Source organism: Salipiger sp. PrR007, assembly GCF_010499845.1.
Lineage (GTDB): Bacteria > Pseudomonadota > Alphaproteobacteria > Rhodobacterales > Rhodobacteraceae > Salipiger > Salipiger pacificus_A.
In genome coordinates, this window is the sequence record NZ_JAAGOZ010000083.1 from 1 (window position 1) to 55,850 (window position 55,850).

Annotated in this window: 49 protein-coding genes, 1 pseudogene and 1 riboswitch (1 of these 51 running past the window's edge); of the genes and pseudogenes, 27 read left to right on the forward strand and 23 right to left on the reverse strand. The window is 66.6% G+C overall.

Annotation, left to right across the window (positions count from 1 at the left end; all coding sequences use genetic code 11):
- Window positions 1-273: 273 nt before the first annotated feature.
- From G0Q01_RS23520 to G0Q01_RS23535, 4 genes are all read right to left on the reverse strand, one after another.
- Window positions 274-555 (reverse strand): hypothetical protein, encoded by a 282-nt coding sequence (locus G0Q01_RS23520; RefSeq protein ID WP_164189099.1) that lies wholly within the window; start codon window positions 553-555, stop codon window positions 274-276.
- 243 nt (window positions 556-798) lie between these two features.
- On the reverse strand, window positions 799-1,380 hold the full coding sequence (locus G0Q01_RS23525; protein ID WP_108969172.1) for a DUF1190 domain-containing protein: 582 nt from the start codon (window positions 1,378-1,380) through the stop codon (window positions 799-801).
- Between the two features lie 23 nt (window positions 1,381-1,403).
- Window positions 1,404-2,618, reverse strand: coding sequence for a glutathionylspermidine synthase family protein (locus G0Q01_RS23530; protein ID WP_164189101.1), 1,215 nt, complete (start codon window positions 2,616-2,618; stop codon window positions 1,404-1,406).
- A 205-nt stretch (window positions 2,619-2,823) separates the two neighbouring features.
- Window positions 2,824-3,603 (reverse strand): META domain-containing protein, encoded by a 780-nt coding sequence (locus G0Q01_RS23535; RefSeq protein ID WP_203595150.1) that lies wholly within the window; start codon window positions 3,601-3,603, stop codon window positions 2,824-2,826.
- Between the two features lie 325 nt (window positions 3,604-3,928).
- On the opposite strand from G0Q01_RS23535, the gene G0Q01_RS23540 reads away from it, so the two are divergent.
- Window positions 3,929-4,399, forward strand: a complete 471-nt coding sequence (locus tag G0Q01_RS23540; RefSeq protein WP_164189103.1) for a hypothetical protein — start codon at window positions 3,929-3,931, stop codon at window positions 4,397-4,399.
- Window positions 4,400-4,468: 69 nt separating this feature from the next.
- On the opposite strand, the gene G0Q01_RS23545 is transcribed toward G0Q01_RS23540, so the two are convergent.
- Complete coding sequence (locus G0Q01_RS23545; RefSeq protein WP_203595151.1) at window positions 4,469-5,845, reverse strand: ATP-binding protein; 1,377 nt, start codon at window positions 5,843-5,845, stop codon at window positions 4,469-4,471.
- Window positions 5,846-6,127: 282 nt separating this feature from the next.
- On the opposite strand from G0Q01_RS23545, the gene G0Q01_RS23550 reads away from it, so the two are divergent.
- From G0Q01_RS23550 to G0Q01_RS23560, 3 genes are all read left to right on the forward strand, one after another.
- Window positions 6,128-7,147, forward strand: a complete 1,020-nt coding sequence (locus G0Q01_RS23550) for a TRAP transporter substrate-binding protein (protein WP_164189105.1) — start codon at window positions 6,128-6,130, stop codon at window positions 7,145-7,147.
- Between the two features lie 78 nt (window positions 7,148-7,225).
- A complete protein-coding gene (gene denD / locus G0Q01_RS23555) occupies window positions 7,226-8,203 on the forward strand; it encodes a D-erythronate dehydrogenase (protein ID WP_164189107.1) in 978 nt (325 codons plus the stop codon).
- 20 nt (window positions 8,204-8,223) lie between these two features.
- Complete coding sequence (locus G0Q01_RS23560) at window positions 8,224-8,991, forward strand: FadR/GntR family transcriptional regulator (RefSeq protein ID WP_108969162.1); 768 nt, start codon at window positions 8,224-8,226, stop codon at window positions 8,989-8,991.
- Window positions 8,992-9,168: 177 nt separating this feature from the next.
- On the opposite strand, the gene katG is transcribed toward G0Q01_RS23560, so the two are convergent.
- A complete protein-coding gene (gene katG / locus G0Q01_RS23565) occupies window positions 9,169-11,343 on the reverse strand; it encodes a catalase/peroxidase HPI (RefSeq protein ID WP_164189109.1) in 2,175 nt (724 codons plus the stop codon).
- A gap of 329 nt (window positions 11,344-11,672) precedes the next feature.
- Window positions 11,673-12,665: an asparaginase gene (locus tag G0Q01_RS23570; RefSeq protein ID WP_164189112.1), complete on the reverse strand. Its 993-nt coding sequence runs from the start codon at window positions 12,663-12,665 to the stop codon at window positions 11,673-11,675.
- A gap of 432 nt (window positions 12,666-13,097) precedes the next feature.
- A riboswitch (cobalamin riboswitch) is annotated at window positions 13,098-13,299 on the forward strand.
- Window positions 13,300-13,394: 95 nt separating this feature from the next.
- Between G0Q01_RS23570 and nrdH the strand changes: the two genes are divergently transcribed.
- From nrdH to nrdF, 4 genes are all read left to right on the forward strand, one after another.
- Window positions 13,395-13,616, forward strand: a complete 222-nt coding sequence (gene nrdH, locus G0Q01_RS23575) for a glutaredoxin-like protein NrdH (protein WP_095881531.1) — start codon at window positions 13,395-13,397, stop codon at window positions 13,614-13,616.
- A 31-nt stretch (window positions 13,617-13,647) separates the two neighbouring features.
- The gene (gene nrdI / locus G0Q01_RS23580) at window positions 13,648-14,061 is read left to right on the forward strand and encodes a class Ib ribonucleoside-diphosphate reductase assembly flavoprotein NrdI (protein WP_108969157.1); all 414 of its coding nucleotides are present in this window, start codon (window positions 13,648-13,650) and stop codon (window positions 14,059-14,061) included.
- Window positions 14,046-16,169 (forward strand): class 1b ribonucleoside-diphosphate reductase subunit alpha, encoded by a 2,124-nt coding sequence (nrdE, locus tag G0Q01_RS23585; RefSeq protein WP_164189114.1) that lies wholly within the window; start codon window positions 14,046-14,048, stop codon window positions 16,167-16,169. The genes nrdI and nrdE overlap by 16 nt, the downstream gene beginning before the upstream one ends.
- A gap of 119 nt (window positions 16,170-16,288) precedes the next feature.
- Window positions 16,289-17,263 (forward strand): class 1b ribonucleoside-diphosphate reductase subunit beta, encoded by a 975-nt coding sequence (gene nrdF, locus G0Q01_RS23590; protein WP_108969153.1) that lies wholly within the window; start codon window positions 16,289-16,291, stop codon window positions 17,261-17,263.
- A 145-nt stretch (window positions 17,264-17,408) separates the two neighbouring features.
- Here the strand turns inward: nrdF and G0Q01_RS23595 are convergent, their stop codons facing one another.
- Entirely contained in the window at window positions 17,409-19,709 is a 2,301-nt protein-coding gene (locus G0Q01_RS23595) for a FepA family TonB-dependent siderophore receptor (protein WP_164189116.1), read from the reverse strand.
- Window positions 19,710-20,149: 440 nt separating this feature from the next.
- Between G0Q01_RS23595 and G0Q01_RS23600 the strand changes: the two genes are divergently transcribed.
- The 4 genes and pseudogenes from G0Q01_RS23600 to G0Q01_RS23610 all read left to right on the forward strand — a co-directional run bounded on the left by G0Q01_RS23600 (window position 20,150) and on the right by G0Q01_RS23610 (window position 23,924).
- Window positions 20,150-21,118, forward strand: a complete 969-nt coding sequence (locus G0Q01_RS23600; RefSeq protein ID WP_164189119.1) for a TRAP transporter substrate-binding protein — start codon at window positions 20,150-20,152, stop codon at window positions 21,116-21,118.
- A gap of 146 nt (window positions 21,119-21,264) precedes the next feature.
- Window positions 21,265-21,726, forward strand: a pseudogene (locus G0Q01_RS26970) (TRAP transporter small permease); the annotation flags it as partial.
- A gap of 138 nt (window positions 21,727-21,864) precedes the next feature.
- Window positions 21,865-23,190 (forward strand): TRAP transporter large permease, encoded by a 1,326-nt coding sequence (locus G0Q01_RS23605; protein ID WP_235940376.1) that lies wholly within the window; start codon window positions 21,865-21,867, stop codon window positions 23,188-23,190.
- Between the two features lie 50 nt (window positions 23,191-23,240).
- A complete protein-coding gene (locus G0Q01_RS23610) occupies window positions 23,241-23,924 on the forward strand; it encodes an aspartate/glutamate racemase family protein (protein WP_164189123.1) in 684 nt (227 codons plus the stop codon).
- On the opposite strand, the gene G0Q01_RS23615 is transcribed toward G0Q01_RS23610, so the two are convergent.
- Window positions 23,921-24,610, reverse strand: a complete 690-nt coding sequence (locus G0Q01_RS23615) for a TetR/AcrR family transcriptional regulator (protein WP_108969145.1) — start codon at window positions 24,608-24,610, stop codon at window positions 23,921-23,923. The genes G0Q01_RS23610 and G0Q01_RS23615 overlap by 4 nt on opposite strands.
- Before the next feature lie 175 nt (window positions 24,611-24,785).
- On the opposite strand from G0Q01_RS23615, the gene G0Q01_RS23620 reads away from it, so the two are divergent.
- The 5 genes from G0Q01_RS23620 (at window position 24,786) to G0Q01_RS23640 (ending at window position 30,485) form a co-directional block, all read left to right on the forward strand.
- Complete coding sequence (locus tag G0Q01_RS23620) at window positions 24,786-25,688, forward strand: shikimate dehydrogenase (RefSeq protein ID WP_164189124.1); 903 nt, start codon at window positions 24,786-24,788, stop codon at window positions 25,686-25,688.
- An 11-nt stretch (window positions 25,689-25,699) separates the two neighbouring features.
- Window positions 25,700-26,710: a DctP family TRAP transporter solute-binding subunit gene (locus G0Q01_RS23625; RefSeq protein ID WP_108969142.1), complete on the forward strand. Its 1,011-nt coding sequence runs from the start codon at window positions 25,700-25,702 to the stop codon at window positions 26,708-26,710.
- A 63-nt stretch (window positions 26,711-26,773) separates the two neighbouring features.
- Window positions 26,774-27,304 carry a TRAP transporter small permease gene (locus G0Q01_RS23630; RefSeq protein ID WP_164189126.1) on the forward strand — a complete coding sequence of 177 codons (531 nt, stop codon included), beginning with the start codon at window positions 26,774-26,776 and terminating at the stop codon, window positions 27,302-27,304.
- Window positions 27,305-27,307: 3 nt separating this feature from the next.
- A complete protein-coding gene (locus G0Q01_RS23635; RefSeq protein WP_108969139.1) occupies window positions 27,308-28,582 on the forward strand; it encodes a TRAP transporter large permease in 1,275 nt (424 codons plus the stop codon).
- Window positions 28,583-28,595: 13 nt separating this feature from the next.
- The gene (locus G0Q01_RS23640; RefSeq protein ID WP_164189128.1) at window positions 28,596-30,485 is read left to right on the forward strand and encodes a bifunctional sugar phosphate isomerase/epimerase/4-hydroxyphenylpyruvate dioxygenase family protein; all 1,890 of its coding nucleotides are present in this window, start codon (window positions 28,596-28,598) and stop codon (window positions 30,483-30,485) included.
- Between the two features lie 70 nt (window positions 30,486-30,555).
- Here G0Q01_RS23640 and G0Q01_RS23645 read toward each other — a convergent pair whose 3' ends face one another.
- Window positions 30,556-31,458 carry a nucleoside hydrolase gene (locus G0Q01_RS23645; RefSeq protein ID WP_164189130.1) on the reverse strand — a complete coding sequence of 301 codons (903 nt, stop codon included), beginning with the start codon at window positions 31,456-31,458 and terminating at the stop codon, window positions 30,556-30,558.
- 886 nt (window positions 31,459-32,344) lie between these two features.
- Between G0Q01_RS23645 and G0Q01_RS23650 the strand changes: the two genes are divergently transcribed.
- The 4 genes from G0Q01_RS23650 (at window position 32,345) to G0Q01_RS23665 (ending at window position 35,420) form a co-directional block, all read left to right on the forward strand.
- Window positions 32,345-33,070: a molybdopterin-binding protein gene (locus G0Q01_RS23650; protein WP_164189132.1), complete on the forward strand. Its 726-nt coding sequence runs from the start codon at window positions 32,345-32,347 to the stop codon at window positions 33,068-33,070.
- 122 nt (window positions 33,071-33,192) lie between these two features.
- Entirely contained in the window at window positions 33,193-33,918 is a 726-nt protein-coding gene (locus tag G0Q01_RS23655) for a GNAT family N-acetyltransferase (RefSeq protein ID WP_164189134.1), read from the forward strand.
- Between the two features lie 4 nt (window positions 33,919-33,922).
- The gene (locus G0Q01_RS23660; protein ID WP_164189136.1) at window positions 33,923-34,492 is read left to right on the forward strand and encodes a peroxidase-related enzyme; all 570 of its coding nucleotides are present in this window, start codon (window positions 33,923-33,925) and stop codon (window positions 34,490-34,492) included.
- The gene (locus G0Q01_RS23665; RefSeq protein WP_164189138.1) at window positions 34,464-35,420 is read left to right on the forward strand and encodes an OmpA family protein; all 957 of its coding nucleotides are present in this window, start codon (window positions 34,464-34,466) and stop codon (window positions 35,418-35,420) included. Before G0Q01_RS23660 ends, G0Q01_RS23665 begins: the two co-directional genes overlap by 29 nt.
- A 30-nt stretch (window positions 35,421-35,450) precedes the next feature.
- On the opposite strand, the gene G0Q01_RS23670 is transcribed toward G0Q01_RS23665, so the two are convergent.
- Window positions 35,451-36,356: a LysR family transcriptional regulator gene (locus G0Q01_RS23670; protein ID WP_164213920.1), complete on the reverse strand. Its 906-nt coding sequence runs from the start codon at window positions 36,354-36,356 to the stop codon at window positions 35,451-35,453.
- Between the two features lie 128 nt (window positions 36,357-36,484).
- Between G0Q01_RS23670 and G0Q01_RS23675 the strand changes: the two genes are divergently transcribed.
- Window positions 36,485-37,117, forward strand: a complete 633-nt coding sequence (locus tag G0Q01_RS23675; RefSeq protein ID WP_164189142.1) for a TetR/AcrR family transcriptional regulator — start codon at window positions 36,485-36,487, stop codon at window positions 37,115-37,117.
- An 89-nt stretch (window positions 37,118-37,206) separates the two neighbouring features.
- Here G0Q01_RS23675 and G0Q01_RS23680 read toward each other — a convergent pair whose 3' ends face one another.
- The 7 genes from G0Q01_RS23680 to G0Q01_RS23710 all read right to left on the reverse strand — a co-directional run bounded on the left by G0Q01_RS23680 (window position 37,207) and on the right by G0Q01_RS23710 (window position 44,455).
- Complete coding sequence (locus G0Q01_RS23680) at window positions 37,207-38,112, reverse strand: LysR family transcriptional regulator (RefSeq protein ID WP_092420218.1); 906 nt, start codon at window positions 38,110-38,112, stop codon at window positions 37,207-37,209.
- Between the two features lie 378 nt (window positions 38,113-38,490).
- Window positions 38,491-39,051, reverse strand: coding sequence for a type 1 glutamine amidotransferase domain-containing protein (locus G0Q01_RS23685; RefSeq protein ID WP_164189144.1), 561 nt, complete (start codon window positions 39,049-39,051; stop codon window positions 38,491-38,493).
- A gap of 153 nt (window positions 39,052-39,204) precedes the next feature.
- Window positions 39,205-40,134 (reverse strand): SMP-30/gluconolactonase/LRE family protein, encoded by a 930-nt coding sequence (locus G0Q01_RS23690; protein ID WP_164189146.1) that lies wholly within the window; start codon window positions 40,132-40,134, stop codon window positions 39,205-39,207.
- The gene (locus G0Q01_RS23695; protein ID WP_164189148.1) at window positions 40,131-41,066 is read right to left on the reverse strand and encodes an ABC transporter permease; all 936 of its coding nucleotides are present in this window, start codon (window positions 41,064-41,066) and stop codon (window positions 40,131-40,133) included. Before G0Q01_RS23695 ends, G0Q01_RS23690 begins: the two co-directional genes overlap by 4 nt.
- Window positions 41,067-41,076: 10 nt before the next feature.
- Window positions 41,077-42,006 carry an ABC transporter permease gene (locus tag G0Q01_RS23700; protein WP_370457136.1) on the reverse strand — a complete coding sequence of 310 codons (930 nt, stop codon included), beginning with the start codon at window positions 42,004-42,006 and terminating at the stop codon, window positions 41,077-41,079.
- Between the two features lies 1 nt (window position 42,007).
- A complete protein-coding gene (locus G0Q01_RS23705; RefSeq protein ID WP_164189150.1) occupies window positions 42,008-43,438 on the reverse strand; it encodes a sugar ABC transporter ATP-binding protein in 1,431 nt (476 codons plus the stop codon).
- Window positions 43,439-43,444: 6 nt separating this feature from the next.
- Entirely contained in the window at window positions 43,445-44,455 is a 1,011-nt protein-coding gene (locus G0Q01_RS23710) for an ABC transporter substrate-binding protein (protein ID WP_108969112.1), read from the reverse strand.
- Window positions 44,456-44,667: 212 nt separating this feature from the next.
- On the opposite strand from G0Q01_RS23710, the gene G0Q01_RS23715 reads away from it, so the two are divergent.
- The 5 genes from G0Q01_RS23715 (at window position 44,668) to G0Q01_RS23735 (ending at window position 50,860) form a co-directional block, all read left to right on the forward strand.
- Window positions 44,668-45,900, forward strand: a complete 1,233-nt coding sequence (locus G0Q01_RS23715; protein WP_164189152.1) for an ATP-binding protein — start codon at window positions 44,668-44,670, stop codon at window positions 45,898-45,900.
- A 30-nt stretch (window positions 45,901-45,930) separates the two neighbouring features.
- Entirely contained in the window at window positions 45,931-46,656 is a 726-nt protein-coding gene (locus G0Q01_RS23720; RefSeq protein ID WP_108969109.1) for a response regulator, read from the forward strand.
- Window positions 46,657-46,831: 175 nt separating this feature from the next.
- Complete coding sequence (locus G0Q01_RS23725) at window positions 46,832-49,186, forward strand: Tex family protein (RefSeq protein ID WP_164189154.1); 2,355 nt, start codon at window positions 46,832-46,834, stop codon at window positions 49,184-49,186.
- A gap of 122 nt (window positions 49,187-49,308) precedes the next feature.
- Window positions 49,309-49,611 (forward strand): DUF1992 domain-containing protein, encoded by a 303-nt coding sequence (locus tag G0Q01_RS23730; protein ID WP_164189156.1) that lies wholly within the window; start codon window positions 49,309-49,311, stop codon window positions 49,609-49,611.
- A 55-nt stretch (window positions 49,612-49,666) separates the two neighbouring features.
- Entirely contained in the window at window positions 49,667-50,860 is a 1,194-nt protein-coding gene (locus G0Q01_RS23735; RefSeq protein ID WP_164189158.1) for a bifunctional 2-polyprenyl-6-hydroxyphenol methylase/3-demethylubiquinol 3-O-methyltransferase UbiG, read from the forward strand.
- Window positions 50,861-50,891: 31 nt separating this feature from the next.
- Here the strand turns inward: G0Q01_RS23735 and G0Q01_RS23740 are convergent, their stop codons facing one another.
- The 5 genes from G0Q01_RS23740 to G0Q01_RS23760 form a co-directional block, all read right to left on the reverse strand.
- The gene (locus G0Q01_RS23740; protein WP_164189160.1) at window positions 50,892-52,124 is read right to left on the reverse strand and encodes a phenylacetate--CoA ligase family protein; all 1,233 of its coding nucleotides are present in this window, start codon (window positions 52,122-52,124) and stop codon (window positions 50,892-50,894) included.
- A gap of 24 nt (window positions 52,125-52,148) precedes the next feature.
- On the reverse strand, window positions 52,149-52,724 hold the full coding sequence (thpR, locus tag G0Q01_RS23745) for an RNA 2',3'-cyclic phosphodiesterase (RefSeq protein WP_164189162.1): 576 nt from the start codon (window positions 52,722-52,724) through the stop codon (window positions 52,149-52,151).
- Window positions 52,725-53,579, reverse strand: a complete 855-nt coding sequence (locus G0Q01_RS23750; protein ID WP_108969896.1) for an ABC transporter ATP-binding protein — start codon at window positions 53,577-53,579, stop codon at window positions 52,725-52,727.
- A 65-nt stretch (window positions 53,580-53,644) separates the two neighbouring features.
- On the reverse strand, window positions 53,645-54,937 hold the full coding sequence (locus G0Q01_RS23755; RefSeq protein WP_164189164.1) for an ABC transporter substrate-binding protein: 1,293 nt from the start codon (window positions 54,935-54,937) through the stop codon (window positions 53,645-53,647).
- Window positions 54,938-54,990: 53 nt separating this feature from the next.
- Window positions 54,991-55,850, reverse strand: the 3' portion of a protein-coding gene (locus G0Q01_RS23760) for a branched-chain amino acid ABC transporter permease (protein WP_108969096.1). Its footprint extends 217 nt past the window's final position; the window shows 860 of its 1,077 coding nt (coding positions 218-1,077); the start codon falls outside the window, past its right edge; the stop codon is at window positions 54,991-54,993.

Consider the following 55,850-nt stretch of genomic DNA (forward strand, 5'->3'; position numbering starts at 1 on the left):
CACTCCAATCCTGCCCATTCAGGGGAGTGTGACACTTCAGCTTTGCTCATGTGAGACATTCTAACTTGGCGCTTACATAAACAGATCGCATAATGAGCATTATGGTAATAATTGTTTAATAATGGTTCAAAGCGTTCTGGACCGAGGGACACGCTGGGAGTTGGCGCCTGCGCGTTCATCCGAAGAACAATGCGTCACGCGACCGCAAGTGCGGCCGGATCCGTTTTCCTGGCACACGGCAAGGCATTTGCACGTCACTTCGGACGCGCGTGGTCAGGTTTGGCGGCGTTCCTGTCCAGGGGTCACCGGCATCGGCTCGGTTTCCGAGCGCGGGTGCCTTGCGCTGGATCGGTGCAGAGACAGCAGGAAAAGTGCGAGGATCATCGCGGCGGGTGCCATCAGATAGGCCCCGAGCACGATCAACGGGTGCGCTCCTGCGCCCCAGAGCACGAGACCGGCGAGCACGCCGATGCTTCCCGAAAGCGCTGCAATCACGAAACCGCCCCCCGAGGCGACGGCCCGTTCCGTGTCAGTCTCGTTCTTCTTCTGGTTCATGCTCCTCCCTCTCCAGGCACGTTCCAGAAACGGTGCCCAGCAGCATGAATGACACAAAGAAACCCTACAGCCATCTCCCTGCCCGAGCGGAAATGTCACGGAAACCAACGTGGGGGCAGAAAGTTACCCTTAGCATAACCTTGGGGAAGTTACCTAATCCTAAATGCGGACGGCGCTGTGCGCCCGGCGTAGGTCTCTCAGCGTGGGGTTGTGCGTGGGGTGGATTTCTGCCTCGGTCGGTCCTCAGCCGCCGAAGGTGCCGCGGGCTGCCCCGGTCCGGCCGAAACCGCCACGCGAGGCCACGGTGGCGCGGGACATCGGCGGCTTGCCGACCGTCGCCGGCGGTTTCGAGAACATGCTGGTGCCGAGCTTGGCGCGACCGGAGTTGCTCGAGTAGGTGCTGGCGCCGGTGGCATTGGTGAAGCGTCCGTCGGGCGTGCGGTAGAGCGGTTGCGCCGCGGCCATCCCCGAGCGCCCGCCCAGCATGTTGCCGATCAGATAACCCGCCAGCAGCGGCATGAAGATGCCACCCGAGCCGCCCTGCACCTGCTGCGCCTCGCTGCCGCAGGCGCCTTCGCCGTGCTGTTCCTCGCAGACCTGCAGGCTGTCGTAGCGCGGTGCGGATTCCACGTGCAGCGTCTCGGCCTCGGAAAAGGCGGCGTCGCAGTCCTGCGCCGAAAACAAGCCGCCGGTGAGCGCGGCGCTGCGGCAACTCTCGAGGTCGGGAAAGGCCTGCGCGTCGACCTGCTCTTCGCGGCAGCCCGCGAGGGTGAAGGACGCGGCGCCGACAATCGCCAGCGCGACGGTTCTGGAACGTTTACGCATCTTGGTCTCCCTCTGACCGCGCGTCAGTCGCGGATGAAATGCGGCTTGAACCGCGACAGGTCCTGCGTGATCCGGGCGCGATCCTCGCGCATGCCGATCCCGGCGCAGCTCGCGCCGACCATCCAGGCGCCGACCACCGGCCGGAAGCCCTCGAAGATCGGCAGTGGCTGATAGGCCTGCACCACGCGCGGATGTTCCTCGTAGCCCGCATCGGGCGCGGATTCCAGCAGCTTTCCCTGCTGGAAGATACGCACCGAGGCGCCTTCGCGCGAGAAGATGGGCTTGCTGACATGGCCTTGCGCAAAGACATCCGATGCGCGTTGAAACGCTTCGGGGCCGGACTCGCGCCCGGCCAGCGCTTCGGCCACCTCGTCCTCGAAAAACGCCGGCAGCAGGTTCGGGTGGCCCTCGAACATCCGCCAGAGCACCGGCAGCAGGCCCTTGTTCGACAGGACCGCCTTCCAGGCAGGCTCGAGCATCAGGCAACCCGCGGTGCGCAGGTGGTCGGCGTAATCGTCGCGCAGCAGATCTTCCCAGGGGTAGAGCTTGAAGAGCGTGCCGATTACCCGGTCCTCGGAATCGATGAACTGCCCGTCGGTGCTGATGCCGAGCTTTTCCAAATCGCTGTAATGCGCGCCGAGATCAGCCTCGCGCGCGGCCCAGGCCATTGTCTCGACCGTGCCGTAATCCTCGGGGCTGTCGGCGGCGGCGGCAAAGTGGAGGTCCGTGCCGGGGGCGAACAACGCGCGGAAGCGCTCGACCAGCGCCTCGTGGATGCCGTTGAACTGGTCGTCGCCCTCGCGCAGCACGCCGGCCGCGATCTGGTCTTCGAGCCAGAGCCACTGGAACGAGGCGCTCTCGTAAAGCGACGTGGGCGTGTCGGCGTTGTATTCGAGCAGTTTCGCGGGACCCTGCCCGTCATAGGCAAAATCGAAGCGTCCGTAGATCTCGGGATCGCCGCGCTGCCAGCTTTCGGCCACGAGGTCCCAATGGGCGTGCGGAACGCCGAGCCGGGTCATCAGGTCCTCGCTCTGGACGATCTCTGCCACCGCCGTGCGGCACATCTCGTGCAGTTCGGTCGCCGGGTCCTCGAGGTCATCCTCGATCTCGCGCAGGGTGAAGCGATAGGCCGAGGTTTCGTCCCAATAGGGCTCGCCATGCATGTCGGCAAAGGTGAAGCCGAGCTCCTCGGCCTTCTCGCGCCACGTCGGGCGCTCGGTCAGGGTGAGTTTTTCCATGCAGGTCTGTCTTCGGCCTCCTCGGGGCGGATCGGCGCCTCCCGGACAGATAGGTCGGGAGAAGTCAGCGCGGATCGACCGGTCCTGCTGATATAGGAAGCCCCTGCGAAGCTTTGAGGCCCCGCAGCGAAATTGACGCAACGGAGCCCCGGTTTTTTTTCCCGCGGACGGGCCTTTGGAAGATGGACGTAGCGCGCCGTGCGCCCTACTCCGGGCGTTCGGTCAGGCGCAGGACCGTGACACCCGCCGCATTGGTGAGGCTCAGGTTCTTGCCGTTGCGCACGTAGCCGGTGGTCTGCTCGAGCGCCGCGACCATGTCCTGATCGAGCTTCATGCGCGGCTCGGGGCAGGCCCGGCGCGTTCCCGCGAGCGGTTGCAGGATGCTGAGCGTGCCGTCGCCGATCTCGGCCCGACCCGTGAAGCGGTTGCAGCCCCCGTACATGGAAAAGGCGCCATCGTCGTTGAAGGCCATGCTGGGCGGATCCTCGGTCACCAGCATGCGGCCGCCGATCTCGAAGGCGGCCCATGCGATGCCGGTGATGCGGGGCATGTCGGCGACCGGCGCCGCAGCCATCTGCTCAAGCACGATCTCGGGACGCGCCGGCGCGTCGCGGGTGATCGCCGGAAAGGCGGTGGTGGTGCGCAGCAGCACGGTGTCGCCCTCGCGGACCTTGCCGGCGACCACGTAGCTCATCCGGGTGTCTATCTGCGCCTCATCGTAGGGCAGCTTGACGATCGCCGGCAGCATGTCGATGCGGTAGCGGTGCGCCGAAAGCACAGTGGCCGGTGCGTCGGCGCGGGAGACGTCGAGCAGTTCCACCTCGAGCAACGCCTCGTGTGGCAGGCTTGCTCCCTCGGCAAGGCGCACCACGACGGGCAGATCGACGGTTTCGGCCATGGCGGGCATCCCTCCGAGGCTGGCGAGCAGGGCAATCATCCCCGCGGGTCTGAGGACCTGGCGGACCAGGGGTCGAAAAATGCGCATGTCGCGTCTCCTTCCGGGCTCTGCCGCATTGCCTGACACGGCCCCTGCGGCTGCCGCCTCGCCTTCGCAAAGGGGGGGCAAGGGTCGTCGGCATGATGGCGCAAGCCCCCGGACCGGGCAAGCCGGGCGGGCGCGGCGTAGGCGCAGATTTGCCAAGACCTGCCAATGCGATGAGGGTGATCGGCGGGGGCGACGGACGGGTTTCGCTGTGCTAGGCTCACGGCGGATTCATCGCCGCGCGCTCCGCGGTGCAGCGCAGACCGGCGCTCAAGGGCATTCGACCAAGATATTCGACCACGACTTTTGACAAGGTGAGGATTTTGCCATGGCACGGCGCCAACGATCACCCAGATACGTGACGACCCTGATGATGGCCCTGATCGGGGTGCTGCTGATCGCCGCCTTCATGGCAGAGGATGCGGTCGCCACGGGGGGTGTCACCTGGGCCGACCTGCCCAAGGGGCTGATGCTCCGCTACCTGCTGGCAATGGCGCTCGGCGGCGCGCTCTCGGGCTGGCTTCTTGCCGGGATGTTCGGACGCAGCGGCCTCGGCGGCTTCATCCTTGGGTTCATCGGCTCGGTGCTTGCGACGCTGGTGGCCGGTCTCTTCGGCAGCGCGGCGGGGTTGCTGCCGGACCTGCTGCGTGACGGCTGGTCGAGCTCGGACCTGATTCCGATCTTCTACGGGCTCGCAGTGCTGCCGCTGGCCTTTGCGGGGCAACCGCTGCTGCTGGTGGGCTGGCTGGTCATCATGCTCTTTACCCACCTTTGGGCACGGCGGGTGCGGACGGGCTGAGCCGCCCGGCCAGACGAAAGACGGCAGCGCCGAAGCGCTGCCGGTTCCCTACTTGCAAGGGCCCTGCCCTCAGGGCTTCAGCGTCACGCGGCTGATGTGATCGCCGGTGGCATCCTCTTGACCCCTGCTCTTGTTGACCACGAAGACACCGCCGTCCGCCGCGGCGATCAGGTGGTTGGGGAAGCTGCCGATTTGCGCCTTCGCCACGACCTCGCCGTCGGGCGAAACGGCGACCAGCGAATCCGAGCCGCGCACCGCAACCCACGCCAGATCGTTCACCGTGTCGAAGGCGATGTTCAGCGGCCCCGCGCCCACCGGCACGTCGTGCAGCGTCTCGCCAGTGGCGGCATCGACGATCAACACGTTGTCGGTGTTCACCCCGGCGGTGAAGATGCGGTGGGACTTGGCATCATATGCGACCCCGATGGTGCGCTTCGACAGCGGCAGCGGGTAGACCGAGGTCTCTTCGCCCGACGCAAGATCGACCACGGCGACCTCGTCGGTTTCGAGGCTGACCACGTAGAGCGTGCCACTCGCCGCGTCGATATGCATGCTCGCCGTGGCGAAATCGGCGCCGCGCTTGCCCGAGCTCAGTTCGATGGGCGCCAGTTCCTCCAGCGTTGCCGCATCAAAGACGTGGATCGTCGGCTCGAAGGTCGCGGTGACATAGACCTTGCCGTCATGCGCCAGAGCATCGCGGGGATGCGGCACCGCGCCGGCCTCGAACTGCTTGACCAGCGACAGGTCCTCTCCCGCGTAGACGGCTACGGTGTTCTGCCGCGTGTTGGTCACCCAGACCTGCCCCTGCGCATCGACACCCACGCCGTAGACCGCGAAGACCCCGCCGTCGCGCCCGTCCGGGCCGTCGGGTGCGTCCTGCGGCGTGGCTTCGGCAAGGATTTCCAGTGTTTGCGGGTCGAGCTTCATCAGCTTGCTCTCAGTCACCGGCGGGCGGCCGACGGCCGAGGTGACGTAAAGCGCATCATTCCCCGCGGCGACCTGGTAGAGACCCGGTGCCAGCTTCTGCGAGGTGAACTCTAGCGCGCCGCTGTCGGGCAGCACCGGAGAGACCTTGAGATCGAAAGTCATCGCATAGGCCGGATCGGCGATCTCGGCGACCACCGGGTAGAGGCCCGGCTCAGCGCCCTCGGGGATGCTGACCTCGGTGCGGAACGCGCCCTCGCCGTCGGCGATCACCGGGGCCTGCGCGTTCAGCACCGCGCCGTTTTGACGCAAGGTGACGCTCTGGCCTGGCAGGAAGCCCTTTCCGCGCACCTCTGCGGTGCTGCCCGCGGTGATCGGGGCGCGGTTGAGACCGTCGGCGATCATCTTGCCGTCGAAGCCCTTGGCGAGCCCGGCGAAGGGATCACAGAGCGCGGCGCCGGCGATCAGGGTGGAAAGCGCGATCCCGCAGACGCCGGAACGAAGTGCCGTGACAAGGGACATGGAAGTCCTCCTTTGAAGACGCGGGCTTGCCGCGTGAAATGTCGATGGGCTGGCTCGGACCCGCGGGTTCCGTGGCTCTGCGGCAGGGCACGCAGTTCGCACCTGCCTAGGATGGTTGACTGTTACAGTCAAGTATTCTGGACCGCCCCTACGAGCCTGTGAACGACGGGTGCGACCGGCATGTCTCCGCAAAGTCAGTGCGCGCATTGTCGGATTGTCTGGCAATCTGGCGATTGTCTTGCTACCGATGGAGTCGGAGGACGATTTACAGGGAGGAACCTCATGTCCAAGAAACTTGTCGCCGTTCTGGCTGGCGCGACGCTGCTCGCCGGTGCCGCGAACGCTCAGACCACGCTGCGCATCCAGACCCATCAGTCGCCGGAATCGGTCTCGGGCCAGCTCGTGCGCGACTTCGTCGATCAGGTCGAGACCATGTCGGGCGGCTCGCTCGATATCGAGATGTTCTACAGCTCCGCCGTCGTCGCTTCGGCCGAAACCTTCGGCGCCGCCGCCACGGGCATCCTCGATTGCGACATGACCAACGCCAGCTACCAGACCGGCCTCAACCCGGCGTTCCAGTTCGTCGCCGACACGATGGGGGGCTACGACACGCCCCTGCAGTACCTGAGCTGGATCTCGCAGGGTGGCGGCCGCGAGGCAATCAACGAGCTCTACAATGCCAACGGCATGGAATTCGTTGGCGCCTATCTGGGCGGGCAGGAGTCGATGAACTCGACCGCGCCCATCGCCGGGATCGAGGATCTGAAGGGCTGGAAGTTCCGCTCACCGCCCGGGATGGAATCGGAGATCTTCGCCGAGCTGGGCGCGACCCCGGTCGTGATGGACTTCACCGAGATCTTCACCGCGCTGGAAACCGGCATTATCGACGGCGCCGACGCCTCGACGCTGGCCAACAACGTCGGTCTCGGCATCTATGACATCGCCAAGCACACCACCTTCCCCGGCTTCCACTCGATGAGCTCGGATCACCTTGCCTGCAACAAGACCGTCTGGGACGGACTTGAGCCGGCGCAGCAGGAAATCCTCAAGGCGGCGATGGACACGCTCGCCATGAACCTGATGATGCGCACCATCGTGCAGAACGGCGAGGCGCTGACCGAGCTGCCCGAGAAGGGCGTGACGATCTACGACTGGTCCGCCGAGGACCGCGCCGCCTTCCGCGAGGCCGCGATCAGCCGTTGGGATGTCTGGGCCGAGAAAACCCCGGAAGCCAAGGCGATGGTGGAAAGCCACAAGACCTTCCTCAAGCGCATCGGCCTCGGCCAAGACAGCGCGAACTGAGCCGGCAACGGCACCCCCAGGCGGGCGGCCCCACGGCGCCGCCCGCTCCCACCCCAGAGATACGGAAAGACACACGGGATGAACGTTCTGATCATCGGCGGCGGCGGCTTCATCGGCCGCAAGGTCGCCCAAAGCCTCGCCACCCGCGGCAACCTGCGCGACGCGCCCATCGACAAGCTGACGCTGGCCGACATCGCCGCGCCCGAGCCCGTCGAGGCCCCCTTCCCCGTCGAGACCCGCGCCTGCGACATCACCGACCGCGCCTCGATCGACGCGCTCATCGACGACGACACCGACGTGATCTTCCACTTCGCCGCCGTCGTCTCGTCCCACGCCGAGGCCGATTTCGAGGCCGGCATGAAGGTCAACCTCGACGGCACGCTTAACGTGCTGGAACGCTGCCGCGCGCTCGGCACCTGCCCGGTGGTGGTCTTCACCTCCTCGCTGGCGGTCTTCGGCGGCGAGGTGCCCGACCCGATCACCGATCACACCATCCCCAACCCGCAGACCTCCTACGGCATGCAGAAGGCGATCGGCGAGCTGCTTCTCAACGACTATTCGCGCAAGGGCTACGTCGACGGCCGGGGCTTCCGCCTGCCGACCATCTCGGTGCGCCCGGGCAAGCCGAACCGCGCGGCCTCCTCCTTCATGTCATCGATCATCCGCGAGCCGCTGAACGGCGAGCCGGCGATCTGTCCGGTGGACGAGGGGCAGGAGCATTTCTACCTCTCGCCAAAGCGGTGCGTCGAAAACCTCATCAAGGGCGCCGAGCTCGACGCCGAGGACCTGGGGATGCAGCGCTGCATGACCATGCCCGGCCAGCGCCTGTCCATCCGCCAGATGATCGATGCGCTCACCGCCGTGGCCGGGCCGGAGCCGGCGAAGCTGATCAAATGGGAGGAGCAACCCGAGATCGCCGACATCGTGCGCGGCTGGCGCTACGATTACCGTTTCGACAAGGCGCTCGCGCTGGGGCTTGAAGCGGATGCGAGATTCGAGGAGAACGTGCGCTACTACATGGAAGATGACCTTCCAAAAGCCAAAGCCCCCGCCTGAGGCCAAGATCGAGACCCGCCATGCTGACCCCGATCGTCCAGACCCCGCGATATCGGCTGGTGGCCGAGGAGATCGCCGCGCGCATTCGCGCCGGCGACTTCGCCTCCGGCACCAAGATGCCCGCGGACAAGGATCTGGTTGCCCAACTCGGGGTCAGCCGGACGACGGTGCGCGAGGCGATGATCGCGCTCGAACTGATGGGCTATGTCGTCACCCGCTACGGCGCCGGCGCCTTCGTGGCCGACCCGCTGCCCATGGCGCAGGATGAGACGCACCCCGAGACACCGGGCCTGCCCGGGTTCTTCGAACTGGTCGAGGCGCGCTTCGTCATCGAGCCCGAGATCGCCGCCATCGCCGCCAGCACCGTGACCCCCGGGCAAATCGCGCAGCTGACCCGCTGCATCGAGGGCATGTGCGACACCCGCCTGCCCTTCGACCGGATCGAGGCCCATGACCGCGAGTTCCACCTCGTCATCGCGCGCTCCACCGGCAATTCGCTTTTTGTCACGATGGTCGAGGATTTCTGGCACGCCCGCCAGCGCTACCCGGAATGGACGCGCCTCAACAACCGCCAGAACGCCGAGGACATCGCGCGCTTCTCCCGCGACGAGCATGTCGCCATCGTCGACGCCCTGGTCGCGCGGGATGCCGGGGCGGCGCGCGCCGCCATGGCGCACCATTGCCGCAACTCGGGCCAGCCGCTGCTGGAGCGCTGGCATCGCTTCGAGGGCGAAACCGTCGGCGAGGAGGTTCTGCACCGGCTCAAGGCACGGGCGGGTCAGGGCTGACACCTACCACGGCGATGCGCGGGCTCCGCCATCTTTAAAAAAACGGCTCTGACCCCGGCCTGCGGCCCTCTCCGGGGTACGTCTCCCAGGAAGCAAGGGCGGCTTTCTGATCTGAGCAGTATAAAAAAGGCCCGCACATCTGTCACGTGCGGGCCTTTCCTCAACTTCCGCGCGGCCTCACTTCAGGTCGAAGCGGTCTGCGTTCATCACCTTGGTCCAGGCCTTGGCGAAGTCGGCAACGAACTTGCCAGCGTTGTCATCCTGGGCATAGACCTCGGCGTAGGCGCGCAGGATCGAGTTCGAGCCGAACACCAGGTCCATCCGCGTCGCGGTCCATTTGACCTCTCCGGTCTTGCGATCGCGGATCTCGTAAAGGCCGCCGCTCACGGGCACCCAAGTGTAGCCCATGTCCACGAGGTTGACGAAGACGTCATTGGTCAGCGCGCCCTCTCGGTCAGTGAAGACGCCGTGCTTGGTGCCGCCGTGGTTGGTGCCCATGGCCCGCATGCCGCCGAAGAGCACCACCATCTCGGGGGCGGTCAGCCCCATGAGCTGTGCGCGGTCTAGCATCAGCTCCTCGGCCGAGACCGCGTAGTCCCGCTTGAGCCAGTTGCGGAAGCCGTCGGCCAGCGGCTCGAGCGGATCGAAGCTGCCTGCGTCGGTCATCTCGTCGGTGGCGTCACCGCGGCCCGGCGCGAAGGGCAATTCCAGCTCCACGCCCGCGGACTTGGCTGCCCGCTCGACCCCGAGGTTGCCTGCCAGCACGATCACGTCGGCGATCGAGGCGCCGGTCTCGGCGGCGATCGGCTCTAGCGCCGACAGCACACGGGCCAGGCGGTCGGGCTCGTTGCCCTCCCAGTCCTTCTGCGGGGCAAGACGGATGCGCGCGCCATTGGCACCGCCGCGCATGTCCGAGCCGCGGAAGGTGCGGGCGCTGTCCCAGGCGGTAGAGATCATCTCGGCATCCGTGAGCCCGGCAGCCGCGATCTTTGCCTTTACCGCGGCCACGTCGTAACCTGTGGCACCTGCGGGGATCGGGTCTTGCCAGATGAGATCCTCGGCTGGCACGTCGGGGCCGATGTAGCGCGCTTTCGGCCCGAGATCGCGGTGGGTCAGCTTGAACCAGGCGCGGGCGAAGGTGTCAGCGAAATACTCCGGATCGGCCATGAACTTCTGGCAGATCGCATTGTAGATCGGGTCGACCTTCATCGCCATGTCGGCATCGGTCATGATCGGCATGCACTTGATCGAGGGATCCTCGACGTCGGCGGGCATGTCCTCTGGCTTGATGTCCACCGGCATCCACTGCCAGGCCCCGGCGGGGGATTTCTTCAGCTCCCACTCGTGACCGAAGAGCATGTCGAACCAGCCCATGTCCCATTGCGTAGGGTTGGACGTCCAGGCGCCCTCGATGCCCGACACCATCGTGTCGCGGCCGATGCCACGGCCCTTGGTGTTCATCCAGCCGATGCCCTGGTACTCCGGGCCGGCGCCCTCGGGGTCGGGACTGAGGTTTTCCGCAAGGCCGTTGCCGTGGCACTTGCCGATGGTGTGGCCGCCGGCGGTGAGCGCCGCGGTTTCCTCGTCATCCATCGCCATGCGCTTGAAGGTCTCACGGACCTGCTCGGCGGTCTTCTGCGGGTCGGGCTGGCCGTTCACCCCCTCGGGGTTCACGTATATCAGGCCCATTTGCACCGCGGCGAGCGGGTTCTCCATGGTCGCCGGATCGGCCAGGTCGCCGTAGCGGCCATCGGACGGCGCGAGCCATTCCTTCTCGGCGCCCCAGTAGACGTCCTTTTCCGGGTGCCAGATGTCTTCGCGGCCAAAGGCGAATCCGAAGGTCTTCAGGCCCGCGACCTCATAGGCAATCGTGCCCGAGAGGATCATCAGGTCGGCCCAGGAAATCTTGTTGCCGTATTTCTTCTTGATCGGCCACAGCAGGCGGCGGCCCTTGTCGGTGTTGACGTTGTCGGGCCAGCTGTTCAGCGGCGCGAAGCGCTGGTTGCCGGTGCCGGCCCCGCCGCGACCGTCGGCGAGGCGGTAGGAGCCTGCGGCGTGCCAGGCGACGCGGGCGAACATGCCGACGTAGGAGCCCCAGTCGGCGGGCCACCACTCCTGGCTGTCCTTCATAAGGGCGCGCAGGTCGTCCTTCAGCGCCTCCACGTCGAGCGATTTCAGCTCTTCACGGTAATCGAAGTCCGGCCCCATCGGGTTGGTCTTGAAATCGTGCTGGCTCAGAATGTCGAGGTTCAGGCTCTTGGGCCACCAGCTGGTGACCGAGGTTCCGCTCTCGGTCAGACCGCCGTGCATCACCGGGCATTTTCCCCCGGTATCGACGTCGTTTCCGTCCATGTCAGTTCTCCCATAGGATGAGCATCCTTGCGCGGGACAAGGCAGGGCAGCGGGCGAAAACGCGGGCCGTTGGTCCAGCCGGTGCCGCCGCCGAGGTCCCTCCTGCATCGGCAGTCTAACCAGAGGGCGCGGCTGGGTCAGGTGATTCGTAGCCGCTGACCTTGCGCCTGCGGCGGTCCGTCGCGCTCCGAAAGAGGATTCTGAAATCTCACAAATTCATCCCGGTCCCCCAGGGCCGGGGCAGCAGTCTCCCTGCTCCGAAAAACCGCAGCGCCAGTTTCGGCGGGCACGGACGTCGCGGCGGAGCCGCCGTCCCGTGAGGCCGAGGCTCAGACCTTCGCGAGTGCCTCGGCGATAGCCTCCATCCGCCCTGCCCGCTCGGGCAGCAGCGGCAGCAGCGCGGCGAGCAGCAGGCGAGCCTTGGCGGCGCTGAGATCACCGGACAGGATCGCCCCTGCCTCGACCATCGTCACGCCGCCGCTGTCGGCGCCGTAGATGGCCCGGGTCCGCCCCTCGGGACAGCGGGTGGCAAGGATCACCGGGATGCCCGCCGCGACGAGCTTGCGGCAGACCTCGGCAAAGCCCTTGGGGGCATTGCCGCGCCCGAAGGCCTCGATCACCACGCCCGAGACGCCGTTCGAGGCACACCATTCGAGGTAGCGCGGCGTGCTGCCGAGCCCGAGCGCGATAAGCTCGACGTTCGGGTCCAGCGACGGCGCGTCGATCACCTCGCGCGGGCGCGCCGGGCGCGTGTAGAGATGCACCTCGCCCTCGTCGATCTCGCCCAGCTTGCCATGGCCGTTCGAGCGGAAGGTGTCCACGCGCGAGCTGTGCACCTTGCTGACGTAGCGCGCGCCATGGATCTCGCCCTCGAAGACGATGACCGCGCCCACGCCGGTCAGATCGGGCGCCGCCGCGCAGAGCAGCGCGTCGTGCATGTTGCGTGGCCCGTCGGTATCGGGTTGGCCCGCGTGGCGCTGTGCGCCGGTGAAGACCACTGGCTTATCGGACCTGACCAGCAGCCGCGCGAGAAAGGCGCTCTCCTCCATGGTATCGGTACCATGGGTGACGACGACGCCATCGACCCCGGGCTCGGCCAGTCGCGCGTCGATGTGGCGGCAGAGCTTGTAAATCGTCTCGAGCGTCAGCGCGTTGCTGCCCGCGGCCTCGATGTTGTCGACCTCGACGGTGATCCCAGGCAGTGGTGCGTGCAGGCTTTCGAGCAGCCTGTCGCCGCTCAGCCCGGCGGTGACGGCCCCGCCCTCGGTCTTGGCATAGGAGGCAATTGTGCCACCGGTGGCGACGAGAACGATATGGGACATGCGGACCTCCTGCAGGGCTGAACTGACGGTGCGTGATGTCTGCATATGCGCGCGGGCGGGCGAAAGCCAGATCGCTTGGCGGCGCGCGCCTATCAGGAAGCTTGTGGAGGAAGGGAGGATGCGGCGGCCCCAAGGGAGGAGGAGAAGGGCCGCCGCCGATTTCCGGGGCTGAGGGAGGAGGAGAAACACCCCGAAAAAATCCTTGAACGCGTTGCCGCGTCGACAGGGGCACATTTAGGGGCCCTCCCTGGCCCGGGCAACGCACATTCCTGCAGGGCCGAGTTGTCGAGAATGCATGGCCCGCGCAACCCCTTGCAAACGCCCGCTCCAAGGGTGTCCACCGTGGCCGACTTGCTGCACACAGAGGCTGCAGAATTTTTTTGAAGTCGGGCTCGCACAACAGGATATTGACGCATGACCTGCATCCTGTTCTAGATATAGTTGCTTTTCGGTTCATCGAGTCGGGCGACGGCCCGGCGCGGCGCTAAGAGGGAAACCGGTGTAACACCGGTGCTGCCCCCGCAACTGTAAGCGGCGAGTGAAGGCCCAATGAGCCACTGGGACATCCCGGGAAGGCGCGGCCGGACCCACGACCCGCCAAGCCAGGAGACCTGCCGAAGGCCTGACAGAATGACCACGAACGGAGGGTTCGGGGCGTGCGAGGACCGCGTCAGGCACAAGGCCTGCGCGGTGACGCGTCCCCGCCTTCGCAGCTGAGGACGCAAGAGCATGATCACCGTCTATTCGAAACCCGCCTGCGTGCAGTGCACTGCCACCACCCGCGCGCTCGATGCCAAGGGGCTGGACTACAACGTGATCGACCTCACCGAGGACGACGCGGCCATGTCGCTGGTCACCGAGCTCGGCTACCGCCAGGCCCCCGTCGTGACCTTTGGCGAAGACCACTGGTCGGGCTTCCGTCCGGACCTGATCGCCCGCCTCGCGAGCTGATCGCGGCGGGATCGGCAACAAGGGATCGACCATGTCGGGGCTCGTCTTCTTCTCCTCTGCCAGCGGCAACACCGCGCGCTTCGTCGCCAGCCTCGGCCGGGCGGCGCTGCGCATCCCGGTGTCGCCCAAGGAACTGACGCCCGATCCGCGCGATCCCTTTGTGCTGATCTGCCCGACCTATGCCGACGGCGAAGGTCGCGGCGCGGTGCCGAAGCAGGTGATCCGCTTTCTCAACGACCCGTCCCGCCGCGCGCTGCTGCGCGGCGTGATCGCCAGCGGCAATCGCAACTTCGGCGAGACCTTCGCGCTCGCCGGCCGCGTCATCGCGCAAAAATGCAATGTCCCCCTGCTCTACTCGTTTGAGCTGGCGGGAACGACCAAGGATTTCGCCCGCGTCAACGACGGGCTCGACGCTTTCTGGGGGACCCCATGCTTGACCGCCTGAACGAGACGCTGGACTACCACGCGCTCAACGCCATGCTGAACCTCTACGATGCGGACGGCAATATCCGCTTCGAGGCCGACCGGATGGCGGCGCGGCAGTATTTCCTTCAGCACGTGAACCAGAACACCGTGTTCTTCCACTCGCTGACGGAAAAGCTCGGCTACCTCGTCGAGGAAGGCTATTACGAGGCGGAGGTGCTCGAGCAATACCCGCCCGCCTTCCTGCAGAAGATCTGGGACGCGGCCTTTGCCAAGAAGTTCCGCTTCCCGACCTTTCTCGGCGCGTTCAAGTATTACACCTCCTACACGCTGAAGACGCGTGACGGGAAACGCTTCCTCGAGCGCTACGAGGACCGCGTCGTCATGGTGGCCCTGGCGTTGGCACGCGGCGACGAGGCGCTGGCGATGTCGTTCATGGAAGAGATCCTCTCGGGCCGCTTCCAGCCCGCCACGCCGACCTTCCTCAACGCCGGCAAGAAGAGTCGGGGCGAGCTGATCTCCTGCTTCCTGCTGCGCATCGAAGACAACATGGAAAGCATCGGCCGGGCGATCAACTCGTCGCTGCAGCTGTCCAAGCGCGGCGGCGGCGTCGCCCTGATGCTGACCAACATCCGCGAGGCCGGCGCGCCGATCAAGGGCATCGAGAACCAGTCCTCTGGCGTCATCCCGGTGATGAAGCTGCTCGAAGACAGCTTCTCCTATGCCAACCAGCTGGGTGCGCGTCAGGGCGCGGGCGCGGTCTATCTAAACGCGCACCACCCCGACATCCTCAAGTTCCTCGACACCAAGCGCGAGAACGCCGACGAGAAGATCCGTATCAAGACCCTCAGCCTTGGCGTGGTGATCCCCGACGTGACCTTCGAGCTCGCCAAGCGTAACGAGCCGATGTATCTCTTCTCGCCGCATGACGTGCAGAAGGTCTACGGCGTGCCCTTCTCCGAAATCTCGGTCACCGAGAAATACGAGGAGATGGTCGAGGACAAGCGCATCCGCAAGACCAAGATCAACGCCCGCGCCTTCTTCCAGACGCTGGCCGAGATCCAGTTCGAGAGCGGCTATCCCTACATCATGTTCGAGGACACGGTGAACGAAGCCAACCCGGTCGACGGGCGCATCACCATGTCGAACCTCTGCTCGGAGATCCTGCAGGTGGCCGAGGCGTCGGAGTTCAACGACGACCTGAGCTACTCGAAGCTGGGCACCGACATCTCGTGCAACCTCGGCTCGTTGAACATCGCCAAGACCATGGACGGCCCGGACTTCGGCGCCTCGATCGAGACCGCGATCCGCGCGCTCACCGCCGTGTCGGAAATGTCGGCGATCGACAGCGTGCCTTCGATCCGCCGCGGCAACGACGAAAGCCGCGCGATCGGTCTCGGCCAGATGAACCTGCATGGCTACCTGGCCCGCGAGCACGTCCATTACGGCTCCGACGAGGGCGTCGAGTTCACCTCGGTCTATTTCGCCGCCGTGGCCTATCACGCGCTGCGCGCCTCCTGTGCCATGGCGCGGGAAAAAGGCATGACCTTCAAGGGCTTCGAGAAGTCGAAATATGCCGACGGCAGCTTTTTCGAGAAATACGTCACCCGCGACTGGCTGCCCGAGAGCGAAACCGTCAGCAAGCTCTTCGACGGCATCACCCTGCCCACGCGTTCGGATTGGGACGCGCTGAAGGCCGACGTGATGGAGCACGGGCTCTACAACCGGAACCTGCAGGCGGTGCCGCCGACAGGCTCGATCAGCTACATCAACAACTCGACCTCCTCGATCCACCCGATCGTCTCGAAGATCGAGATCCGCAAGGAAGGCAAGATCGGCCGCGTCTACTACCCGGCCGCCTTCATGAACAACGAGAACCTCGAGTATTACCGCGACGCCTACGAGATCGGCCCGGAAAAGCTCATCGACACCTATGCGGCGGCCACCGAGCACGTCGACCAGGGCCTGTCGCTGACGCTGTTCTTCCCCGCCGAGGCCACCACGCGGGACATCAACCGCGCGCAGATCTACGCGTGGAAGAAGGGCATCAAGACGATCTACTACGTGCGCCTGCGCCAGACCGCGCTCGAGGGCACCGAAGTGCAGGGCTGCGTCTCCTGCACGCTCTGAGGGGATGAGACGGGGGCAGCGCCCCCGCAGCCCCGGAGTATTTGAGGAAAGATTAACGGGGCGCGGGCGCGCGCTCCGGATGGGATGAGGGCCGCTGCGCCCGAACAAGGGATGATCCGATGAAGGACACCGTCACTTCCCCCGCCGTGCCGCGGGCGATCAACTGGAACCGGCTGCAGGACGAGAAGGACCTCGAGGTCTGGAACCGTCTCACGGTGAACTTCTGGCTGCCCGAAAAGGTGCCGCTGTCGAACGATGTGCAGAGCTGGGCGACGCTGACCGATGCCGAGAAGCAGCTGACCATCCGCGTCTTCACCGGGCTGACGCTGCTCGACACCATCCAGAACTCGGTCGGCGCACCGGCGATGATGCCCGATGCGCAGACCCCACACGAGGAGTCTGTGCTGACCAACATCGCCTTCATGGAAGCGGTGCACGCGCGCAGCTACAGCTCGATCTTCTCGACGCTCTGCTCGACCCGCGAGGTCGACGAGGCCTTCCGCTGGTCCGACGAGAACCCGCACCTGCAGGCCAAGGCCCGCGCCGTGCTGGAAACCTATGCCGCCGGTGCCGATCCGCTGAAGCGCAAGATCGCCTCGGTCTTCCTCGAGAGCTTCCTGTTCTACTCGGGCTTCTACCTGCCGATGTACTGGTCGAGCCGCGCCAAGCTGACCAACACCGCCGACCTCATCCGCCTGATCATTCGCGACGAGGCGGTGCACGGCTATTACATCGGCTACAAGTTCCAGCGCGCGCTGGAGCGCGAGACCGCCGAGCGCAAGGCCGAGTTGAAGGATTACGCCTTCTCGCTGCTGTTCGAACTCTACGAGATCGAGGCGCGCTACACCGAAGAGCTCTACGACGGGATCGGTTTGAGCGAGGAGGTGAAGGCCTTCCTCCACTATAACGCGAACAAGGCGCTGCAGAACCTTGGCTTCGAAGCGCTTTTCCCACCCGAAGCCGCCGAGGTGAACCCGGCCATCATGGCCGCGCTGAGCCCCGACAGCGAGAACCACGACTTCTTCTCGGGCTCGGGATCGAGCTACGTCATCGGCAAGGCTGTCGCCACCGAGGACGAAGACTGGGATTTCTGATCCCAGCCTGACCTATCTCAGTCCGCGGGCGGGTCTGCTGCCCGCGGCTTTTCGTGCCTGCCGCCTCTGGCCTACCGCGACAACATAAAGATCTGCCCGCAAGATGCGGGCAGATCTTAGTTTTTTTGAGGAACTACTTCGGAGATCAGAAGGTCTTGGTCAGACCGAAGTAATAGGCTCGTCCGGGCTCGTTGTAGGTGTTCGCACCGTCTCCCGAGCGCAGGATCTCGGTGTCGAAAAGGTTGGTCACCCCGGCCTTGAGATCGAAGCCGTTGTCGAACTGATAGGTCATGCCGAGATTGACCAGCGTGTAGGGATCGCGGTCCTCGTCGTCACCCTGGGCGTAGCCGGTCGCGGCGCTGTATTCCGTCGCCTCGATCGGACCATAGTGGGTGAGCGAGGGGATAAGGCTGAACCTGTCGTTTACGTTCCAGGTCACCGCGGCGTTGATCGTGTACTCGGGCACCAGCGACAGCGGCACGTCGACCTCGACGCCGTCATAGGTCTCGCCATCCGAATTGGTGCCGCCCTTGATCTTCAGCTTCTGGCTCGACTCGATCATGTAGGTTCCGTTCACCGCCAGCGAGACCCGCTCGCCGAGAGGCATCGCGAAGCTGCCCTCAAGACCCTCGACCGTCGACTGGGGAACGTTTTCCCATTGGTAGAGCCGCGCCGCGTTGCCACTGACCTGGGTGGTGCCGGCCTGCTCGGTGCCCGCCTGGATCTTGTCGCGGTAGTCGTTGTGGAAATAGGTCAGCGTCGCGTTGACACCATTGAGGCCGGCATAGGCGATCCCGATTTCGGAGTTGATCGAGGTCTCGGGGTCCAGGTCGTCGTTGCCCAGAACGTAGCAGGGGCCGTCGCCGACGTAGGGATAAGGGCAGCCATTGCCGCGCGTCGTGTAGACGTAGGTGTCGGACAGCTGGTAGAGCGTCGGCGCCTTGAAGGCCCGCGCCACGCCGCCCTTGACCGTCCATTCCGAGTTCACCGCGTAGGAGGCATTCAGCCCGCCCGACCAGTTGTAGCCAAAGCTGTCCGCCCAGTCGACACGCACCGAGGGGGTCAGCGTCAGCCGGTCGGTCCACTCGATGTTGTCCTCGAGATAGAGACCGAGGGTCAGTTGCTCGGTGATCTCGTCGCCGCTGGAGGAATTGATGCCACCGTCATCGCTGGTGATCGACGCGAATGAGCTGTAGTCGCCGAGATCGAGCCGCTCGTAGCGCGCTTCGGCGCCGAGCGTCAGCGCCGAGGGGCGGCCGAGGAAGCTGCGGTCGATGTAGGTCTCGGACTTGGCCGCGATGGCATCGAGCAGCGCCGTATCCCATTCGTCGGTTGCATTGATCATGCCCTCGGACCCGCCGGCCGGCCCCTCGGTCAGACGGGTGTTGTCGGTGTGCTCGTATTGCAGGTAGCTGCGCGTTTCGCCCCAGCCGTAGCTGCCGTTGTGGGTGATGGCGGCGGTGTAGCGCTCCATGACGTTGGTTTCGTCGCCGTCCTCGGCAAGGTCATCGACAACCGTGCCGCCGCTGTCGGTCAAGCCGCCACCGAGCAGCTTGTCGCCGGCGTAGATGTTCCCCTGCCGCGACCAGCCGAGATCGAAGTCGAAGCTGTTGCGGTCGCTCGGCGTCCAGCGCAGCAGCAACGAGGCATCCTTGTTGACCACGCCCTCGCTGCCCGCGTCGTAGCCGCATTCGGTCTCTGCGCCGCTCCGGTCGGTGCAGGTCTCGCCCTCGACGGTTTCGGCATTGAGCTCGGGATCATCGGCATCGGTCTTGTTGTAGCTGCCCGAGAAGCGCAGCGAGAAGTCGTTGTTCAGCTTCCTGGCCCACAGCAGGTTGTAGCGCTGGGTCGCGCCCTCGAGGCTGCTGTCGGGCGCGTCGAAGAAGGTGCCGAGCTGCAGCAAGTCTTCTTCCGGGGCCTTGGTGATGATGTTCACCACCCCGCCCGCGGCACCCGAGCCATAGCGGGCCGCCGCCGGGCCGCGAATGACCTCGATGCGATCGACCATCTCGGCGGGCACCCAGTTGGTGTCACCGCGGGTGTCGCGCTCGCCCGAGCGGCCCATCTTCACCGAGGTGCGCGACAGCACCGGCTTGCCGTCGATCAGGATCAGCACGTTCTCCGGACCCATGCCGCGGATGTCGACCTGGCGCTGGTTGCCGCGCTGACCCGAGGGCGAGGTGCCGCTAAGGTTGACCCCCGGCATCTTGCGGATGATCTCGGCCACGTCGTTGACCACGGGCTGCTTCTCGATGTCCGCGGCGGTGATGGTCGAGGTGCCGAGCGCCTGCTTGATCTGCTCCTCGGCGGTCAAAACGATGGTCCCGAGCTCGTAGCCGCTGTCGTCGCCAAGTGTAAGGTCCTGCGCCAGTGCCGGGGTCAGCGGGGCGGCGGACAGGAGAAATACGGCTGTGCCAGAGGCAAGCCGTGCACGTGCGGATGCCATGAGCGATCCTCTCTGCGCTGAAGTTTCACGATGTTCTGAGGGTCGCTGGCGGAAGCTGGCCCGCGGAGGAAAACCATCATCGCCCCCAGGCGACAATATACCAGATAAAAATACTCAGTTACTTGTCGCATTTCCGCAACAAGGCGGGATACGTCGGGCTCGGCGCCGCGCGCAGCACCCCGGCTGTGGGCACCCCGGTCGTTTCCCCTCCGGCTGTTTCTCTGGGTGGTCGGCGCGCGGCCCACCCGTCGCCCGGCTGGGTCATGGCGCCTCCGCGGCGCCACCGGCAATTGCCCACCCGCGTGGCACTGACGCGATATCGCCCGTTCCATTGCCGCGAAACTTCTGCAAACGTGATTGCAAAATCTTCCCGTCGAGGCCCACATAGGCCGGATCGGGAGACAGATAACAAAACCCGAACAACCACAGAGAGGTACACTATGAAACTCACCGCAGCCGCAGTCCTGACGCTGACCACCGCGCTCGCTGGCGCCGCCTCGGCCGAGACCTGGGACATGCCGATGGCATACCCCGCCAACAACTATCATACCGAGAACGCGCAGACCTTCGCGGATGCGGTCAAGGAATGTACCGGCGGCGAGCTCGAGATCGTCATCCACGCTGGCGGCTCGCTGTTCAAGGGCGACGAGATCAAGCGCGCCGTGCAGCTCGGTGAAGCGCAGATCGGCGAGCGCCTCCTGTCCGCCCATGCCAACGAGAACGCCGTCTTCGCCTATGACTCGATCCCCTTCCTCGCGACCTCCTTCGAGGCGTCCGAGAAGCTGCGCGCCGCCGCCGAGCCCGTGCTGGCCAAGGTGCTCGAAGAGCAGAACATCGTGCCGCTCTACTCGGTGCCCTGGCCGCCGCAGGGTCTCTATTTCTCCAAGCCTGTCGAGACCCCCGAGGCGATGGAAGGCACCAAGTTCCGCGCCTACAACTCGATCACGGCGCGCGTCGCCGAGCTTGCCGGCATGGTGCCGACGCAAGTCGAGGCCGCGGATCTGAAGCAGGCACTGGCGACCGGCGTCGTCTCGGCGATGATTTCCTCGGGCGCCACCGGCGTGGATGAGAGCGTCTGGGAAGACATGACCAACTTCTACGATGTGAAGGCCTGGCTGCCGCGCAACACCGTCTTCGTCAACAAGGACGCGCTGGACGGGCTGTCTGACGCGGCGCGCACCTGTGTGCTCGACGAGGCGGCGGCCGCGCAGACCCGCGGCGCCGAGAAGGCCTCCGAACTGGCCGGCGGTTTCGTCAAGACACTGGCCGACAACGGCATGGACGTGAACCCGCCGAGCGAGGCGATCACCGCCAAGCTGCAGGAGATCGGCAAGACCATGACCGCCGAATGGCTGGAGAACGCGGGCGAGGATGGCAAGGCCATCGTTGACGCCTACGAGGCCCAGTAAGCACTGGCCCCGCAAGCACGGGCTCGACAGACGCAGGGTGCCCCGGCAAGACCGGGGCGCCGACCCTGCTTCCAGCGAGGCAGGTGCGTCCGCCCTGGGCTGACAAAGCCACGACATCACCTACAAACACGGGAGGCCGCGACGCGATGACTGCTGGCTCTACCTTGCGCCGCCTGACCGACGGGCTCTACACACTCTCCGGCTTCGGGGCGGCTCTGGCGCTGGTCTCGATCCTTTGCCTTGTCGTCGCCCAGATGGTCACCCGCTGGACCGGGGTGCTGTTCCCCGGCGGCGCGAATTACGCCGGCTATGCCATGGCCACGGCGTCCTTTCTCGCGCTGGCCGACACGTTCCGCCGCAACGAGCACATCCGGGTCGGCATGCTCGTCGAGCGCGGCGGCGCCTTGCGCCGGGGCATCGAGATCTGGTGCTACACCGCCGGCGCAGCGGTCGCGCTTTTCTTTGCCTGGTACGCCGTGCAGGCGCCGATCCTGAGCCACAAGATCAACGACATCAGCCAGGGCCAGGATGGCACACCGCTGTGGATCCCACAGATCGCCATGGCCGTGGGCGCAGTGCTGCTGGCCATCGCGGTGATCGACAGCCTGCTTGGGCTGCTCTTCACCGAAAAGATGGGTGTCGATGCCCCGCGCGGTCCGATGCTGCGCGATGCACTGGGATCGACGAAGGTCCGGCTCGCCATGTTCGCGGCATGCGCGCTGGTGCTCTACGCCGCGGTCCACCTGATGACCGGCTTCGACCGTGATGCGGTGGGGCTGAAGATCGGGGTCTTCCTCTTCGTTCTGTTCTTCCTTCTCGGCTCCGGTCTTTGGGTCGGGCTGGCGCTGATGGGCGTGGCTTACATGGGGATGATCGGCTTCACCCCGCGCAACCCCGGCAGCTCGATGAGCATCACCGTCTGGTCCTCGTCCTCGAGCTGGACTCTCACGTCGCTGCCGCTGTTCATCTGGATGGGCGAAATCCTCTATCGCACAAAGCTTTCCGAGGACATGTTCAAGGGACTCGCGCCCTGGCTTTCGCGCTTCCCCGGTGGCCTACTGCATTCAAATGTGGTCGGCTGCACCGTCTTCGCAGCAGTCTCGGGCTCCTCGGCGGCGACGCTGACAACCGTGGGCAAGATGTCGATCCCCGAGCTGCGCAAGCGCGGCTATCCCGAGTTCATGATCATCGGCACGCTCGCCGGGGCGGCCACGCTCGGGCTGATGATCCCGCCCTCGCTGACCCTCATCGTCTATGGCGTGACCGTGCAGCAAAGCATCACCGGGCTCTTCATGGCGGGCGTCATCCCCGGCATCGTGCTCGCAACCATGTTCATGGCCTATATCGCGATCTGGTCCGTGGTCCGCAAAGACCAGACCCCCACGCCCGAGCCGCAGACCACCTTTGCCGAGAAGCTGCGTGCCTCGACCCTGCTGATCCCGGTGATCGTGCTCATCCTCGTGGTCATCGGCTCGATGTATCTCGGCGTCGCCACAGCGACCGAGGCGGCGGCCTTCGGCGTCATCGGGGCGCTGGTGCTGGCGGCGCTGCAGGGCTCGCTGAGCTGGGAGGCCTTCCGCCAGAGCCTGATGGGGGCCACCCGCACCTCCGCGATGATCGCGCTGATCCTGATGGGGGCGAGCTTCCTGACACTGGCCATGGGCTTCACCGGCGTGCCGCGCGCGCTCGCGGGGGTCATCGCCGCGTGGGAGCTGTCGCCGGTGGCGCTGATCGCGGCGCTCACGGTCTTCTACATCATCATCGGCATGTTCCTTGACGGGATCTCGGCGGTGGTGCTGACCATGGCGATCATCGAGCCGATGATCCGCGCCGCGGGGATCGACCTCATCTGGTTCGGCATCTTCATCGTGGTGGTGGTCGAGATGGCGCAGATCACCCCGCCAGTGGGCTTCAACCTCTTCGTGCTGCAAGGGATGACCCGCCACGACATGAGCTACATCGCCCGCACCGCCTTGCCGATGTTCCTGATCATGGTGCTGATGGTGGGCGTGCTGGTTGCCTTCCCCGGCCTCGCCACCTGGCTGCCGGACATGGTACAGGCCAAGCAATGAGACCCGCCGGGAGCGCCTTTCGCGCTCCCGGCCCTTCCCCGAGGCACCACATGTCCCCCTTTGTCGGCATCCTAAGTCTCGACACGCGCTTTCCGCGCATCCTTGGCGACGCGGGCAATCCGGAAAGCTACCACCTGCCCGCCCGCGTCCGCGTCGTGCCCGGCGCGGGCAGCCCCGACATCGTCAAGGACGGCCGCCCCGCGCCCGCTTTGGTCGACGGGTTCCGCAGGGCCGCCGAGGATCTGGTGTCCGAAGGCGCCTGCCTGATCACCTCGACCTGCGGCTTCCTGATCACCGTTCAGCGCGAGATCGGGGCATCCTTGCCCGTGCCGGTGCTGCTGTCGGGCCTTTGCCTCTTGCCGAGCGTGCGGCTGATGGTCGGCGGACGGCCTGTCGGAGTGCTCACCGCCTCGGCTTCGGCGCTTGGCTCGGAGGCGCTCCGCGCCGCCGGGGCCGGCCCCGAGGACGTGCGGATCGGCGGGCTGCAGGACAGCGCACTTTTCGCGGAAACGTTTCTTGCCCCCAAGCACAGCCAGCACGCCTCCTTCGATGCCGCGCGGATGCAGGCCGAGGTCTGCCGCGCCGCCGAAGCGCTCGTCGTCCGCGCGCCCGAGATCGCCGCCATCGTGCTCGAATGCGGCAACCTGCCGCCCTATGCCAAGGCGATCCGGCAGGTCACCGGCCGGCCGGTCTTTTCTATCCTCGACGCCGCGCGGTTGGTGCCCGGGCTCTAGGCCAGCGCGGGATCCGCCGGGCACAGCGCGTCGAGCTGGCTCACGTCCTTCAAAACCGAGGCGAGGATGCCGCGGATCGCGGTGCGTCGCAGCAGAGCCTGCCCCGCCTCGCCAAACAGCTCCGGGCCGAAGTTGGTCGAGAAGGTCGCGCGGTTGGCGACGTTGAAGAAGCTGACGGCGCTGATCTGCCAGTGCAGCGTGACCGGCGAGATGTCCGGGCGGAAGAGCCCCGCCTCGCAGCCCGCCCGACAGATCCGCTCGACCACCCCGATGGCGCGTTCGTTCTTTGCCGCCAGCGCGTGCATCTTCTGCATATGCCGCGCCTCGTGGATGTTCTCGATCATCACCAGGCGGATGAACTCAGGGTTGCGGCGGTGGTGGTCGAAGGTGAATTCCAGCAGCGCCCGCAGCGCCACGTCGGGCCGCAACCCTTCCAGGTCGAGCTCCAACTCCCCCTCGCGCACCTCGGCATAGCAGTCTTCGAGCACCGCCTCGTAGAGCGACTGCTTGTCCTGGAAATAATAGAAGATCATCCGCTTCGACGTCTTCGTGCCCGCCGCGATGTCCTCGATTCGGGTGCCCGAAAGCCCGTTCTTGGCGAATTCGGCCCGCGCGACGCGCAGGATATCCGCCTTGACCGCTTCCGGATTCTGTTTCCACTTCCGGGACTTCTCGCGACTTTCCATGGGCTTTCCCTGCTGCCTCACCGGGGACCATCCTACATTTTTAACCCGTGGGTTCAATTATCTTGACAATTTAACCCGTGAGTTCAATGTTGATGCCAATTAACCCGGGAGTTCAAAGCATCCGGGCCTGGTTGCCGCGAGGCCGCCAACACGACGCAAGGGGGAGAAGACCGCTTTGGACACCGCGCAAACACGGGAAGACTGCCTGCTGGCCGGGCTGATCGGTCAGGGTATCGCGCTGTCGCGCACGCCTCTCATGCAAATGCAGGAGGCACGCGCGCAGGGTCTCTTTGCCACCTACAAGAAGCTCGACATGGACGCGCCCGAGCGGCGCGACATGACGCTGGCGCAGATGGTGCAATCGGCCGAGGCCGCGGGCTTCGATGGCCTCAACATCACCTACCCCTACAAGATCGACGTGATCCCCCTGCTCGACGAGTTGAGCGAGAACGCGCGCGCCGTCGGCGCGGTGAATACCGTTGTCTTCCAGGATGGCAGGCGGATCGGTCACAACACCGACATGTGGGGCTTTGCCGAGAGCTTCCGCCGCGGTCTCGACGGCGCCGATACGGATCACGCGGTGTTGCTGGGGGCCGGTGGCGCAGGCGTCGCCGTCGCACACGCGCTGGCCGATTGCGGCGTGAAGAACCTGTCGATCTTCGACACCGATCCTGCCCGTGCCGAGGGGCTGGCAAGGCTCGTCGCCTCGAACCGTCCGGACACCAAAACGCAGGCAGTCAGCGATCTTGCCGCGCTCTTTGCGCAGGACAAGCCGAACGGTGTGGTCAACGCGACCCCTATGGGCATGGCCAAGCTGCCGGGCATGGCGATCGACGAAGACCTGATAGACGCCGACCTCTGGGTCGCCGACATCGTCTATTTCCCGCTGGAAACCCAGCTCATCGCCACCGCGCGCGCCAAGGGGTGCCGGGTGCTGCCGGGCTCGGGCATGGCGGTCTTCCAGGCGGTGCGCGCCTTTGAACTCTTCACCGGGCGGCCCGCCGATCCGGTTCGCATGAAGGCGACCTTCGACGCCTTCGATCAGCCTGCGCAGGACGCGGGCACACAGAAACGCTAAGGGAGGAACTCATGCGTTCGATCACCAAGACACTGCTCGCCGCCACCGCACTCTGCGGTGGCCTCGTCGCCACTGCCGCCGGGGCGCAGACCCTGCGGGTCGCCCACGTCGACCCCGACGACTGGACCGGCTCGAAGAAAGGCGCCGCGGCGCAGATCTTCAAGAACATCGTCGAGAGTGAATCCGACATGACTGTCGAGATCTTCCCGGCCGGCGCGCTTGGCAACGAGGACGAGCTGGTGGCGCAGGTGCAGGACAACCTGACCCAGGTCGCGCTGATCTCGGGCGCGATGTCCAAGGTCTGCCCGGCAGCCTCCGTGCTCGACATCCCCTACACCTTCTCGTCGGCGACCGTCGCCTGGGACGTGCTCGACGGACCCTTCGGCGACGAGCTGGCGCAGCACTGCCTCGAAGAGACCGGCCTGCGCACCCTCGCCTACGGCGAGACCGGCTTCCGCAACTTCACCAACAACACCCGCGAGATCAAATCGCCTGCGGACATGGAAGGCCTGAAGTTCCGCGTCCAGCCGATCCCGCTCTACGTGGAAATGGTCAAGGGCCTCGGCGGCGAGCCGACCCCCATCGCCTGGACCGAGCTGCCGAACGCGCTCTCTACCGGCGTGGTCGATGGCCAGGAGAACCCGGTCGGGGTGATCTACAACAACGGTCTGCACAAGCTGCAGAAGTACATGACGCTCGACGGCCACGTCTACGCGGCGGACTTCATCGTGATCTCGGACGAGTTTTATGACATGCTCGAGCCGGCGCAGCAGGAAGTTGTTCGCAAGGCAGCACGCGTTGCCGGCACCATGGGCCGCGCGATCCAGCAGTGGAACACCGCCGAAGGCGTCGGCAAGGCACAGGCCGAGGGCATGCAGGTCTATGCACCGACCTCGGACGAGATCGCAGCCTTCGCCGAAAAGGCACAGCCCGCGGTGATCGAATACCTGCGCGGCGAGCTTGGTGACGACGCCGAGTGGATCGATCGCCTGCAGTCGGCTGTCGCAGACGCGACCCAGTAACACCGCATGACATCCGGCCGGGCCCGCCCTGCGCGGCCCGGTCTTTCCCATGGAGGAGCCAAGATGGATCGTCTCATCCGCGGCGCGAGGTGGGTCTTCGCCTTCGGCGCAGGTCTCAGCATGGCGCTGGTCTTCATCATCATCTTCGTCAACTCGTTGCGGCGCTACGCCGTGGGGCGTTCCGTCCCCTGGGGCGAGGAGCTGCCGATCTACCTGACGATCTACGGGGTGATGTTCGGCCTGGCGCTGGCCTATCTTGGCGACAACCACATCCGCTTCACCGTGGTCTCGGACATGCTGCCCAAACGCCTACGTCACTGGTTCTTCGTGGCCGCTGACGCCGTCGGCGTCGCCACCGGCATCGCGCTCGCCTACGCCGGGCACGTCTTTGCCCTGCGCCGCGGCGATGTCGCCTCCTCCGGTCTCAAGAGCACCGCCGACGCGCTGGCGCAGGGCACCGGCATCGAGGCGCTCACGTGGCTCGGCAAGGTGGGCCCCTATCAATACGCCATCGCCTTCGGCGGCGCGCTCCTCGCCATCGCGGCGGCACTGAAGCTCATGCAGCGGCTCTCCGGCCGCGACGCAGAGGTCTGATCCATGGTCTACGTCATCCTCATCGGCGGCCTGCTGGCCGGAGCCCCCATCGCGGTGGCCATCCTCGCGGCGCTGCTCTTCTTCATGGGCATGGGCGAAGCGCCTTACACGCTGCGCATCGTGCCGACCGAGATCTTCAAAGGTCTCAACTCCTTCCCGCTGCTGGCAATCCCGCTCTTCGTGCTGGCGGGCGAGCTGATGAACGAAAGCGGCATCACCGGCCGGATCATCGCCTTTGCCAACGTGCTGGTGGGCCGCATGCGCGCCGGCCTCGCGCTGGTCAATATCTGGGCCTCGGTGATCTTCGCGGGCCTGTCGGGTTCGGCCGTGGCCGACACTTCGGCGATCGGCCGCGTGTTCATCCCGGAGATGGAAAAGCACGGCTATGACCGCGCCTTCGCCGCGGCGCTGACTGCCGCCTCTTCGGTCATTGGCCCGATCATCCCGCCGTCGATCCCGGTCATCATCTACGCGCTGATCGTTTCGGGCGTATCGGTACCGGCGCTCTTCCTCGCAGGCGTGATCCCCGGCATCCTGCTGGCGGTGTTCCTCTCGGCCTACGTCATGATGACCGTCAAGGTCGACGCCGGCCACGAGGCCGGCGATCTCGGCGGCCCCTCGAACGCTCAGGCGCTGCTGCAGGGCATTCTGCCGCTGCTGATGCCGGTGCTGGTGGTGGGCTCGATCCTGCTGGGCATCGTCACCCCGACCGAGGCTGCGAGCTTCGCCGTCGGCTACGCGCTCATCCTCGGGCTCTTCGTCTACCGCAACATCCGTCTCTCGGCGCTACCGCGGATCTTCTCGGGTGCCATGCGCGACAGCGCGGTGATCCTGATCATCATCGCGGCGGTTTCGGCGGCGAACTGGCTGCTGACCTACAACCGCGTTCCAAACATGCTGACCGACTGGGTCCTGGGGAACGTCGACAGCAAGACCACCTTCCTGCTGGCGGTGATCGTGCTCTTCCTCTTCGTGGGCCTGTTCCTCGAGGGCATCGCGGCGATGCTGGTGCTGGTGCCGATCCTGCACCCGATCGCCGTGTCGATGGGCGTCGATCCCACACATTTCGGCATTCTGGTCATCTTCAACCTGATGATCGGCCTGATCACCCCGCCGCTGGGCCTGTGTCTCTTCGTCGCCGAAGGGGTGGCGAACGTCGGCATGGCCAAGCTCATCCGGGCGATCATGCCGTTCTTCCTTGTTGAAGTGCTCGTGCTCATCATCCTGACCTTCGTGCCCCAGACCGTGATATGGCTGCCGCGCGTGCTCGGCTACTGAGGAGGCCCCCGCCATGAAAACCGCGATCGCCACCGTCTCGATCTCGGGCACCCTGCCCGAGAAGCTCGAGGCCATCGCCGCCGCAGGCTTCGATGGTGTCGAGATATTCGAGCAGGATTTCATCGCCCATGATGGTGGCGCGCGGGACGTGGGGCGGATGATCCGCGACCACGGGCTCGAGATCCCGCTGTTCCAGCCCTTCCGAGATTTCGAATGCCTGCCCGAGCCGCTGCGCTCCAAGGCCTTTGACCGCGCCAAGCGCAAGTTCGACGTGATGCAGGAGCTTGGCACTGACCTGATCCTGATATGCTCGTCGGTGCACCCGCGCTCGCTGGGCGGCATCAAGCGGGCCGCGGGCGACCTCGCCGAACTGGGCGAGATCGCCCGCGAGCGCGGCATCCGTCTTGGCTACGAGGCGCTGGCCTGGGGCCGTCACATCAACGACCACCGCGACGCCTGGGAGATCGTGCGCCAGGCCGATCACCCCAATGTCGGGATCATCCTCGACAGCTTCCACACACTCGGCCGCAAGCTGGATCCGGAGTCGATCCGCGCGATCCCTGGCGAGAAGATCTTCTTCGTGCAGCTCGCCGACGCGCCCGCGATCGACATGGACCTGCTCTACTGGTCGCGCCACTTCCGCAATATGCCCGGCGAGGGTGATCTCGAGGTGCAGCGCTTCATGCAGGCTGTCATGGCGGCGGGCTACACCGGGCCGATCAGCCTCGAGATCTTCAACGACCAGTTCCGCGGCAGCAATGCCCGCGCCACGGCGCAGGACGGCTACCGCTCGCTGATCGCGCTGATGGACGACGTGCGCCGCGCCGAACCCGAGACGCGCATCGACCTGCCCGCCATCCCGCCGCGCGTCCGCGCAGAGGATGTCAGCTTTGTCGAATTCGCCGCCCGCGACGGCGAGGTCGAGACGCTGACCGCCATGCTGCGCACCCTCGGCTTCCGCAACGCCGCCAAGCACCGCAACAAGGCGATCACGCTCTGGCAGCAGGGCGACGTGCGCATCGTGGTGAACTCCGAGACCGAGGGGCACGCCGCGCACGTCTGGAATACCCGCGGCCTGTCGGTGTGCGACATCGGCCTGCAGGTCTCCTCTGCGCAAGACACCGTGACCCGCGCCAATGCGCTTGGCTCGCCGACCTTCTCGCAGCCCACCGGGCCGGGCGAACTGGCAATCCCGGCGATCCGCGGGCTCGGCGGCTCGGTTCTGCATTTCATCGACCGCACCAGCGGGCTCGACGAAGTCTGGGACGTAGAGTTCGACGCATTGCCGACCGAGCCGCACGCCGGTGCCGGGATCACCCATGTCGACCACCTCGCGCAGACCATGTCCTATGAGGACATGCTGAGCTGGACGCTGTTCTACAGCACGCTCTTTGACATGAAGAAATCGCCCATGGTCGACGTGATCGATCCCGACGGGCTGGTGCGCAGCCAGGTGGTTGAAAGCGCCGCGGGCCGCTTGAAGATCACCCTCAACGGCGCCGAGACGCATCGCACGCTGGCGGGCCGCTTTCTCGCCTCGACCTTCGGCGCCTCGGTCCAACACATCGCGCTGTCGACCGAGGATATCTTCGACACCGTGGCGCGGATGGGGGAGCTCGGCTTCGAGCCACTGCCGATCCCGGGCAACTACTACGATGACCTGGCCGCGCGTTTCGACATGCCCGAGGGGCTGCTCGAGAAGCTGCGGGCCGGAAACATCCTCTACGACCGCGAGGGCGAGGCGGAGTTCTTCCAGGTCTACAGCCGTGCCTTCGCCGGCGGCATGTTCTTCGAGATCATCCAGCGCGGCCCGGGCTACAAGGGCTTCGGAGGGCCGAACGCGCCCTTCCGCATTGCCGCGCAAAAGCGCCTCGGGCCGCCCAAGGGCATTCCCCAGTCCTGAGCCGGCCAGTGGCGCTCAAATGAAAACCGCCGGACCAGCGATGGTCCGGCGGTTCTGCTTTGCGGAAGGTTCAGCCCCCAAAACTCGCTATGAAGCGCCGCTTGATGTCGGCGCCGTCGCAATTCAGCGCAACGCCAATCTCGGGACGCCCGCTCGCACGGCGGGTGCGGCCAATCTCCGGCCCTTCCAGCACCACGTCCACCGCCGTGTGCTCCAATCCCACCAGCCCGGGCATGACGCAGGCCATCACGGCGAGCGGATCGTGTAGACCGCAGCCCTCTGCGCCGACAGTGCGGTAGAACTCGAGGTAGAAATGGCTCATTTCACGCAGGAAGGCGCCATGCTCGGGGTCGCGCCGCTCGAGTTCCTCGAAGTCCTCTGCGGTGAGCAGCACCTCCATCGTCACGTCGAGCCCGATCATGCGAATCTCTGCCCCGCTTTGTAGCACGATGTCGAGCGCATGCGGGTCATGGTAGGTGTTGGCCTCGGCGTAGGGCGTGATATTGCCGCGCGCGTCGAGCGCGCCGCCCATGAACACGATTTCGCGCAGGTTCCGAGCGAACTCGGGATCGAGCGCGATGGCGTCGGCGACATTGGTGATCGGGCCGATCGGACAGAGCACCAGCTCGCCCTTGTGCGCGCGCGCCATGCGCACGAGGAACTCGGCGGCGCTCTCGTCGATCTTGGTGCCCTTGGGGGCCATCTCGGGCAGGTGGCCGAACCCCTCGGGGCCGTGCACATGATGGCTTGGGGTGAAGGGCGGCAGCTGCATCGGCTTGGCCGCGCCCTCGGCCACGGGGATGTCGAGCCCTGCGCGCTCGACCAGGTAGAGCGCGTTGCGGGTCGCCTGTTGCACGGTGACATTGCCGAACACGGTGGTCAGCCCCAGCAGCTCGATCTGTGGGTGCGCGGCGGCGTAGAGGATGGCCAGCGCGTCGTCGACTCCGGGGTCGGTATCGATGATGAGTTTCATGTCTGCCTCGGTCTCGAACGGCCGAGACTGTGCCTCGGCGGGATATCGGAAAGGCTTACCCTTCCGCGCCGGACAAGGAAACCGCCGAGATGCGGAGAATCGCAGAGGTCCCAGTGCGCGGTGCCAAGAAGCGGATCAAAGCTTGGGGGAGCGGGAAGTGCGGCGATCCCAGGGAGGAGGAGGGGGATCGCCGCCAATTTCCGGAACTCAGGGAGGAGGAGAGAGTTCCAGGAAACCCGTTGACGCATCGCTGCGTCGTGAAATGAAACTAGCCATTCTCACGGCTGCGAACAATGTACAGGATTGCAGACCCGCTCTGAACTGAGCGCATGGCACGCATCTCGGGCGGATCGCGGAGGTGCGATCCCTGGCAAAGCGCTTGGTGGCCGCTGGCGCGCCGTGCCCCCGACTCTGCTCGCCGTGACGGTCTCCTCGCCGCTCCGGGACCGGGCGCAATTGCCCATGAAATGAGCAATTGTTCTCTCGGCCTTGCGAGCGGGGTGCCGGATCCGCGATTTTGCGAGGAAGCGGCTTGCGTCGCCTGGCTGCATATCCTGTAAGAAAAGTATCCGGCCGCCCCAACACCTCCCAAGGGGCGACCGGATCGCTGAAGATGGCCACTCCTCCCAAAGCGCCATCTTCCTGGTCGGCCTGCCGGACATCGTATCCGGTTGGCCGACCCAAATTCCGTTGCCCACAACACATGAAGATTCTGTAACTGTCCAGCGGATTTTTGCGCAGGCATCTTGAACCTTGCGTCCCGCTTTCCCATGCGCGCCTTCGGGGGACTGCCCACAGCTGGAAAAGCAAACGGTTCCGGGGGGTTTGAAAGCGCCGGGCCGAGGCCTATACCAAGGGCGACAGACGCCACTAGGAGTGCAGGACCATGGCCAATCCCACCGCCGCAATGCTGGTCATCGGAGACGAAATCCTCTCGGGCCGGACCCGCGATTCCAACATGCACTACCTTGCGCAGGCTCTCACCAAGCAGGGCATCAATCTTTGCGAGGCGCGCATGGTCTCGGACGACAAGCAGGCCATCGTCGGCGCGGTGCAGGCGCTCAGCGCCAGCTTCGACCACGTCTTCACCTCGGGTGGCATCGGCCCGACTCACGACGACATCACCGCCGATGCGGTCGCCGCGGCCTTTGGCGCCGCGATCGGAGTGCGGCAGGATGCCTACGAGCTGCTCGCGGCGCACTATCGGCGCCAGGGCTCCGAGTTCAACGAGGCCCGCCAACGCATGGCGCGTATTCCCGAAGGCGCGACGCTGATCGACAACCCGGTCTCCATCGCGCCCGGTTTCACGCTTGGCAATGTGCATGTGATGGCCGGGGTGCCCGCGGTCTTCGAGGCGATGGTGGCGAGCGTGCTGCCGACGCTGACCGGCGGCGCGCCGCTGCTGTCACAATCGCTGCGCATCCAGCGTGGCGAGGGCGAGATCGCCGGCCCGCTCTCGGCGCTGGCCGCCGAGTTCTCTGACCTCTCGATCGGCTCCTACCCGTTCCAGAAGGACGGCGTCTACGGTGCCAACATCGTCATCCGCGGCGCCGAGGGCGCCCGGGTTGATGCGGCAATGACACGTCTCGCCGCGCTCTTTCCCCAGAGCTGAGCCCCCGCCCCGCCGCGGCGATTGCCCTCGGGCACCGCTGCCGCCATAGATAGGGACAAAGACCGTAACCCGTTCCGGCCCGCGCGCGCCCTGCCCGCGCCGCGGCCCGGCAGAGTGCAAGAATGACGCCAGACCTTCCCCGCCTTTACGCCACGCTCGACACCACCTGGCCCGCCGCTTCGACGGTGGCCGCCGGCCCCTGGCTGCTGCGCGAGGGCGGCGGCGGCGGCAAGCGAGTCTCTTGCATCACCGCCGAGGACGGCTGGAGCCCGGACGACCTGCAGGCCGCCGAACAGGCGCAGCGGATGATGCGGCAGGAGCCTCTCTTCATGATCCGCGCCGGCGAGACGGCGCTCGACGTGGCGCTCGAGTCGCGCGGCTACGGTATCATCGACCCGGTCAACCTCTGGGTCTGCAAGATCGGCCTGCTGACCGAGAAACCGCCGCACCGGATGAGTGCCTTTGCGCTCTGGGAGCCGCTCGCGGTGATGCGCGAGATCTGGGCCGCGGGCGGTATCGGCCCGGCCCGCGTCGGCGTGATGGAGCGCGCCAGGGGCCCGAAGACCGCGCTCTTCGGTCGGGTCTCGGACAAGCCGGCGGGCGCGGGCTACTGCGCGATCCACGACGGCATCGCCATGGTCCACGCGCTCGAGGTGCTCGAGGCCCACCGCGGCAAGGGCGTCGGCACGGCCATGATGAGGCGCGCGGCGGTCTGGGCCGAGAGCAAGGGCGCACGCTACATGTCGCTGGCCTGCCTCACGGATAACGCCGCGGCCAACGGGCTCTATGCTTCCCTCGGGATGGAGCTTGTGGGACAGTACCACTACCGCATCAAGCCTGGAACCTGAACGCATGACCAAGGACCTGCCCACCGCCCTCGACCTGCCGATGGTTGACCCGCTCCCGGAGCGGACGCAGAAATACTTCGATGTCTGCGAGGAGAAGCTGGGCATGGTGCCGAACGTGCTCAGGGCGCATGCCTTCGACATCGCCAAGCTCGATGCCTTTACCGGGATCTACAACGAGCTGATGCTGGCGGATTCGGGGCTGAGCAAGCTCGAGCGCGAGATGATTGCCGTGGTGGTCTCCTCGATCAACCGCTGCTTCTACTGTTTGACCGCCCATGGCGCCGCGGTGCGCGCGCTCTCGGGCGATCCGAAGCTCGGCGAACTGCTGGTGATGAACTGGCGCGCGGCTGATCTGAACCACCGTCACCGGGCGATGCTGCACTTCGCCGAGAAGATGACCAAGAGCAGCGCCGAGATCGCCGAATACGACCGCGAAGCGCTGCGCGACGCGGGCTTTTCCGAGCGCGACATCTGGGACATCGTCAACGTGGCGGCGTTCTTCAACATGACCAACCGGGTGGCCAGCGCCACAGACATGCGGCCGAATGACGACTACCACGCGCAGGCGCGCTGAGCGCCTTCTTCCTGGGCTGGTGCTGGCCGTCCTTGCCGCCCTTCCGGCGCAAGCCTTCGAACTCTCCCTGCCCGGCTCGGCCAAGCTCGCCGAGGAACGGATCACCGATCCCGGCAGCTACGCCGTCCCCTTGGCCCCTTGGACCGAGATGGAGGGGCTGCTCACCGAAACCGTCGAGGGCCGCATCCAGCGGCAGGCCTGGCGGATCGAGACCACCGGGCTCACCGTGCTGCAGATCATGGCACCGCTCCGCGCGCAGCTCGAGGACGCCGGATGGGAGATCCTGCTCGATTGCGCCGCGCGCGCCTGCGGCGGCTTCGACTTCCGCTTCGCCACCGAGGTGATGCGCGGCCCGGCGATGTACGTCGATCTCAGCAGCTACCGCGCCCTCTCGGCACGCAGCCCCGAGGGCGAATTTCTGACCCTTCTGGTCAGCCGCAGCCCCGCCGTGGGCTTCGTGCAGGTGATCCGGGCCAGCGCCGCCGCGCCCGGGGCCGTTCCCGCGCCGGAGGAGACCGCAGAGGCAGAGCCGGTGATCGCCAGCAGCACGCCGGACCTCATCCAGACGCTCGAGGCGCGGGGCCATGCAGTGCTGGGGGATCTCACCTTTGCCAGCGGCGCAGACGAGCTGGAGCCGGGCGACATCGCCTCGCTCGACGCGCTGGCGGACTATCTTGCCGCCGATCCCGCGCGGCGGGTGCTCTTCGTGGGACACACCGATGCCACCGGCTCGGTCGCCGCCAATGTCGAGATCTCGCGTCGCCGCGCGCGGGCCGCGCGCAGCTACCTGCAGGCCAAGGGTGTGCCCGAGAGCCAGATGGAGGCGGATGGCGCGGGCTATCTCGCGCCGGTTGCGAGCAACCTCAGCGACGCGGGCCGCGAGCAGAACCGCCGCGTCGAGGTCGTGCTGCTGCCCGCCGTGGAGTGAGCGCCGCACGCGTTGCGGCGCAGCCCTCGATCAGGGGGCCAGATCGCCGGCGCGTCCGGCCAGCGGCGCGCCCTGCTCGCGCAGCGCGCTGTCGAGATAGGACTGGAATTGCATCGCCAGTTCGCGCGCCGGACCACCGCTCTCGGTGCGCGACAGGATCACCCGGCGCGCGGAATCGTAGTCGGGCAGAACCCGCGTCAGACGCCCGACGCTGAGGTCCCGCGCCACAACGAAATCGGGCAGGCAGGCGATCCCGAGTCCCGCAAGGCAGGCCTCGAGCACGGAGCGCGTGTCGGCCATCTCGATCCGCCGCTCGGCGGTGACCGGGGTGACCGCACCGCGGCGATCGGTCAGCGTCCAGATCACGCCCTCCTGCTCGGACGGCAGGTGCAGCAGCCGGTGGTTTGCCAGATCGCTGGCGCTCTCCGGGCGGCCATGGCTGGCAAGGTAGAGCGAGGAGGCGACGACCACATGGGTGCTGACCGCGAGCGGCCGGCCGTCCATCGCCTCGCCGGTCTCGGCGCTCAGCGTCAGATCGCAGCCCTCGGAGCCCCCCGTCTCGAAAACCACCGAGCTGTCGGGGTGCGACGAGAGGAACCGGCCAAGCCGCGGCAGGATCATGTGCTCGACCAGCTCGGCGGGCGCCGCGACGCGCAGCGCGGCGACCTGCGGTTCGGCCAGCGCGCGGGCACAGGTGTCAGCCCAGTCGGCCTCGGCAAGCAGTTGGCGGGTCCAGCGGTAGTAGTGGTTGCCCTCGGTAGTCGGACGCACCTGACGCGTGGTGCGTTCGAAGAGCTTGAGCCCAAGCCGACGCTCGAGCGCCGCGACGTTCTTGGAAACCGCCGCCTTGGACATGCCAAGCGCTTCCGCCGCTGCTGTGAAGCCGCCGTGGTCCATCACATGTGTGAAGGCGCGCAGCTCAGCAAACTTGTCCATTCAAGTCTCTCCAGATACCTAGGGTACTCGTCACCCGCCCGCGGCTTATGTCTCGCGGGCGACAGATTTTCAACATTGTTAGTAACAATGTCATAGACTTTCCTGTTTCGTGCCGTAATCTCAAGCAGATGGACAGCCCAGCGAGCCGCCGACGAAGCCGTGACGAGAAGAGCGCCGCAACCCGTGCGCGCCTGACCGCAGCTGCCCGCACTCTCTTCGATGAGCACGGCTACCACAACGTTTCGGTCACGCAAATCGCCCGGATGGCCGGCGTCACCCATGCGATGATCAACGTCTACTTCCATTCCAAGGCCGGCCTGCTCTACGCCCTCATCCGGGAAAACAATGCTTCCCAGATAGATAGGCTGTGCGGCTCGGTGCCCTTGCACGCCAGCTTCGAGGAAAAGCTGCGCCACATCGTGACCGTTTACGTGGAGGGAGACCTCGAGGATCCGCGGCTTCTCGCTGTGATGCAGGCCTACTTTTGGCAATGGCCTGCCGACACCGAGATCGAAAACCGCCTGCAATTGAGGCAGGCGCTCGCTCCGATCCTCCAGGCGCTGCGGGACTCGCCACAATTCACCCATAGAAGCGGGGAGGAACTCGAGGATGCGCTCGACTCCTTCTATGCGATCTACACCCATGGGCTGCGTGCGGCGATCTACGACGGTGCCAGCCCTGGCCAATGCGTCGAGACGATTCTGCGCCGCGGCAAAATCCTGTTTGACGGGCTCGCCCTGCCGGCGGGCGCGGGGAGCTGAGACCCCTGTCCCCGCGGACAAAAGAACGCCCCGGTGACGAACCGGGGCGCAGGTGGGCCGTGAACGATCGCAGCCCGAGGAAAACAAGGTCACCAGTCGTGCGGGCCCTTCTCTGCGAAGGCATGCACGAGGAAATCGATGAAGGCGCGAACCTTCGGCTGGGTAAAGCGGCCCGGCGGGTAGACGGCATAGATGCCCTGCGTCTCGACCGGAAGATCGGGGATCGCGTCCTCGACCAGCCCCTGCTTCATGGCATCCGCGTAGAGGTAGGACGGCAGGTAGGCGATGCCGAGCCCGGCGATGCAGGCATTGAGCAGCGATTGCCCGTCGTTCACAGACAGCCAGCCCGCGGTGCGCACCTGCCGCTTCTCGCCCGAAGGCGCGGTCACCTTCCAGACGTTGCCCGAGGACTGGTTGGAATAGTGCAGCAGCTTGTGTTCGTTCAGATCGTCGATCCGCTGCGGGCGTCCGAACCGCTGGAAGTAATTCGGCGAGGCGATCATCCGCTTGGTGGTGTCGGTCAGCTTGCGGGCGCGCAGCGTGCTGTCCTCCAGCTCGCCGATCCGCACCGCCATGTCGAAGCCTTCAGAGATCAGCTCGACGTAGCGATTGTTGAGCACCATGTTGACGGTGATGTCGGGAAACTCGGCAAGGAATTCTCCCAGCACCGGGCTCAGGTGGTTCACTCCGAAATCCGTGGCGACGGAGATGCGCAGCAGCCCCGAGGGTGCCGATTGCATCGAGGTGACCAGCGCGTCAGCCTCGCCGGCATCATTCAGCACGCGGCGGGCACGGTCGTAATACGCAAGGCCAATCTCGGTGGGGGAGACGCGCCGCGTGGTGCGGTTCAGCAACCGTGCGCCGAGCCGCGCTTCCAGCGAGGAGACATGTTTCGATACGGCCGATTTCGAGATTCCCATCTTCTTCGCCGCGTCGGTGAAACCACCCTGGTCCACCACCGTGGCGAAGGCTTCCATTTCGGTCAGCCGATCCATACCCGTCACCTCGTAAACGTTCTTCACAAACTGGTATTGCCCCGGATTGGGGCAGGACTTGGACAGAGCGGGGACAATATCGGGGTTTTACTGCGCACTGTACGTGCCCTCGAAACCGGGAGGTAAAATCTGCCGCAGGAGCGTTTCCGCTTGTTGAACGACCCTATCCAACGCCCCCACCCGTCTCTTGCGCCCGCGTTGATGCGCCACAAGCGCACTCTCGCGCGTGAGCCGCGAGCGAGGCGCCTCGGGTGTGGCATGGCTCGACCGCCAGGGGACGCCGACAGGGCTCTGCGTCTTCGAGGGCTCGGCTTGATACGTCAAAAAGCCGCGCCGGTTGCCCGGCGCGGCCAGTCTTCGCAAGGCCACCACGGAAGGTTATGCGGCCGTACGGTTGTGCTGACCTTCCTCGATTTCCTCGACGATCTTGGCCACGAAATCCTTGAGGTCGTCCGGCTTGCGGCTGGTGACGATGCCCTTGTCACAGGCCACGGGCTCGTCCACCCAGGTGCCGCCTGCGTTGATGACGTCGGTCTTGATCGAGTGGTACGAGGTCACCTCGCGGCCCTTGACGATACCCGCCTCGACCAGCACCCAGGGTCCGTGGCATACGGCGGCGATCACCTTGCCTTCATTGTGGAAATCCTTCACCAAGTTGATCACCGCGGGCTCGACCCGCAGCAGATCGGGGTTGATCTGTCCGCCCGGGATCACCAGCGCATCGTAGTCATGCGAGTTGATCTCCGAGACCTTGGCATCCGCCTCGGCCTCGCGGCCCCAATCAGAGCCCTCCCAGCCCTTGATCGCCTTGCCATCCAGCGTGGCGACATGGACCTCCGCGCCCTTCACGCGCAGCTGGTCGCGGGGAAACTCCAGTTCGGACTGTTCGAAACCGTTGGTGGCAATGATCAGGATCTTGGCTTTGTCGATGGCAGTCATGGCGTGCCTCCTTGCATCTGTCTTCATTCCGGCGCCGCAATCGGCGCGTCTGGATATGCAACGGCAAGGTCCCGACGCGTGTTCCATCGGATACAGACACAGCTTCTTGACTCGCAGGCGGGAACCCGCGCGCCCCTTTTTTGCCGCTTGCCGTCAGCGGCCGCTGCGGGTCCAGGGCTCCGCGCCCTTCACGTCGACGAAGACGCGGTACACCGAACTGGTCGCGGTGATATACATGCGCTGACCGTCCGGCCCTCCGAAGCAGAGGTTGGCCACCACCTCGGGCACGAGGATCTTGCCCAGCAGCGTGCCGTCCGAGGCAAAGCAATGCACCCCGTCCCCGGCGGACGACCAGAGGTTGCCGAGCGCATCGCAGCGCATCCCGTCCGGCAAGCCGCAATCGAGCGTGGCGAAATCTCCCAGCGGTGTAAGCGCGTCGCCGTCGACGGCGTACTTGCGGATGACCGGGGGCACGGTGTCGTCATGGCTCGATCCGCTCTCAGCGACGTAGAGGATCGACTCGTCCGGCGAGAAGCAGAGCCCGTTCGGCTGGGCAAAATCCGAGATCACCGGCACCGGCGCGCCACCCTCCGGCGGGATGCGGAAGACGTGGCGGGCGGGTTGCTCCGGCTCGGCGCGGTTGCCCTCGAAATTGGAGATGATGCCGTATGTGGGATCGGTGAACCACACGGCGCCGTCAGAGCTTGCCACCACGTCGTTGGGCGAGTTGAGCCGCTTTCCGTCGTGCTCGGCGGCCAGCACGGTCAGCGACCCATCGTATTCGGTCCGCACCACGTCCCGCGTGCCGTGCCGACATCCCACCAGCCGTCCCCAGGGATCTCGCGTATTGCCGTTGTTGAACTGGCTTTGCGCGCGGTAGACGCTGAGCCCCTGCCCTTCGGTCCACTGGTACAGCGTCTGCGAAGGGATTTCGGAGAAGATCAGCGCGTTCCGATCGCCGAACCAGACCGGCCCTTCGGTCCAGGTGAAGCCGGTGCAGAGCTGCTCGAGTTTGCCCATCGGGTGCACGAGGCTGCGGAACCTTTCGTCATGGATTTCCAGATGCTCGGGTGTGCGGATCATCTCTGGACCCTCCTCGTGCTGGCGGCAATGACGATGCCGATGATGATGAGACCGGTCAGCACCATGCGCACCCCGGCGCCCGCGCCATAGGAGTTGAGCATGGAGACGACGAGGAACATGAAAAGCGAGGCACCCCAGACGCCGGGCACGTTGGACATGCCCCCGGCGATCGAGGTGCCGCCGATGACCACCACGGCGATCGACATCAGAAGATACTCGGCCCCCATGTTGAGCGCCGCGCCGCCCGAGAAGCTCGCCAGCAGGTAGCCGGCGATGGCGGCAAAGACGGTGACCGCGACATAGGTGGCCGCCCGCACCGCCTCGACCGGCACGCCGGCGAGCCGCGCGGCGCGCAGGTTCTGCCCCGAGGCAAGCAGCCAGCGCCCCCAGACCGAGCGTTCGAGCAGCAGCCAGATCAGGATCGACAGGCCAAGCCCCACCAGCGCCACGTTGGGGATCCCGAAGCTGCGGCCCGTGGCGAAGTCGGCCAGCCCGGCGGGCGGCTTGATGCGCAGGCCCCGGTTCGACCAGATCGCCAGCGACTGGTAGACGAGCGAGGCGGCGAGCGTGGCGATGATGGGCGGCAGTCGCAGCAGGTAGATCAGCGCGAAATTGGCCAGCCCTGTGCCAAGGCCGACGAGGATCGCCACCCCCAGCCCCATCCACGCTGTGCCGGGATCAGACCCCATGGCCTTCAGCGCCAAGGTGCCTGAGAGCGTCATGGTGGCCGGGATCGACAGATCCACGTTGCCCGGACCGAGCGTGATCACCAGCATCTGGCCAAGCCCGACGATGGCCGCAAAGGCGCCAAAGCTGAGCGCGGCATAGGCGAGCTCTCCGGCGCCGCGCCCCTCGGTCAGTGCCACGGTGAGCGCGAAGGCAGCGGCGGCGGCGACCCAGGACCAGAGCCAGGGTTTCTGTATCAGTTTCATGCGCGCCTCCTCATGCCTGCGCGTCGCGGCGGGTGAAGAGCAGCCGCGCCGTCAGGACTAGGATCAGGATCGCCCCCTGCGCGCCGATCTGCCAATCGGGCGAGAGCCGCAGGAAGCTCAGGAAGGAGGCCGCGAGCGTCAGCGTCAGCGCACCGATCACCGCGCCCACCGGGCTCACCTTGCCTCCGGTGAACTCGCCGCCGCCGAGGATCACCCCCGCGATGCTGAGCAGCGTGTAGCGCAGCGCGATATTGGCATCCGCCGAGGTGGTGAGCCCCACCAGCGCCATGCCCGCAAAGACCCCGAAGAGCCCCGCAAGGCCATAGGCCAGCGCCTTGAGCCGCACCACCGGCCAGCCGGCGCGCTCGACCGAACGGGCATTGCCCCCGACGCCGCGCAGCACGGTGCCGATGCCGGAGCGGATCACCACGAGATGGGTCACCAGGGCGATGAGCACCGCGGCGCAGACGGCCATGGGAATGTAGGGCGGCTTGACGGTCATCAGGGTGCGCAGCCAGCCCGGGCTCTCGCCGCCGGGGCTGGGCAGGATGAAGAGAGCCAGCCCGCCCCAGACGAAGGACATCCCCAGCGTCACAACAATGGCCGGCAGATCGAGCGCATGGATCACCGCACCAAGAGCGGCGTAGCACAGCACCAGCGCCAGCAGGATCAGCACGCCGAGCATGGGACTGTCGTTGAGGAAGGTCGCCGTCACGCAGGCCACCAGCGAGACGAAGGCCCCGAGCGACAGGTCGATGTCGTTGACCATGATGATCATCATCTGCGCGATGGTCGCCAGCGCGATCGGCACCGCGAGGTTGAACAGCAGGTTGATGCCGAAGTAGCTCATCGCCCGCGGCTGCATGTAGAAGGTCGCCGCCAGCAGCACCGCCAGCGAGACCACGGGCAGCAGAATCCGGTATTTCGCGAAGAGCTTCACGTCACGCCCCTTCCATCTCGAAGGAGGCCTCGAGGATACGCTCCTCGGTGATCTGATCGCCGGTCAGCTCGGCAGAGATCTCGCCATCGCGGAACACGAAGACCCGGTCGCATTGGCAGACCTCTTCTGTCTCGGTGGAATACCACAGGAAGGTGCGGCCCCGGGCGGCCTCGGCGCGGATCATGGCATAGACGTCCTGTTTGGTGCCCACGTCGACCCCGCGCATCGGATCGTCCATCACCACCACCGGGGCGGAGGAGGCGAGCGCGCGGGCGAAGAGCACCTTTTGCTGGTTGCCGCCCGAGAGCGACAGGATGGGGTTGGTCACGTCATCGGTGCGGATGCCGATGCGTTTCTTCCACTCGGCGACGATCTCGGCCTCACGGCTCCGGTCGACCATGCCCCGCCGCGCGATCTGCGGCAGGATCGAGATCGAGGCATTGCGCAGAATGGACCAGAGCGGCAGCACGCCGTCCCGGCCCCGGTCCCCGGCGACAAACACCATCCCCGCCGCGCGCGGGCTGCGCCACGACGAGGTGGCCCCGAGGTAGAGCCGGGCCAGCGCCTCGGCCTGCCCGTGGCCCGCGAGCCCAGAAAGGCCGACAATCTCGCCCTTGCGGGCGCGCAGGCCCTCGGGGGTATGCAGCACTTCCTCGCCCTGCACGCGCGTGGCCTGCGCCGCTGCGGCCTCGCTCGCCACATGGCCCATGGCGTCGACAAGCCCCTGCCGGGTGAAGTCCCTCGCCGGGCGTTCGGCCACCACCTTGCCGTCCTTCATCACGATGATGCGGGTGGCGACCTCGAAGATCTCGCCCAGCATGTGCGAGATGAAGATCACCGCGCCTCCGCCCGCGCAGAACCGCTTGATATGGCTCAGCAGCTGTTCGGCGATCCCAGCATCGAGCGACGAGGTCGGCTCATCTAGGATCACCAGCCGCGCCTCGGTCCCGCGCGGCGCAAATCCGATGGCGATCTCGACCATCTGCCGCTCGGCGATGCTGAGCGTGTCAACCGCGGCGTCGGCGTCGATGCCATGGCCCGGAAAGACCTCATCCAGCGCGGCGCGGATCTCGGCCCGCGCGGCGGCGCGCCAGTTCATGCCCTTGAGCGCGGAATGCGAGATGCGCAGGTTTTCGGCCACCGTCAGGTTTGGGCAGAGCGAGAGCTCCTGGAACACCGAGCGCACCCCCGCGGCAAGCGCGGTCGCCGCGCCGGAGGCCGGGAAGTCGACGGAACCGGCGGAGGGCGCGAGCCCGCCATTGACCACGTTCACAAGCGTGGATTTCCCGGCGCCGTTGTGGCCGACGAGGCCGAGGCAGTCGCCGGGAGAGATGGACAGGCTCACGCCGTCGAGCGCCCTGACCGGACCGAAATGCTTGGCGGCCTCTGTCAGGGCGACGATCGGCGCAGCCGCGTGGGCTGCGGTACTCATGCTGGATTACATCGCCTCGGAGATCACGCCCTTGGCGTCGTCGAGCGAATAGACGGTATTGGCGACAGACCCCTCGGGCGTGCTCTCCAGCGCCTCGTCCAGCGTGTCCTGCGTCACCTTCAGGAAGGGCACGGTCAGATCCTTGGGCACCTCGGCCCCGTCGAGGATCTGCTGCGCCACCCAGAAGGCCAGCGAGGCCACGCCCGGCGCGATCGACAGCGAGAGCGTCTCATAGCCGTTGGCGTCGCGCTGGTCGGCCCACCATTGCATCTCGTCCTGGCGGTTGCCGAGCACGATCAGCGGGGTGTCGCGGCCGGCGGCCTTGAAGGCCTGCGCCGCGCCGTAGCCGTCGCCGCCCTGGGTCACCACGCCAACCACGTCGGGCAGTGAAGGCAGCACGCCCGCCACGGCCTTTTGCGCCACGTCTTGCGCCCAGTCCCCGTGCACCGAGCCGACGATCTCGAACTGGTCGTTCTCGCTCACGCCTTCCTCGATGCCCGCGTGGATCTCGTCATCGACGAAGACGCCGGCAAGGCCCCGGATCTCCAGCAGGTTGCCGCCCTCGGGCAGACGGGAAGCAAGGTAGTCCACCTGTTCCTTGCCCATCGCCTTGAAGTCCACCGCGATGCGCCAGGCGCAAGGCGCGGTGACGATCCCGTCGAAGCTGACCACGGTGACGCCCGCGTTGCAGGCTTCCTCCACGGCGCCGTTCAGAGCCGTCGGCGAGGCCGCGTTCAGGATGATCGCGTCATAGCCCTGCAGGATCATGTTCTGGATCTGCGCGGCCTGCTCCGTGGCCTGGTTCTCGGAGGTCGTATAGGCATCCGCCGCAGCGACCACGCCCTCCTCGACCGCCTTGGCGCCGACCTCCTCGAAGGTCTGCAGCATGGCCTGCCGCCACGAGTTGCCCGCGTAGTTGTTGGACAGCGCGATGCGCTTGCCCGAGGTGTCGGCGAACGCGCCGCCTGCCGCCATGGCAAGCCCCGCCGCGCCGAGCAGCATCATTGTCTTGGTCATATTCCCTCCCACCGCCCTATTCCGGACGTTCACTGGACGCCCGTCCTCCACGGGCACTCGCATGCTGCCGTGACCGAGGCCGCACGTAAAGTGTGCCCCCCGCAGATCACTTGCGGGTTTCCGCACCTCAACTGCGGGAAAGGGTGTTTTCTTCTTCACCAAGACAAGCCATCTTGCGGAGACGCGCAAGAGGAGGCGCGTGGGGAGGGATCATGAGTTCACCGCAGACGGCCGCGGCCGTACCCGCGCGCCGCGCGCCTTCGGGCGTGCAGCCCGGCGCCGCCGGCGTCTTTGCCGAGGCCTTCAAGCGGATGTCCGCGCGGCTCTCGAGCGAGGTCGAGATCGGCTCGGCGCTCACCGCCGTCGCGCCCGAGATAGCGACCGTGTTGCCCTTCAGCCATGTCGACATCTGCCTGCACGACACGCCCGGCTGGGTGGTGAGCTTCGAGGCGGGGATCGAGACGCGCTGGTCGCAGCGCCGCACCCGCGTGCAATATTCGCCGGTGCGCGACGTGCTGCAGGGGCGCAGCGCCGCGATGCTCTCGGCCAATGCCATGGAGGATCCGCAGCAGACCTTCCCCGGCGCCTGCTGCGAGCCGATCCTGAACCACCGGCTGCGCGCGCGGATCAACGTGCCGCTGCGGGTCATGGGCCGGGTCACCGGCACGCTCAATTTCTCGCATGGCACAGAGGGGTTCTACGGCCCCGAGCAGGTGCCTGTGGCGCAGGCGCTGGCGGATCTGCTCGCGCCTTGGTTCCACGCGCTGCACGGTGCGGCCAAGGCCAGCCAGGCGGCGCAGATGCGCGCCCGCGCGCAGGAACAGGCCGAGGGGCTGCGGCAGGGCGCGCTGGAGCTAACCCAGACTCTGGAGCAGGAGCGCCAACGCATCGGCATGGACCTGCACGACCAGACGCTCGCCGACCTCACCCGCATCCTGCGCGAGCTGACCGGCGAGGCGCCGCTCGACCGCGACCTGTTGGCCGAACGCGTGACCGACACGATCGACGACCTGCGCGCGCTGATCGACACCGCCGTCCCCACCCTGCTCGATCTTTTCGGCTTCGCCCACGCGGTCCGGGTGCATCTTGAACGCGCCGTCGGCGCCGAGGCCGTCGAGGTGGATGTCGAGGACGAGACAGATGGCGCCCCCGACCGTCTCGGCCCCACCGAGCGCACGGCGCTCTTCCGTATCGCGCAGGAGGCGATCAACAACGCCGCCCGCCACGCCGGCGCGCGGCGCATTCTCGTCACCGTCAGCTCCGAGCCGCAGAACCGTCTGCGCATCTGCATCAGCGACGACGGCATCGGTATCGACCCAGAGATCGGCCGCCGCTCGGGCCTGTCGCACCTGCGCACCCGCGCCCACCTGATCGGCGCGGATCTCGAAATCGTGGCGGATGCGGGCACCCGCGTCACCGTCACCCTTCCCGAAACCTCCGCATGAAAGACCAGTCCGCATGAAAGTCCTGCCCCGATGAAAGTCCTGCTTGTCGAGGATGACCAGTTCCACGCCTCCTACCTCCAGGACGCCCTCGCCGAGGCCCTGCCCGAGGTGACCGAAATGCTGCACGCCACCGACGGGGCGGCGGGCGAGGCCGAGGCCCGCGCCGCCCGCATCGAGGCGGTGGTGATGGACCTGCAGATGGATGGCCGCAACGGCATCGAGGCGGCCCGCGCGATCTGGGCCGAGCGGCCGGGCACGCGCATCCTCTTCTGGTCGAATTACTCCGACGAGGCCTACCTGCGCGGCATCTCCCGCATCGTGCCCGAGGACAGCGCCTATGGCTACGTGCTCAAGACCGCCACCCGCGAGCGGCTGAAGCTTGCGCTGCGCGCGGTGCTGCTTGAGGGCCAGATCATGGTGGACCGCGAGATCCACCGTCTGCAGCGCCGCAGTGCCTCGCCGCGCAACGCGCTCGACGACAGCGAATACGCGGTGCTGCTGGATCTGGCACTGGGGCTGCAGGACAAGCTCATCGCCGAGCGACGCGGCATGTCCTTGCGCACCGTGCAGAACCGGCTGCTGTCGCTCTACGATAAGCTCGGTGTGGACGGCGAGGACATTGGCCCGGCGCTCAACAAGCGGGTGAAGGCGCTGTCGCGCGCCTTCACAACTCGCACGCTGAACGTCGAGACGCTGGAGAGCGCGCAGCGCGACTACGAGCGCTGGCTGGCGGGGCGGGCAAGGTCGGTGCACTAGACGCATCGCGTCACCCGCCCGGAATCAAGCCGGAGGCGCCGGGCAGGCGCCCGCCCCGCTCACGTTGCACCCGGCCCTTTCGCGCAAGGATCAGCCGCCCCCAACGCGGCCTCTTGGCGCAGCCGCGCGGCGGGGCTACACCGGCCTTCCCGAAGACCCAAAGGAGACCGCCCCCGTGGACACCCAGACCCGTATCGCCAGCACCATCGCCCGGGAAATCCAGGCCAGTCCAAAGCAGGTGACGGCGGCGGTGGAGCTGCTCGACGGCGGCGCCACGGTGCCTTTCGTGGCGCGTTACCGCAAGGAAGTCACCGGCGGGCTCGACGACACCCAGCTGCGCAATCTCGCCGAGCGCCTCACCTACCTGCGCGAGCTCGAAAGCCGCCGAAAAGCCATCCGCGAGTCGATCAAGGAGCAGGGCAAGCTCACCGACGCGCTCGAGAAATCCATCGCCGGGGCCGAGACCAAGGCCACGCTCGAGGACATTTACCTGCCCTACAAGCCCAAGCGCCGCACCCGGGCAATGATCGCCCGCGAGAACGGGCTCGAGCCGCTGCTCCGGGCCATCGAGAGCGACCGTACCGCCGATCCTGCCAAGCTGGCCGAGGCATATCTCGGGGAAAACGTCGCCGACGCGAAGGCCGCGCTGGAAGGCGCCCGGGACATCCTCGGCGAGGAGCTGACCGAGAACGCCGCTCTCCTCGGCAGCCTGCGCGAGTTCATGCGTGCCGAGGCCTTCATCTCGGCCAAGGTCGCGCCCGGCAAGGAGCAGGAGGGCGCCAAGTTCTCCGACTATTTCGACCACCGCGAGAAATGGGCCGATATCCCCTCGCACCGCGCGCTGGCGATCCTGCGCGCCTCGAAGGAAGAGGTGGTCACTGTCGACATCGCGCCCGACCCCGAGGTCTCGACCCGCCGCGGCGAGGACATCGTGGCAAGCGCCATCGGCATTCGCGGCAACACGCCGGGCGATCAATGGCTGCGCGGGGTTGCCGACTGGACATGGCGCGTGAAGCTGAGCCTTTCCATGTATGTCGACCTGATGACCGAGCTGCGCCGCCGCGCCCATGAAGAGGCGATCAACGTCTTTGCCCGCAACCTCAAGGACCTGCTGCTCGCCGCCCCCGCCGGGTCGAAGGCGACGCTGGGCCTCGATCCCGGCATCCGCACCGGGGTGAAATGCGCCGTGGTGGACGCCACCGGCAAGCTGCTCGACACCGCAACGATCTATCCCTTCCAGCCGAAGAACGACACGCGCGGTGCCACCGCCGCGCTCATGGAGCTGATCTCGCGTCACAAGATCGAGCTCATCGCCATCGGCAACGGCACCGCCAGCCGCGAGACCGAACGGCTGGTGGGCGACGTGCTGAAACTGCTGCCCGCGAGCGTGAAAAAGCCGACCAAGGTGGTGGTCTCCGAGGCCGGCGCCTCGGTCTATTCGGCCTCTGAGACCGCAGCGAAGGAGTTCCCCGACCTCGACGTCTCGCTGCGGGGTGCCGTGTCGATCGCCCGCCGCCTGCAGGACCCGCTGGCCGAACTGGTGAAGATCGAACCCCAAAGCATCGGCGTCGGCCAGTACCAGCACGACGTCGACCAGCGCAAACTGGCGCAGTCGCTCGAGGCAGTGGTCGAGGATGCGGTGAACGCCGTGGGGGTCGATCTCAATACGGCCTCGGCGCCGTTGCTCGCCCATGTGGCGGGCCTCGGCCCGTCGCTGGCGCAATCCATCGTCAGCCACCGCGACAGCACCGGCGCTTTCTCTTCGCGCAAGGCACTGCTGAAGGTGGCGGGGCTGGGGCCGAAGGCCTTCGAGCAATGCGCCGGATTCCTACGCATCCGCGACGGGGCCGAGCCGCTCGATGCCTCCTCTGTGCACCCCGAAGCCTACGGCGTGGCGCGCAAGATCGTCGCCGCCTGTGGCCGCGACATACGGCAGATCATGGGCCAGCCGCAGGCGCTCAAGGGCCTGCGCGCCGAGGAGTTCGTCGATGGTGCCTTCGGCCTGCCCACGGTGCGAGACATCCTGTCGGAACTGGAAAAGCCCGGCCGCGACCCGCGACCCGATTTCGTCACCGCCAGCTTCACCGATGGCGTGGAAGAGATCACCGACCTGCGCCCCGGCATGATACTCGAAGGCACGGTGACCAATGTTGCCGCCTTCGGTGCCTTTGTCGACATCGGGGTGCATCAGGACGGGCTGGTGCACGTCAGCCAGCTCGCCGACCGCTTCGTCAAGGACCCGCATGAGGTGGTGAAGGCCGGCGACGTGGTGAAGGTGCGGGTGACCGAGGTCGATGTGCCGCGCAAGCGCATCGGCCTTTCGATGCGCAAGGACGGCGCGGGCCGCGAGGCCGCGCAGGAGCGGCGCGGCGCCCCCGACAAGGGCCCGCGCGGCAAAAGCGGCGCAGGCGGAGGCCGCGGCGGCAACGCCCCGCGCGGGCCGATGAGCGCCGCGCCGAAAGGTGGCAAGGGCGGCGGTCAAGGCGCGCTCGGCGCGGCGCTGCTGGACGCGATGAAGAAAAAGCCCTGAGAAATAGCCCAGGGCCGCACCGGCGCGGAGCGGGGCCAGTCGCCCCCCTTTCTCCGCGCCGGTCGCCGCGCTATGCTTGCCTCCATTCCGCTCACCTCTCTTTGCGCACGCATATCCCCACCATGGATCACCCGCTCATCGACCTGATCAATGCCCGCATCGCCAAGGCCGAAGCCGAGGGCGCCTTTGAGAACCTGCCCGGGGCGGGAAAGCCGCTGCCCGAGTGCGACGATCCGGAAAACGCGGTGCTGACCCGCATTCTCAAGGACAATGGCGCCGTGCCGCAGGCGGTGGCGCTCACCCGCGAGCTCGCAACCCTGCGCGAGGCGCTGCGCGAAACCTCCGACCGGGACCAGCGCCGCCGTCTCATAAAGGACATGGCGCTGCTCGAAACAAAGCTCGAGATCGCCCGCAAGTCACGCTGAGGCTTGGCCTATCTGCCCTGCCGTGCCAGAACGTCCGCACGGAAAGGGAGAGCGCATGGTCACGGTCAAGGAACAGTACGAGAGCTACCCCTATCCCGAGCGTGACCCGAAGGACGAGACCACCCGGCTCATAACAGGCTCGCCCTCGCACCCGCTCGAGATGGACCACTGGCTGTGGCGCGGCAGCCGCGACTGGTCGCAACCGCTGCGGGTGCTGGTCGCGGGCGGCGGCACTGGCGACGGGCTGATCCAGCTCGCCACTCTGCTGACCGCGGCGAAGAAACCCTACAAGATCACCTACCTCGACCTCTCGACCGCCTCGCGCGGGGTGGCCGAGGCGCGGGCCAAGGTCCGCGGCCTCAGCGGTATCACCTTTCACACCGCCAGCCTGCTCGACGCCGCGGACTACGGCAGTTTCGACTACATCGACTGCTGCGGCGTGCTGCACCACCTGCCCGACCCCAAGGCGGGCTTTGCCGCCCTGCGCGCCGCCCTCGCCCCCGGGGGTGGTCTCGGCTTCATGGTCTACGCGCCCTATGGTCGCTCCGGCGTCTACCCGCTGCAGGAGGCATTCGGCGCGCTCTTCGAGGGGCTGGCGCCGCAAGAGCGCCTTGCCCGCGCGCAGCGGCTCGTGGCCGATCTGCCCGAGGGACATCCGTTTGCCGCCAACCGCAATCTCGGCGATCACCACGCCTCGGATGCCGGGTTCTACGATTTGCTGCTGCACGGGCAGGACCGCAGCTACGCCGTCCCCGAGCTTCTGCAGACACTCGCGCAGACCGGCTGGCGGCTGGCCGGCTTCACCACGCCCGCGCTCTACGATCTGGCTCAGATCACCGAGGTTCCCGAAGGGATGGACGCGGCAACCCAGATGGCCACCGCGGAAAAGCTGCGCGGCACCATCCGGATGCACACCGCCTATGCCGTGCCCGCGGCGGCAGAGGACACCAGGGCCGCCCCCTCTGACCGCAAGCTGGTGCCGCACCTGCGTGGCGTGCAGCGCGCGGCGCTTGCGAAGGCCGTGGCGCAGGGCCGTCCGCTGCCGGTGAAGATAGGTGGGGTCCAGGCCACGCTGACGCTGCCCAAGGGCACCGCGCCGCTGCTTGCTGGCGTCGACGGTCGCCGCAGCCTGAGCGATATCGCGCAAGCCGCAAGGTTCGACCCGATCACCTTCGGCACCGGCTGGGCGCAGGTCCACAAGGCGCTGGAGCCTTGGGGCCTGCTTCTCTACTCGTCGCTGCTGCGCTGAGCGGCCGACTGCCTCGAGGCGCGCGGCCCCGTCACTCGTAGCTACGCGCGTCCTCGATCACCACGCCGTCGCGAGGCAGCCCGCCGGGCGCCACCAGCTCGACCTTGCCCTTGAGTTTCAGCAGCTCCGTCACGCTGGCCTCGAAGGCTCCGGCATCGGGCGCGCCGCCCTGCCCCGAGGTCTCGATCCGCACGGTCATCACGTCCATTTCGCCCTCGCGGCTGGCGACGACCCGAGCCCGGCCAATCTCCGCATGGCGCGCGACCAGAGCCGCCACCTGCTCGGGGCGCACGAACATGCCCTTGATCTTCGTGGTCTGGTCGGCGCGTCCCATCCAGCCCTTAATGCGCATGTTGGAGCGTCCGCAGGGGCTCACCCCCGGCAGCACCGCCGACATGTCGCCGGTGGCGAAGCGGATCAGCGGGTAGTCGGGGTTGAGCGTGGTCACCACCACCTCGCCGACCTCGCCCTCGGCTACGGGATCGCCGGTGCCGGGGGTGACGATCTCGACGATCACCCGCTCGTCGACGATCATCCCCTCCATGCTCGGCGTCTCGTAGGCGATGAGGCCCAGATCGGCCGTGGCATAGCACTGCAGGCAGGCGATACCGCGCGCGGCGTAGAAGTCCCGCAGCGAGGGGAAGAGCGCCCCACCCGAGACCGCCGCCTTGGTGATCCCGAGCTCCACGCCCATGGCCTCAGCCTTGTCGAGGATGATCTTCAGATAGTCCGGCGTGCCCGCGTAGGCGGTGACCCCCACGTCCGCTGCCGCCTGCACCTGCAGCTCGGTCTGGCCGGTGCCGGCGGGCAGCACCGCCGCGCCGACCGCCCGAGCCCCGCTTTCAAAGATCATCCCGGCGGGGGTCAGGTGATAGCCGAAGCAGTTCTGCACGATGTCGCCCGTGCCGATGCCCGCCGCATGCAGGAAGCGCCCGAGCCGCCACCAGTCGTGCGCGATGCCACCCGGCTCGTAGATCGGCCCCGGCGACTGGAAGACATGCGCAAAGCCCGACACGGGCCGCGTGGTGAACCCGCCGAAGGGCGCAGCGCCCTTCTGCGCGCGGCCGAGGTCGGACTTGCGCAGCACCGGCAAGGCCGCGAGCGCCTCGCGGGTGGTGACGCTTGCCGCATCCACCCCCGCCAGCAGCTCCGCATAGCCCGGCAGCGCCTGCGCCCGGGCGATCTGCTCGGGCAGCGCCTCGGCCAGCGCCGCGGCGCGCTCCGCCGCGCTGCGCGTCTCCAGATCGTCGTAGTAACCGCTCATCCGAGCCTCCCTTCCAGCCCAGTCCTAACCTGCCCCGTCGCCGGCAGCACCGGGCGGGAGTGGCAGCGCATAGGCCGCCAATGTCTCGTAGATGGCCCCCTCGGGGGTCAGCGTCGAAGCGACGAGCCGCAGCTCCTCTGCCGCCTCTGCCCCGGTGGCGAGCGCAACCTGCCCCGCCACCGCCCGTTCAAACCGCGCCAGCGCCTCGCCGCGCAGCCCCGCACCGAAGCGCGTCAGTGTCACATGCGGCCGGAACCGCCGCCGCTCGAGTTCGATGCCCGCCGCCCGGCAGGCCCGCACGACGCGCCCTTGCAGGGCGACCAGCCCCGGCTCGCACGCGATCTCCGCTGCCAATAGCCGGGTCGCACGCCCGCCGAAACTCTCGAGCCCGGTCACCCGCAACCAGCACCCCGGCAGCGCCTGCCCCTCCAGCTCGAGGTGCAGCTCCCGCAGCTCCGCCTCCGCCACCTCGCCGAGGAAGGCCAGCGTCACATGCAGGTTCTCCTCGGGCACCGCGCGCCCCACCGGCAGAGCCTCCTGCACCGCCAGCAGCGGCGGGATCAGCGGCTCGGGCAAAGGCAGCGCGAGGAAGGCACGCATTCACGCCAGCCACCGTTTGCGGCGGCGGTAGGAGCGCACGTCGCGGAACGACTTGCGCCCCTCGTCAGACACGCCGAGGTAGAATTCCTTCACGTCCGGGTTCTCGCGCAGCGCCTGCGCCGGCCCGTCCATCACCACCCGGCCGTTCTCGAGGATGTAGCCGTAATGCGCGTAGCGCAGCGCCACGTTGGTGTTCTGCTCGGCCAGCAGGAAGGAGACGCCCTCGCCCTCGTTGACCGCTTTCACGATCTCGAAGATCTGCTCGACCAGCTGCGGCGCCAGCCCCATCGAGGGCTCGTCCAGCAGCACCATCTCTGGGCGCGACATCAGGGCACGGCCGATGGCGCACATCTGCTGCTCGCCTCCCGAGGTGTAGCCGGCCTGCGACTTCCGCCGCTCCTTGAGCCGCGGGAAATAGTCGTAGACCATCTCGAGATCGCGCAACACGGCGGCTTTCCCGTCGCGCCGTGTAAAGGCGCCGGTCATCAGGTTTTCCTCGACCGTCAGGTGCTCGAAGCAATGCCGCCCCTCCATCACCTGGATCACCCCGCGCTTGACCAGCGCCGCCGGGTCGAGGTCCTGCACCCGCTCGCCGCGATAGGAGATCGTGCCCTTGGTCACCTCGCCGCGTTCGGACTGCAGCAGGTTCGAGATCGCCTTCAGCGTGGTGGTCTTCCCCGCGCCGTTGCCGCCCAGAAGCGCGGTGATCCCGCCCTGCGGCACCGAGAGCGACACGCCCTTGAGAACGAGGATCACGTGGTTGTAGATCACCTCGATATTGTTGACCTCGAGCAGCCTGTCGCGCGCCGCGCCGTCGCGGGCCGAGGTCTGATCGCTTCGCACTCCGTCCAGCATCTTCTTCTCTTCCCAAATCCGCGAAATCCGGCGGCGACACCCGCGCCGCCGCCGGAGGTGTCAGCTCAGCCGCCGCACTCTTCGTTCACCGGCCAGGGCTGGTTGGCGTCGGCGTATTCCATTGCCGCCTTTTGCTCGAGCGGGGTGATCATGTCGCTGTCGGGCATGATCAGGTCAGACGCCTTGACGAATTTCTCGCCGTCCCATTCGAGAATCCAGCCACCCGAGTGGCCCGTGTGGTTGTCGCAGGAGGTGCTGAACGGCGGCACCATGCCGGCCATGCCCAGTTCCTCGAGCCGCTCCTCGGTGATGTCGAGGTTCTCGAGCCCCCAGCGCAGGTCCGCCGGCGTGATCTCGGGTTTGCCCGCGTGCTCCTGCGCCACCCGGATGCCCTCGCCGAGGATCATCGAGATGACCAGACCGCGCGAGTAGAAGACGCCCGACATCTCTTCGGCGTTGCTCTGGGTGTTGCCCGGCTCGACCACGTATTTCTGCAGGTCGGCCATGATCGGCGCCTCGGGATTGGGGAACGACCAGCTGACGGACTTGTAGCCCTTGCCGTCCTCGCCGACGATCTTGAGGTCGGCGTCATGCCCGGCCCACCAGACGCCCAGCATGTTCTCCATCGGGAACTTGGTCTTCACGGCCTCGGTGATTGCCCCGGCGTTCATCGCGCCCCAGCCCCACATGATCACGTAGTCCGGGCGCTCGCGGCGGATTTGCAGCCATTGCGCCGACTGGTTCTGCATTTCCTTGAGACCCACGGGGATCGGCACCAGCTCGAAGCCCTGCGCCTCTGCGGCCGCCTCGAGATAGGGCAGCGGCTCCTTGCCGAAGGGGTGATCGAGATGCAGGAAGGCGATCTTCTTGCCGCTGAGGTCGCCCTGCTCGCCCAGGTAGCGGATCAGGATCGAGGCGCCGTCCCAGTAGCTCAGCGGCGTGTTGAAGGCCCATTGGAACACCTTGCCGTCGGCCATCGGCGAGAAGCCGTAGCCCGGGGCGAGGATCGGGATCTCGTCCACGTTGGTCTTGGGCAGCACCTGCAGGGTGATGCCGGTGGACCAGGGCTGGGTCACGATCGCCTTGCCCTTGGTCTTCTCGTAGCACTCGACGCCCTTTTCGGTGGAATAACCGGTCTCGCATTCGTCGAAGTCGATGGCGATGCCGCCGATGCCGCCGTCGCGCGCGTTCATCAGCTCCATGTAGTCCTTCTGCCCGTTCATCAGCGGGATGCCGGTCGCCGCGAAAGGCCCGGTCCGATAGGCGAGGTTCGGCGCGTAAAGCCCCTCGGCCATGGCACTCCCGGCCATCAGGGCACCAAGCGCCGCGGCCCCCGCAAGTCTGGTCAACGTTTTCATCCTGTCTCCTCCCTGAGATCTTCGATGATATGGAAAGCCCGGCCCGCGTCTCCTCAGTGCGGGAAGGGCCAGATGATCAGCTTCTCCCGGATCAGCGCCCAGAGACGCGCGAGCCCGTGCGGCTCGATGATCAGGAAAAAGACGATGAGCGCGCCGACGATCATGATGTTGAGATGCTCGACCGTGGCCGAGCTGATCGGCAGCCCCAGCGCCTGCGGCACCGTGCCGAGCACGACCGGCAGGCCGACGATGAGGATCGCGCCCAGGTAGTTGCCGAGGATCGATCCCAGCCCGCCGATGATGGCGATGAAGAGGATACGGAAGCTCAGCGGAATGTCGAAGAGGTTGGGCTCGGCCGCGCCGCGCCACATGAAGACGAAGAGCGCGCCCGCCACGCCCACCACGTAGGACGAGACCGCAAAGGCTGTCAGCTTCGAACGCATCAGGTTGATGCCGATGAGCTCAGCGGCGATGTCCATGTCGCGCGTCGCCTTCCAGCTGCGCCCCAGCGTGCCGCGGGTGAGGTTGATGCAGAGCACGGTCATCAGCGTGACCACCGCCAGCACCACGTAGTACTGGGTGATCGAGCTGGCTTGCGGGCCGGCGACGTAAAGCCCGAACATGTCGAGGTTCGGCACCTGGATCGCACCCGAGGCGTTGTAGTTGTAGAGCCAGCCCCATTTCTCGAACAGCCAGACCAGGAAGAACTGCGCCGCCAGCGTGGCAATTGCGAGGTAAAACCCCTTGATCCGCAAAGAAGGAATGCCGAAGGCGACGCCCACGCCAGCGCTGAAGAAGCCCGACAGCAGGATGGCGATGATCGGGTTCATCCATGGAAATAGCGTCACCAGCTTGTAGCAGGCATAGGCGCCGACCCCCATGAAGGCCGCGGTGCCCAGCGACAGCTGCCCGG

Excerpts from the sequence above, each read along its gene's own strand:
- G0Q01_RS23520 (WP_164189099.1), bottom strand. The coding sequence starts at position 555 with ATGAACCAGAAGAAGAACGAGACTGACACGGAACGGGCCGTCGCCTCG.
- G0Q01_RS23525 (WP_108969172.1), bottom strand. The coding sequence starts at position 1,380 with ATGCGTAAACGTTCCAGAACCGTCGCGCTGGCGATTGTCGGCGCCGCG.
- G0Q01_RS23530 (WP_164189101.1), bottom strand. The coding sequence starts at position 2,618 with ATGGAAAAACTCACCCTGACCGAGCGCCCGACGTGGCGCGAGAAGGCC.
- G0Q01_RS23535 (WP_203595150.1), bottom strand. The coding sequence starts at position 3,603 with ATGCGCATTTTTCGACCCCTGGTCCGCCAGGTCCTCAGACCCGCGGGG.
- G0Q01_RS23540 (WP_164189103.1), top strand. The coding sequence starts at position 3,929 with ATGGCACGGCGCCAACGATCACCCAGATACGTGACGACCCTGATGATG.
- G0Q01_RS23545 (WP_203595151.1), bottom strand. The coding sequence starts at position 5,845 with ATGTCCCTTGTCACGGCACTTCGTTCCGGCGTCTGCGGGATCGCGCTT.
- G0Q01_RS23550 (WP_164189105.1), top strand. The coding sequence starts at position 6,128 with ATGTCCAAGAAACTTGTCGCCGTTCTGGCTGGCGCGACGCTGCTCGCC.
- denD (WP_164189107.1), top strand. The coding sequence starts at position 7,226 with ATGAACGTTCTGATCATCGGCGGCGGCGGCTTCATCGGCCGCAAGGTC.
- G0Q01_RS23560 (WP_108969162.1), top strand. The coding sequence starts at position 8,224 with ATGCTGACCCCGATCGTCCAGACCCCGCGATATCGGCTGGTGGCCGAG.
- katG (WP_164189109.1), bottom strand. The coding sequence starts at position 11,343 with ATGGACGGAAACGACGTCGATACCGGGGGAAAATGCCCGGTGATGCAC.
- G0Q01_RS23570 (WP_164189112.1), bottom strand. The coding sequence starts at position 12,665 with ATGTCCCATATCGTTCTCGTCGCCACCGGTGGCACAATTGCCTCCTAT.
- nrdH (WP_095881531.1), top strand. The coding sequence starts at position 13,395 with ATGATCACCGTCTATTCGAAACCCGCCTGCGTGCAGTGCACTGCCACC.
- nrdI (WP_108969157.1), top strand. The coding sequence starts at position 13,648 with ATGTCGGGGCTCGTCTTCTTCTCCTCTGCCAGCGGCAACACCGCGCGC.
- nrdE (WP_164189114.1), top strand. The coding sequence starts at position 14,046 with ATGCTTGACCGCCTGAACGAGACGCTGGACTACCACGCGCTCAACGCC.
- nrdF (WP_108969153.1), top strand. The coding sequence starts at position 16,289 with ATGAAGGACACCGTCACTTCCCCCGCCGTGCCGCGGGCGATCAACTGG.
- G0Q01_RS23595 (WP_164189116.1), bottom strand. The coding sequence starts at position 19,709 with ATGGCATCCGCACGTGCACGGCTTGCCTCTGGCACAGCCGTATTTCTC.
- G0Q01_RS23600 (WP_164189119.1), top strand. The coding sequence starts at position 20,150 with ATGAAACTCACCGCAGCCGCAGTCCTGACGCTGACCACCGCGCTCGCT.
- G0Q01_RS23605 (WP_235940376.1), top strand. The coding sequence starts at position 21,865 with ATGACCGGCTTCGACCGTGATGCGGTGGGGCTGAAGATCGGGGTCTTC.
- G0Q01_RS23610 (WP_164189123.1), top strand. The coding sequence starts at position 23,241 with ATGTCCCCCTTTGTCGGCATCCTAAGTCTCGACACGCGCTTTCCGCGC.
- G0Q01_RS23615 (WP_108969145.1), bottom strand. The coding sequence starts at position 24,610 with ATGGAAAGTCGCGAGAAGTCCCGGAAGTGGAAACAGAATCCGGAAGCG.
- G0Q01_RS23625 (WP_108969142.1), top strand. The coding sequence starts at position 25,700 with ATGCGTTCGATCACCAAGACACTGCTCGCCGCCACCGCACTCTGCGGT.
- G0Q01_RS23630 (WP_164189126.1), top strand. The coding sequence starts at position 26,774 with ATGGATCGTCTCATCCGCGGCGCGAGGTGGGTCTTCGCCTTCGGCGCA.
- G0Q01_RS23635 (WP_108969139.1), top strand. The coding sequence starts at position 27,308 with ATGGTCTACGTCATCCTCATCGGCGGCCTGCTGGCCGGAGCCCCCATC.
- G0Q01_RS23640 (WP_164189128.1), top strand. The coding sequence starts at position 28,596 with ATGAAAACCGCGATCGCCACCGTCTCGATCTCGGGCACCCTGCCCGAG.
- G0Q01_RS23645 (WP_164189130.1), bottom strand. The coding sequence starts at position 31,458 with ATGAAACTCATCATCGATACCGACCCCGGAGTCGACGACGCGCTGGCC.
- G0Q01_RS23650 (WP_164189132.1), top strand. The coding sequence starts at position 32,345 with ATGGCCAATCCCACCGCCGCAATGCTGGTCATCGGAGACGAAATCCTC.
- G0Q01_RS23655 (WP_164189134.1), top strand. The coding sequence starts at position 33,193 with ATGACGCCAGACCTTCCCCGCCTTTACGCCACGCTCGACACCACCTGG.
- G0Q01_RS23660 (WP_164189136.1), top strand. The coding sequence starts at position 33,923 with ATGACCAAGGACCTGCCCACCGCCCTCGACCTGCCGATGGTTGACCCG.
- G0Q01_RS23665 (WP_164189138.1), top strand. The coding sequence starts at position 34,464 with ATGACGACTACCACGCGCAGGCGCGCTGAGCGCCTTCTTCCTGGGCTG.
- G0Q01_RS23670 (WP_164213920.1), bottom strand. The coding sequence starts at position 36,356 with ATGGACAAGTTTGCTGAGCTGCGCGCCTTCACACATGTGATGGACCAC.
- G0Q01_RS23675 (WP_164189142.1), top strand. The coding sequence starts at position 36,485 with ATGGACAGCCCAGCGAGCCGCCGACGAAGCCGTGACGAGAAGAGCGCC.
- G0Q01_RS23680 (WP_092420218.1), bottom strand. The coding sequence starts at position 38,112 with ATGGATCGGCTGACCGAAATGGAAGCCTTCGCCACGGTGGTGGACCAG.
- G0Q01_RS23685 (WP_164189144.1), bottom strand. The coding sequence starts at position 39,051 with ATGACTGCCATCGACAAAGCCAAGATCCTGATCATTGCCACCAACGGT.
- G0Q01_RS23690 (WP_164189146.1), bottom strand. The coding sequence starts at position 40,134 with ATGATCCGCACACCCGAGCATCTGGAAATCCATGACGAAAGGTTCCGC.
- G0Q01_RS23695 (WP_164189148.1), bottom strand. The coding sequence starts at position 41,066 with ATGAAACTGATACAGAAACCCTGGCTCTGGTCCTGGGTCGCCGCCGCC.
- G0Q01_RS23705 (WP_164189150.1), bottom strand. The coding sequence starts at position 43,438 with ATGAGTACCGCAGCCCACGCGGCTGCGCCGATCGTCGCCCTGACAGAG.
- G0Q01_RS23710 (WP_108969112.1), bottom strand. The coding sequence starts at position 44,455 with ATGACCAAGACAATGATGCTGCTCGGCGCGGCGGGGCTTGCCATGGCG.
- G0Q01_RS23715 (WP_164189152.1), top strand. The coding sequence starts at position 44,668 with ATGAGTTCACCGCAGACGGCCGCGGCCGTACCCGCGCGCCGCGCGCCT.
- G0Q01_RS23720 (WP_108969109.1), top strand. The coding sequence starts at position 45,931 with ATGAAAGTCCTGCTTGTCGAGGATGACCAGTTCCACGCCTCCTACCTC.
- G0Q01_RS23730 (WP_164189156.1), top strand. The coding sequence starts at position 49,309 with ATGGATCACCCGCTCATCGACCTGATCAATGCCCGCATCGCCAAGGCC.
- G0Q01_RS23735 (WP_164189158.1), top strand. The coding sequence starts at position 49,667 with ATGGTCACGGTCAAGGAACAGTACGAGAGCTACCCCTATCCCGAGCGT.
- G0Q01_RS23740 (WP_164189160.1), bottom strand. The coding sequence starts at position 52,124 with ATGAGCGGTTACTACGACGATCTGGAGACGCGCAGCGCGGCGGAGCGC.
- thpR (WP_164189162.1), bottom strand. The coding sequence starts at position 52,724 with ATGCGTGCCTTCCTCGCGCTGCCTTTGCCCGAGCCGCTGATCCCGCCG.
- G0Q01_RS23750 (WP_108969896.1), bottom strand. The coding sequence starts at position 53,579 with ATGCTGGACGGAGTGCGAAGCGATCAGACCTCGGCCCGCGACGGCGCG.
- G0Q01_RS23755 (WP_164189164.1), bottom strand. The coding sequence starts at position 54,937 with ATGAAAACGTTGACCAGACTTGCGGGGGCCGCGGCGCTTGGTGCCCTG.